Annotated in this window: 46 protein-coding genes and 1 pseudogene (1 of these 47 cut by a window edge); 25 read left to right on the top strand and 22 right to left on the bottom strand. The window is 68.0% G+C overall.

Translation table 11 applies throughout. From position 1 onward, the window contains the following. Nucleotides 1-181: 181 nt before the first annotated feature. Nucleotides 182-583 (bottom strand): annotated as a pseudogene (locus tag CDO46_RS28740) (SMP-30/gluconolactonase/LRE family protein); the annotation flags it as partial. Nucleotides 584-771: 188 nt separating this feature from the next. On the opposite strand from CDO46_RS28740, the gene CDO46_RS24310 reads away from it, so the two are divergent. The 3 genes from CDO46_RS24310 to CDO46_RS24300 all read left to right on the top strand — a co-directional run bounded on the left by CDO46_RS24310 (nt 772) and on the right by CDO46_RS24300 (nt 3802). Beyond that, on the top strand, nt 772-1713 hold the full coding sequence (locus CDO46_RS24310) for a LysR family transcriptional regulator (RefSeq protein WP_087841147.1): 942 nt from the start codon (nt 772-774) through the stop codon (nt 1711-1713). A gap of 224 nt (nt 1714-1937) precedes the next feature. Further along, on the top strand, nt 1938-2549 hold the full coding sequence (locus CDO46_RS28465) for an isochorismatase family protein (RefSeq protein ID WP_087841146.1): 612 nt from the start codon (nt 1938-1940) through the stop codon (nt 2547-2549). Between the two features lie 2 nt (nt 2550-2551). After that, entirely contained in the window at nt 2552-3802 is a 1251-nt protein-coding gene (locus CDO46_RS24300) for an MFS transporter (RefSeq protein WP_087841145.1), read from the top strand. Here CDO46_RS24300 and CDO46_RS24295 read toward each other — a convergent pair. The 8 genes from CDO46_RS24295 to CDO46_RS24260 all read right to left on the bottom strand — a co-directional run bounded on the left by CDO46_RS24295 (nt 3790) and on the right by CDO46_RS24260 (nt 14614). Further along, nucleotides 3790-4704 carry an AraC family transcriptional regulator gene (locus CDO46_RS24295; protein ID WP_132980751.1) on the bottom strand — a complete coding sequence of 305 codons (915 nt, stop codon included), beginning with the start codon at nt 4702-4704 and terminating at the stop codon, nt 3790-3792. The two genes, CDO46_RS24300 and CDO46_RS24295, sit on opposite strands and share 13 nt — an antisense overlap. Before the next feature lie 164 nt (nt 4705-4868). Beyond that, a complete protein-coding gene (locus tag CDO46_RS24290) occupies nt 4869-6350 on the bottom strand; it encodes a class I adenylate-forming enzyme family protein (RefSeq protein WP_087841143.1) in 1482 nt (493 codons plus the stop codon). Next, nucleotides 6347-7219 (bottom strand): amidohydrolase family protein, encoded by an 873-nt coding sequence (locus CDO46_RS24285; RefSeq protein WP_087841142.1) that lies wholly within the window; start codon nt 7217-7219, stop codon nt 6347-6349. The genes CDO46_RS24290 and CDO46_RS24285 overlap by 4 nt, the downstream gene beginning before the upstream one ends. Before the next feature lie 13 nt (nt 7220-7232). Further along, complete coding sequence (locus tag CDO46_RS24280) at nt 7233-8213, bottom strand: tripartite tricarboxylate transporter substrate binding protein (protein WP_176400837.1); 981 nt, start codon at nt 8211-8213, stop codon at nt 7233-7235. A 60-nt stretch (nt 8214-8273) separates the two neighbouring features. After that, nucleotides 8274-10322 carry a hydantoinase/oxoprolinase family protein gene (locus CDO46_RS24275; RefSeq protein WP_087841140.1) on the bottom strand — a complete coding sequence of 683 codons (2049 nt, stop codon included), beginning with the start codon at nt 10320-10322 and terminating at the stop codon, nt 8274-8276. Beyond that, nucleotides 10319-11989 carry a hydantoinase B/oxoprolinase family protein gene (locus CDO46_RS24270; RefSeq protein ID WP_087841152.1) on the bottom strand — a complete coding sequence of 557 codons (1671 nt, stop codon included), beginning with the start codon at nt 11987-11989 and terminating at the stop codon, nt 10319-10321. Before CDO46_RS24270 ends, CDO46_RS24275 begins: the two co-directional genes overlap by 4 nt. Nucleotides 11990-12092: 103 nt before the next feature. Beyond that, the gene (locus CDO46_RS24265; RefSeq protein WP_087841139.1) at nt 12093-13475 is read right to left on the bottom strand and encodes an MmgE/PrpD family protein; all 1383 of its coding nucleotides are present in this window, start codon (nt 13473-13475) and stop codon (nt 12093-12095) included. Continuing rightward, nucleotides 13472-14614 carry an acyl-CoA dehydrogenase family protein gene (locus CDO46_RS24260; RefSeq protein ID WP_165963381.1) on the bottom strand — a complete coding sequence of 381 codons (1143 nt, stop codon included), beginning with the start codon at nt 14612-14614 and terminating at the stop codon, nt 13472-13474. The genes CDO46_RS24265 and CDO46_RS24260 overlap by 4 nt, the downstream gene beginning before the upstream one ends. Before the next feature lie 92 nt (nt 14615-14706). On the opposite strand from CDO46_RS24260, the gene CDO46_RS24255 reads away from it, so the two are divergent. Then, nucleotides 14707-15471: an IclR family transcriptional regulator gene (locus CDO46_RS24255; RefSeq protein WP_176400836.1), complete on the top strand. Its 765-nt coding sequence runs from the start codon at nt 14707-14709 to the stop codon at nt 15469-15471. 7 nt (nt 15472-15478) lie between these two features. Here the strand turns inward: CDO46_RS24255 and rimO are convergent, their stop codons facing one another. The 4 genes from rimO to phaC form a co-directional block, all read right to left on the bottom strand. Continuing rightward, complete coding sequence (gene rimO / locus CDO46_RS24250; RefSeq protein WP_087841136.1) at nt 15479-16864, bottom strand: 30S ribosomal protein S12 methylthiotransferase RimO; 1386 nt, start codon at nt 16862-16864, stop codon at nt 15479-15481. A gap of 82 nt (nt 16865-16946) precedes the next feature. After that, a complete protein-coding gene (gene phaR / locus CDO46_RS24245; RefSeq protein WP_087841135.1) occupies nt 16947-17513 on the bottom strand; it encodes a polyhydroxyalkanoate synthesis repressor PhaR in 567 nt (188 codons plus the stop codon). A 106-nt stretch (nt 17514-17619) separates the two neighbouring features. Continuing rightward, on the bottom strand, nt 17620-18357 hold the full coding sequence (gene phbB / locus CDO46_RS24240) for an acetoacetyl-CoA reductase (RefSeq protein ID WP_087841134.1): 738 nt from the start codon (nt 18355-18357) through the stop codon (nt 17620-17622). Nucleotides 18358-18421: 64 nt separating this feature from the next. Further along, nucleotides 18422-20053, bottom strand: coding sequence for a class I poly(R)-hydroxyalkanoic acid synthase (phaC, locus tag CDO46_RS24235; RefSeq protein ID WP_176400835.1), 1632 nt, complete (start codon nt 20051-20053; stop codon nt 18422-18424). Between the two features lie 225 nt (nt 20054-20278). Here phaC and CDO46_RS24230 point away from each other — a divergent pair, with 225 nt between their 5' ends. Beyond that, nucleotides 20279-20503 carry a hypothetical protein gene (locus tag CDO46_RS24230; RefSeq protein ID WP_087841133.1) on the top strand — a complete coding sequence of 75 codons (225 nt, stop codon included), beginning with the start codon at nt 20279-20281 and terminating at the stop codon, nt 20501-20503. 39 nt (nt 20504-20542) lie between these two features. On the opposite strand, the gene pgeF is transcribed toward CDO46_RS24230, so the two are convergent. Together pgeF and CDO46_RS24220 are read right to left on the bottom strand one after the other, a co-directional pair. Then, a complete protein-coding gene (gene pgeF / locus CDO46_RS24225) occupies nt 20543-21298 on the bottom strand; it encodes a peptidoglycan editing factor PgeF (RefSeq protein ID WP_087841132.1) in 756 nt (251 codons plus the stop codon). Next, the gene (locus CDO46_RS24220; RefSeq protein ID WP_087841131.1) at nt 21295-22305 is read right to left on the bottom strand and encodes an RluA family pseudouridine synthase; all 1011 of its coding nucleotides are present in this window, start codon (nt 22303-22305) and stop codon (nt 21295-21297) included. The genes pgeF and CDO46_RS24220 overlap by 4 nt, the downstream gene beginning before the upstream one ends. Nucleotides 22306-22394: 89 nt before the next feature. Between CDO46_RS24220 and CDO46_RS24215 the strand changes: the two genes are divergently transcribed. Both CDO46_RS24215 and CDO46_RS24210 read left to right on the top strand, forming a co-directional pair. Next, entirely contained in the window at nt 22395-23243 is an 849-nt protein-coding gene (locus CDO46_RS24215; protein WP_087841130.1) for an outer membrane protein assembly factor BamD, read from the top strand. 13 nt (nt 23244-23256) lie between these two features. Further along, the gene (locus CDO46_RS24210; RefSeq protein WP_087841129.1) at nt 23257-23889 is read left to right on the top strand and encodes a response regulator transcription factor; all 633 of its coding nucleotides are present in this window, start codon (nt 23257-23259) and stop codon (nt 23887-23889) included. Nucleotides 23890-23903: 14 nt separating this feature from the next. Here CDO46_RS24210 and CDO46_RS24205 read toward each other — a convergent pair whose 3' ends face one another. Beyond that, nucleotides 23904-25649, bottom strand: coding sequence for a hybrid sensor histidine kinase/response regulator (locus CDO46_RS24205; protein WP_087841128.1), 1746 nt, complete (start codon nt 25647-25649; stop codon nt 23904-23906). Between the two features lie 133 nt (nt 25650-25782). Here CDO46_RS24205 and CDO46_RS24200 point away from each other — a divergent pair, with 133 nt between their 5' ends. The 3 genes from CDO46_RS24200 to CDO46_RS24190 are packed head-to-tail and all read left to right on the top strand — an operon-like array spanning nt 25783 to nt 30788. After that, entirely contained in the window at nt 25783-27444 is a 1662-nt protein-coding gene (locus CDO46_RS24200) for a hypothetical protein (protein WP_140416912.1), read from the top strand. A gap of 12 nt (nt 27445-27456) precedes the next feature. Further along, nucleotides 27457-29109, top strand: a complete 1653-nt coding sequence (locus CDO46_RS24195) for a hypothetical protein (RefSeq protein ID WP_087841126.1) — start codon at nt 27457-27459, stop codon at nt 29107-29109. 8 nt (nt 29110-29117) lie between these two features. Next, a complete protein-coding gene (locus CDO46_RS24190; protein WP_087841125.1) occupies nt 29118-30788 on the top strand; it encodes a hypothetical protein in 1671 nt (556 codons plus the stop codon). A gap of 44 nt (nt 30789-30832) precedes the next feature. On the opposite strand, the gene CDO46_RS24185 is transcribed toward CDO46_RS24190, so the two are convergent. Genes CDO46_RS24185 through CDO46_RS24175 form a run of 3 tightly spaced genes read right to left on the bottom strand, consistent with a single transcriptional unit; the run spans nt 30833 to nt 33896 of the window. Further along, complete coding sequence (locus CDO46_RS24185) at nt 30833-32905, bottom strand: ATP-dependent DNA helicase (RefSeq protein WP_087841150.1); 2073 nt, start codon at nt 32903-32905, stop codon at nt 30833-30835. Nucleotides 32906-32913: 8 nt separating this feature from the next. Further along, nucleotides 32914-33117 carry a YdcH family protein gene (locus CDO46_RS24180; RefSeq protein ID WP_087841124.1) on the bottom strand — a complete coding sequence of 68 codons (204 nt, stop codon included), beginning with the start codon at nt 33115-33117 and terminating at the stop codon, nt 32914-32916. Beyond that, entirely contained in the window at nt 33117-33896 is a 780-nt protein-coding gene (locus CDO46_RS24175) for a hypothetical protein (protein ID WP_087841123.1), read from the bottom strand. Before CDO46_RS24175 ends, CDO46_RS24180 begins: the two co-directional genes overlap by 1 nt. Nucleotides 33897-33951: 55 nt before the next feature. Here CDO46_RS24175 and CDO46_RS24170 point away from each other — a divergent pair, with 55 nt between their 5' ends. Further along, nucleotides 33952-36318 (top strand): Tex family protein, encoded by a 2367-nt coding sequence (locus CDO46_RS24170; RefSeq protein ID WP_087841122.1) that lies wholly within the window; start codon nt 33952-33954, stop codon nt 36316-36318. Nucleotides 36319-36378: 60 nt separating this feature from the next. On the opposite strand, the gene CDO46_RS24165 is transcribed toward CDO46_RS24170, so the two are convergent. Beyond that, a complete protein-coding gene (locus CDO46_RS24165; RefSeq protein ID WP_087841121.1) occupies nt 36379-37230 on the bottom strand; it encodes an IclR family transcriptional regulator in 852 nt (283 codons plus the stop codon). Between the two features lie 149 nt (nt 37231-37379). Here CDO46_RS24165 and CDO46_RS24160 point away from each other — a divergent pair, with 149 nt between their 5' ends. Genes CDO46_RS24160 through CDO46_RS24145 form a run of 4 tightly spaced genes read left to right on the top strand, consistent with a single transcriptional unit; the run spans nt 37380 to nt 42591 of the window. Continuing rightward, nucleotides 37380-39449, top strand: coding sequence for a hydantoinase/oxoprolinase family protein (locus CDO46_RS24160; protein ID WP_087841149.1), 2070 nt, complete (start codon nt 37380-37382; stop codon nt 39447-39449). 2 nt (nt 39450-39451) lie between these two features. Beyond that, nucleotides 39452-41212 (top strand): hydantoinase B/oxoprolinase family protein, encoded by a 1761-nt coding sequence (locus tag CDO46_RS24155; protein WP_087841120.1) that lies wholly within the window; start codon nt 39452-39454, stop codon nt 41210-41212. A 24-nt stretch (nt 41213-41236) separates the two neighbouring features. After that, nucleotides 41237-42235 (top strand): tripartite tricarboxylate transporter substrate binding protein, encoded by a 999-nt coding sequence (locus tag CDO46_RS24150; RefSeq protein ID WP_087841119.1) that lies wholly within the window; start codon nt 41237-41239, stop codon nt 42233-42235. Further along, entirely contained in the window at nt 42232-42591 is a 360-nt protein-coding gene (locus CDO46_RS24145; RefSeq protein WP_087841118.1) for a hypothetical protein, read from the top strand. The genes CDO46_RS24150 and CDO46_RS24145 overlap by 4 nt, the downstream gene beginning before the upstream one ends. 15 nt (nt 42592-42606) lie before the next feature. On the opposite strand, the gene zapE is transcribed toward CDO46_RS24145, so the two are convergent. Next, nucleotides 42607-43701 carry a cell division protein ZapE gene (gene zapE / locus CDO46_RS24140; protein WP_087841117.1) on the bottom strand — a complete coding sequence of 365 codons (1095 nt, stop codon included), beginning with the start codon at nt 43699-43701 and terminating at the stop codon, nt 42607-42609. 168 nt (nt 43702-43869) lie between these two features. Between zapE and CDO46_RS24135 the strand changes: the two genes are divergently transcribed. From CDO46_RS24135 to CDO46_RS24105, 8 genes are all read left to right on the top strand, one after another. Then, nucleotides 43870-44739 carry a Ku protein gene (locus CDO46_RS24135; protein ID WP_087841116.1) on the top strand — a complete coding sequence of 290 codons (870 nt, stop codon included), beginning with the start codon at nt 43870-43872 and terminating at the stop codon, nt 44737-44739. 21 nt (nt 44740-44760) lie between these two features. Next, nucleotides 44761-47181: a DNA ligase D gene (gene ligD / locus CDO46_RS24130; protein WP_087841115.1), complete on the top strand. Its 2421-nt coding sequence runs from the start codon at nt 44761-44763 to the stop codon at nt 47179-47181. A gap of 167 nt (nt 47182-47348) precedes the next feature. Then, a complete protein-coding gene (locus tag CDO46_RS24125) occupies nt 47349-48263 on the top strand; it encodes a LysR family transcriptional regulator (protein WP_087841114.1) in 915 nt (304 codons plus the stop codon). Nucleotides 48264-48352: 89 nt separating this feature from the next. Beyond that, entirely contained in the window at nt 48353-49264 is a 912-nt protein-coding gene (locus CDO46_RS24120) for a tripartite tricarboxylate transporter substrate binding protein (RefSeq protein WP_087841113.1), read from the top strand. Nucleotides 49265-49302: 38 nt separating this feature from the next. Continuing rightward, nucleotides 49303-50286, top strand: coding sequence for a tripartite tricarboxylate transporter substrate binding protein (locus tag CDO46_RS24115; RefSeq protein ID WP_087841112.1), 984 nt, complete (start codon nt 49303-49305; stop codon nt 50284-50286). Between the two features lie 9 nt (nt 50287-50295). Beyond that, the gene (locus tag CDO46_RS24110) at nt 50296-51486 is read left to right on the top strand and encodes an alpha-hydroxy acid oxidase (RefSeq protein WP_087841111.1); all 1191 of its coding nucleotides are present in this window, start codon (nt 50296-50298) and stop codon (nt 51484-51486) included. 96 nt (nt 51487-51582) lie between these two features. Further along, nucleotides 51583-51777: a hypothetical protein gene (locus tag CDO46_RS28175; RefSeq protein WP_132980278.1), complete on the top strand. Its 195-nt coding sequence runs from the start codon at nt 51583-51585 to the stop codon at nt 51775-51777. Between the two features lie 120 nt (nt 51778-51897). Continuing rightward, the gene (locus CDO46_RS24105) at nt 51898-52767 is read left to right on the top strand and encodes a hypothetical protein (protein WP_087841110.1); all 870 of its coding nucleotides are present in this window, start codon (nt 51898-51900) and stop codon (nt 52765-52767) included. Nucleotides 52768-52785: 18 nt separating this feature from the next. Here the strand turns inward: CDO46_RS24105 and CDO46_RS24100 are convergent, their stop codons facing one another. Further along, the gene (locus CDO46_RS24100) at nt 52786-53568 is read right to left on the bottom strand and encodes an IclR family transcriptional regulator (RefSeq protein WP_087841109.1); all 783 of its coding nucleotides are present in this window, start codon (nt 53566-53568) and stop codon (nt 52786-52788) included. A 99-nt stretch (nt 53569-53667) separates the two neighbouring features. Here CDO46_RS24100 and CDO46_RS24095 point away from each other — a divergent pair, with 99 nt between their 5' ends. Both CDO46_RS24095 and CDO46_RS24090 read left to right on the top strand, forming a co-directional pair. Next, on the top strand, nt 53668-54834 hold the full coding sequence (locus CDO46_RS24095; RefSeq protein WP_087841108.1) for a CaiB/BaiF CoA-transferase family protein: 1167 nt from the start codon (nt 53668-53670) through the stop codon (nt 54832-54834). 47 nt (nt 54835-54881) lie between these two features. Further along, a protein-coding gene (locus CDO46_RS24090) for a cysteine dioxygenase (protein WP_279815099.1) crosses the window boundary here: on the top strand, nt 54882-55155 show its 5' portion. It continues 242 nt past the right edge of the window; the window shows 274 of its 516 coding nt (coding positions 1-274); it begins with the start codon at nt 54882-54884; its stop codon lies off the right edge, out of view.

Here is a 55155-nt window from a genome sequence, read left to right as displayed (position 1 = left end):
CCTGTTTCGGCGACTCAAAGGCTTCCGCAGAATCTTCTCCCGCTTCGACAAACTCGACGTCATGTTTACCGGGTTCATCAATTTCGCCCTGATTGCAGATGGGCTGCGTTGTGTTAACAGGCCCTAGCCCGTTCGGGCCTGCCAGGCCATCCACCAGGGTCTCGACGTGGCCGGCGTCGCGCCGCAGCCGGCACAGCCGGCCCGTGGGCCGGTTCAGCGCGCTGTCGCCCTGGTCGGTGAAATACAGGTCGCCGTTGGCGGCGAACAGCAGGTCGTTGACGCCCTGGAGCCCACGGGCCTCGTCCGGCGCGAGCAGGGCCCGCGGACGGCTGTCCCGGGGAAACATGGTCATGATGCCGTGGCGCCGGTCGGCGATGTAGAGACGACCATCGCGATGCAGCTTGAGCCCGTTGGGCTCGCCGTCGTAGCGGCATGCCAGCGCGAACCGTCCCGCCGGATCGACGCGGAAGATCCTGCCATGGGCCAGGTCGGTGCAATACAGCGTACCGTCGCGGTCGAAGGCGGGCCCTTCCAGGAAGGAATGCAGGGGTCCGGCTCCCCGCGCCTTCACCCAGGGCGACATGGATCGCACCAGGTGCAGGGATGGCGGCAACGCGGCGTGGATCTCGGTGGCCAGGTCGGGAGGAGCGGCGTACATGGGACCGGAACGGATGGAACAGCCACCTATAATGGCAGTCGTTCCCCAGCCCGGGTAACGGTTTTTTCAGATGCCCCCATCTGGATCCGCGATGGCCCCGGACCACGCCCGACATGGACCTGCGACGCCTGCGTTATTTCGTCACGATATTGGAAACCGGCAGCTTCTCGCAGGCGGCCGAACGCCTTCACGTCGTGCAAAGCGCGCTCAGCGCGCAGATCCAGAAGCTGGAGGACTCCCTGGGCACGCGCCTGTTCGTGCGCGATGCCCATGGCGTGCAGCCCACGCCGTCCGGCCGCAAGCTGCTCGGCCATGCGCGGCGCATCCTGGACATGGTGGCGGCCGCCGAACACGACTTGCGGCAGGACGCGGAATCGCCCCGCGGCATCGTGCGCATCGGCATTCCCAGCAGCATCAGCCGCATGATGACGGTGCCCCTGCTGCAGGCGGTCGAAGAGGCCCATCCCGAGGTCACGCTGCACGTGGTCGAGGCGATGACCGACGAACTCGAGGCGCTGTTGAAGCAGAACCGGCTCGAGATGGCCATCCTGTTCACCGTGGGGGAAACCGGCAGTCCCCACCTCATCGACACCCTGCGCGACGAACCCTTGTACCTGGTGTCGCCCGCGGACGGCTCCCCGCCCTCCCATGTGGTCCCCTTCGCCGAACTGGCCCGCATGGACCTCGTGCTGCCCACGCTGCGCCACCGCGTGCGCCAGATGCTGTCGCGCGAGGCCGAGCAGCGCGGCCTGGCGCTCAGGATCAAGCACGAGCTGGACTCCATGGCACAGACCGTGCAGTTGATCGCCGCCGGCAACGGCAGCTCGGTCATGATCGTCTCGTCCTTCATCGAGGAATGGCAGGCCGGGCGCGTACAGGCCACGCCGGTTTCCGACCTGCGCACCACCGCGCAGGTGGTGCTGGCCACCTCGCACGGCGCATCGCACAGCGCCGTGGCCGGCATCCGGGACCTGGTCGTCGCCACCGCGGCCCGCCTGGCGCGCGACGGCACCTGGCCCGACCGTCCGCCACGGGAAGCCGCCCGCCTCCGCTAGGGCCTGCGCGATTTATCCCCAGGCGATGTGGAAAACCCTGGGGAAAGCACGGGCACAACTTCACCCGGCCTAGATTCCATGCGGGTCTGCGGGCGGTGACGCGAAAATGGGCAGGCTCCTCATCCACTGCGCAACTTTTGCGCTGCCACCGCAATTTCCTGCGCTTGGCCCGCGGCCGGCGGCGCTATGTTCGGCCTTCCACCCACCCCACGGAGGCCTCTCGCATGCCCTCTTCCCTTTCCCTTGATCCCGCCAAGGCCGTCCTGCTGGTCGTCGACATGCAGAACGACTTCGTCCTGCCGGACGCGCCCATGGAGGTCGCCGCCGCCCGCCAGCGCGTCCCCGCCATGGCCGCGCTGGTCGCCCGCGCGCGCGAGGCCGGTGTCCCGGTCATCTACACCCAGCACGTGCTGTACGACGGATTCGACGTCTCGCCGCTGGAGACGACCCAGTTGCCGCACTTGAAGACGGCCGGCATGCGCGCGGGCACGCCCGGGGTCGAGATCATCGCCGAGCTGGCCCCCCTGCCCGGCGAGGTCGTCATACCCAAGCATCGCTACGACGCGTTCTACAACACCCGCCTCGAGACCGTCATCCGCAACATCCGGGGCCGCAACGTCGCCGACAGCGTGATCATCACGGGTACGGTCACCAGCGTCTGCTGCGAGTCGACCGCGCGCAGCGCCTTCATGCGCGACCTGCGGGTCTTTTTCGTGGACGACGCCACCGGCGGATTCGACGACGCCTCGCATCGCGCCACGCTCGCCACCATCGACCGGGTGTTCGGCAAGGTCGTCTCCACGCGCCAGGTGCTGGACGCGCTGGGCGGAGCATGACCATGACCCGGCCACTCGTGCACGATACCGCCTACGAATGGAAGGCCGTCACCATCCTCGCCCTGGGCTTCGGCCTGATGGGCCTGGACCGCTGGCTGCTCGCCCCCATGTTCCCCTTCATGATGAAGGACCTGGATCTGTCCTACCAGGACCTCGGCCTGCTCATCGGGGTGCTGGGCCTGGCCTGGGGCGTGTTCTCCATCACCATGGGCCGGGTCTCGGACCGCGTCGGCCGACGCAAGGTCCTGATCCCCGCCGCCATCGCGTTCTCCTGCCTGTCCGGATTGTCGGGGCTGGCCACGGGCCTGATCAGCCTGATGCTGATCCGCACGGTCATGGGCGTCGCCGAGGGCTCCTTCTGCCCCACCAGCGTGGCCGCGGCCGGCGAGGCCTCGCATCCGCGGCGCCGCGGCCTGAACCAGGGACTGCAGCAGAGCGCCTTTCCGCTGTTCGGACTGGGGCTCGCACCCATCATCGCCACCCAGCTGATGGACGTACTGCCCTCCTGGCACTATGTGTTCTTCCTGTCGGCGGTGCCTGGCCTGATCCTCGCCTGGTTCATGTACAAGGTCATCCGCGAACCCGGCACCGGTGTCCAGGGCGGGCTGCCCGCCGCGCCGGCTGCCGGGGCCACGCTGTCCTGGAAAGAACTGCTGCGCCGGCGCAACCTGCTGCTCGCGGTCGCCTCCATCCTGTGCGCGATGACCGGCATCTTCGTGGTCGGCGCCATGGTGCCCAACTACCTGACCGACTACCTCAAGCTGACACCGCAGCAAATGGGACTGGTGGTCTCGGCCATCGGCATCGGCGGGTTCTTCGGTGAATTCGGCGTGCCCGGCATCTCGGACTTCATCGGCCGCCGCGCCGCCGCCTTCCTGGCCTTCGTCGGCGCCGCGCTGGCCCTGTATGCCTTCATCCGCACCGATGCCTCGCCCTGGGCGCTGTTCGGGGTGCTGCTGGTGGTGTCGTTCTTCTGCTTCGGACTGCTGGCCCTGATGACCGGGCCCATCGCCACCGAGGCGGCGCCTCCCGGCATGGTGGCCTCGGCCATCGGCACGGTCAGCGGCCTGGGCGAGATCTTCGGCGGCGGGGTCGCGCCCGTGGTGGCCGGCTACATCGCCCAGCACCATGGCATCCAGTACACGCTGTACCTGGCGCTGGGCGGCATCGCGATCGGCCTCGCCGTGTCGCTGTTCCTGAAGGAGACGGCCCCGCGCAAGGTCGAGGCCGGCGTCCGGGCTCAGGCGTCGTAGTGGCCGGCCGTGGCGCGGTAGGCCGAGGCCGAACTGCCCAGGGCCTTCTTCAAGGCCCGGCCCATCGCGCCCGCCGACGCGAAGCCGCAGACGCTGGCGACGTACGAGACGGGCTGGCCCGTCGTCGCCAGCAGGTGGCGGGCCCGCTCCACCCGCATCGCGGTCAGGTGGCGGTATGGGGACACGCCCTGCGCGGCCTTGAAGCAGCGCAGGAAATGGTATCGGCTCAAGCCGCACAAGGCGGCCAGCTCGGCCAGGGAAATGTCCTCGGCCAGGTGTTCGTCCATGTAGCGGGTGACCTTGCGCAACGCCTGGGGACTCAGGCGCGGCGCCGTCGCGGCCGCCGGCTCCGCCCGCCACTTCTTGCCCAGTTCGTTCAACACCAGCGCGCCGAAGCTGTCGGACAGCAGGCGCGAGACCTGGCCGGCCCCCAGGTCCCGGACGAACGCTCCCAGGGCCGTGTAGACCAGCGGACTCACGAAGCCGCGCTGGGCCAGCGACCACATGCCATCCACCGGCCGCTCGCACCCCAGTTCCTCGAACATCTCCAGCGCAGCCTGCTGGTCGAACGTCAGCAGCGACACCCGGGCGGGCCCGTCCTTGACCCAGCGGAAAGCGGTGCCGGGCGGAATCAGGTGCAGCGGATTGACGAAATTGACGAAATGGTCGCGGTAGCCCCAGCCCAGGTCGAATCTGGCCGACCTCAGCCGGTACTCGTGCGAGACGAGCAGGAGCATGTGGGGCAGCGCCGGGCAGGACAACTCATGGGCATCGAAGCTGCAATGCACCACGCTGCCGGCCAGCCGGCCTCCGTAGTCGAACGACTGGTGCAGGCTGTAGGCGCCGGTATCCATCAATACTTGGCGCAACCGGGCGGCGGTCGGGGAAGGGTCGGTGTTCACGGGATCTCCCGGAAGGCGGGAACGGCTCACCCCATATACTACCCGGCAGCCGGACTTATCCCCACCCGCTGTGAACAACCCTGGGGAAAGGCTGCGGACAAATCATCCGGCGCCAGCAACCATGCGGGTTTGCGGACCATGGCGCGAAAACGCGCAGCCATCGGCTAAACCGGGGTCGGTCCCTCGATCAGGCGCTTCTTGATGATCTTGCCGGCCGAATTGCGCTCGAACTCGTCGACGAAGCGGAAATGGCGCGGCACCTTGTAGGGCGCCAGCCGTTCCCTGCACCAGGCGGACAGGGCCGCCGCGTCGCGATCGCCACGCATCATCACGAAGGCGGCCACTTCTTCGTCGAACTCCTTCGAGGGCAGGCCCACCACCGCCGCTTCCTGCACGTCGGGGTGCGTCATGAGGATGGACTCGATCTCCAGGGGATAGATGTTCACGCCGCCGCGGATGATCATGTCCTTGGCCCGGCCGCACAGGAACAGGTAGCCTTCTTCGTTCAGGTAGCCCAGATCGCCCGGGTAGAAGAAGCCGTCGCGGAAGGCCTCCCTGCTCGCCTCCTCGTCGCGGTGGAAACCCTGCGCCACCGTGGCGCCCTCGTAACGGATACGCCCGACTTCGCCGGGCGGCAATGGGTCGTCCTGTTCGTCGACGACCTGCAGGCGCACGCCGAACACCGGCCGGCCGACGGAGGCGGGCTGCGCCTCCAGTTCCTGGTTGGACAGCACGGTCACGCCGCCGCCCTCGGTGGAACTGTAGTACTCGATGAAATTGGGACAGACCTCGTTGCGGATGCGGCGCCGCTCCTCGGCCGTCAGCGGCGAGCCCGACGAGATCAGCGTGCGCAGGCCGCGCAGCGGCGCCACGTCGCGCGGCTCGGCCTGCAACACGCGCCGCAGCAGCGTGGGTACCAGGAAGGTGATCGTGGCGCCCGTGCGCGCCACCTCGGCGGCCAGTTCCTCGACCTTGTAGGGCGGCGGGCACAGCACCGTCGTGGCCCCCACGTACAGCGACGAGACCGAGAACGCGCGCCCGCCGCCGAAGTACAGCGGCGTGGCGTTGATGTAGGTCTCGCGGCTGCCGAACCCCAGGTCGGCGTAGTGCGTGAAGAAGCGGCTCATGAACTGCGCATGCGACAGCAGCGGCCCCTTGGGGCGTCCCGTGGTCCCCGACGACAGCGACAGGCAGAAGCCGCGGTCCTCCTCGGCGTAACGGTCGCGCACCACGACCTGCTCCGCGCGGGCCAGCCAGGCCTCGTCGGCCGCCACGCACAGGCCTGGCGCGAAGTCGTCTCCAGGCTCGACCAGCACGCAGCGCGCGCCGAAATGCCGCGCCACCCTGAGTTTCTCGCCGGCTTGCCAGCGGCAGTCCACCGGCAGGATCACCGCCCCGGCGCGCGCCACGGCGTAGAGCATGACCAGGTGCTCGGACGTGTCCTTCAGCGCCACGCCCACCACGTCACCCGGCTGCACGCCCATCTCCAGCAACAGCGAAGCCCGTTGTCGCACCAGCAGGTCGAGCCGGCGATAGTCGATGACCCGGTCGCGATGGATGATGGCGGGCTTGGTGGGCCGCTGGCTCGCGTGCAGGGTCAGCTGGTCCGCGATGTTCGGGCCGCGCATCGGCATTACCGTGCTCATCGGTCCAGTCCGTAGACACGCAGCACATTGCCGCGCAACAGCTTTTCCCGGGGGCCGGGCCGCAGGCCCAGGGCCTCGATCTCGTCCCGCGCGCGCTTGAAATCCAGGATGGGAAAATCGGTGCCGAACACCACCTTGTCCTGGCCGTAGCTGTCGATGTACTTCACGAAGGCCTCGGGCCAGTACCTGGGGCTGTGGGCGTCCGTGCCGATGTAGACGTTGGGATGCTTCCAGGCCATGGCGATCATCTCCTCGGTCCAGGGTATGCCCACATGTATCCCGATGATCTTGAGCTCCGGAAAATCGCAGGCCACCGCGTCCAGGCAGATGGGCCGGCCCACGCTGCGCAGCCGGTGCGAAGGGTCGTAGATCATGGACTGCCCCACCTGGAGCTGCACCGGCACGTCCAGTTCCGCGCACTTGGCGTAGAAGGGATACCACTTCGCGTGATCGGGCGCGAGCTCGAACCAATGGGGATAGAAATGCGCGCCGATGAAGCCGTATTCCCGCACGGCCTTCTCCAGCTCCCGCACGCCTCGCATGCCTTCCGTGGGGTCGAGTCCGGCCAGGCCGTGGAAGCGGTCGGGATGGCGATTGACCGCCTCGGCCACCGCCTCGTAGGGCACGTGGTAGCTGGCGCGATGCTGCCAGGGCCCTACCTTGGCGGCGATCAGGAAGGCCTGTTCGATGCCGGCGGCGTCCATGCGGCGCAGCATGTCCTCGTGCGACAACCCTTGCATGATGGCCGTATCGACGTTCATCTTGCCGCTGTAGAAGGCATCGCGCTTGGGCCGTTGCGCCAGCAGCTCGGGCGTCCAGATATTGACCACGGCGTCGATCGCCGGGATGTCGTAGCTGTGGGAGGTCATCTCGCTTCCTCGATTACGGCGTCAGGTTGGCGTTGGCGACCGCCTGCTTCCAGGCCGCCAGGTCCTGCTCGATCTTCCTGGCGAACTCGGCCGGGCCGGTCGGATGCGGGTCCAGGCCGCTGGCCAGCAGCCGGTTCCTGATGTCGGGCATCGCCATCGCTTCCTTCAGCGCATCGGCCAGGGCCTGCACCACGTCCCTGGGCGTGCCTGCGGGCGCCATCAGCCCGTACCAGACATTGAAGTCGAAGCCCGGCACGGTCTCGGACACGGCCGGCACGTCGGGCAGCACCGACGAGCGCGACTGGGTGCTGACCGCGATCGCCTTGAGCTTGCCCGCGCGGATCAGTTCCAGCGCGCCGCCCAGGCTCACGAAGGCGGACTGGATCTGGCCGGACATGATGTCGACCTGGATCTGCGAAGACCCCCGGTAAGGCGCGTGGACCATCTGGATGCCGGCCATCTTGGCCAGCGTGGCGCCCGCCACGTGCGTGCTGCTTCCTATGCCCACCGACCCATAGGTGATCTTGCCGGGATGCTTCTTCGCGTAGTCGATGAATTCGCGCATGTTCGAGGCCGGGAACGATGGCGCCACCACCAGCACCGTGGAGCCCGACACGATCTGGCCGATGGGCTGGAAGTCCTTGATCGAATCGTAGCTGGGCTTGTCGGGCAGCCAGGGACTGATGGCGATCGGCCCGACGTTGGCGAACAGCAGCGTATAGCCGTCGTTCCTGGACCGCGCCACGTAGCTGGTGCCTATGCTGCCGTTGGCGCCGCTGCGGTTCTCCAGCACGAAGGGCTGGCCAAACTTCTGCGAGAACTTTTCCAGCAGCGGCCGGATGATGGCGTCGGACGGGCCGCCGGGCGCCCAGGTGTTGACCATCATGACCGGGCGCGACGGATAGTCCTGCGCACGGACCGCGGCCGGCACGCCGGCCGCCAGCGCGGCGCACAGGATGGCCAGGTACTCACGAAGCTTGATGCGGGATCTCATTTCGCCTACCTCATCGTCTACGGGACTGCATCGCATGCCGGGCGGGCCATCCCGCCCGGATCAAACCGGTTTCAGGATCAGATTGCCGTGGTCGTCCGTCGTGGCCGAGAAGCCCGGCTCCAGCCATACGGTGGTATCGGGCTGCTCCAGGATGGCCGGCCCCTCGACTCGCGTGCCCGCGGGCAGCTCCAGGCGCGCATGGCGCGGCACGTCCATCCACGCGCCGTTCACGTGCACACGTTGCGTGTCGGCCGGCCTGGGCCGCGCATCGGCCGGAGGTGCCAGCAGGCGCAGGTCGAATTTGGGCCGCACGCCGATCCGCGCGTAGCGCAGGTTCATGATGCGCACGGCAATGCCCGGCAACAGCCGCCCGAACTCGGCGCGATACGCGGCCTCGAACGCGGCGGCCACGGCCCCGGCGTGCAGGTGGTCGGCCTGGACCGGCACCATCACGGTATGGGTCTGGCCCTGGTAGAGCATGTCCAGGAAGAGTTCCTCGCGCACCGAGGCGATGGCCACGCCGGCCGAGGCCAGGTGCACGTCGCAGCGCTCGCGGAACTCCCCGACCAGCGCGCGCAGGGTCTCGAAATCCACCTCGTGCAGGCCGCGGTTGATGGTCCGCACCGCATCGTGGCGCAGGTCGGCCATCACGCAGCCCAGCGCCGAGGTCACGCCGGGATAGCGCGGCACGATGCCCGTCTCCACGCCCGTCTCGCGCATCATCGCGCACACGTGCAGCCCGCCTCCTCCGCCGAAGGGCATGTAGGCGAACCGGCGCGGGTCGTGTCCCTTCTCGATGGACACCAGGCGCAAAGCGCCCGCCATCTTGGCATTGGCCACGGTCAGGATGGCCTCGGCCGCCTCCAGCACGTCCAGGCCCAGCGGCTCGGCGACGTGGGCGCGGATGGCGGCGCGCGCCAGTTCCGCGTCCAGCGTGCCCAGAAGGCCTCCGCCCAGCGGCCACGCGGCGTCGATGCGGCCCAGCAGCAGGTTGGCGTCGGTGACCGTGGGATAGGGATTGCCGTGCCCGTAGCAGGCCGGCCCGGGCCGGCTGCCCGCCGACTCGGGTCCCACCTGCAGCATGCCGCCGGCATCCACCTTGGCGATCGACCCGCCGCCGGCGCCTATGGTCTCGATCTGTATCATGGGCGAGCGCACGACCATGCCGAAGGCGATGCTGGTCTGCTCGGCCAGCGCCACCCGCCCGTCCACCACCAGCGAGACGTCGAACGAGGTTCCGCCCATGTCCCCGGTCATCACGTCAGGATGGCCGGCCGCGCGCGCGATCGCGGCGCAGGCGATGACCCCCGCCGCGGGGCCCGACAGCGTCGTGCGCACGGGCAGCTCGCAGGCGGTCTGCCGCGACATCACTCCGCCGTTGCTTTGCACGATCATCAGTTGCCCGCCGAAGCCGCGTTCGCGCAGGTCGCCTTCCAGCCGCCGCAGGTAGCCGCCCACGACGGGTTGCAATGCCGCGTTGAGGCTGGCCGTGGAGACACGCTCGAACTCGCGGATCTCGGGCAGGACCTCGGCCGACGAGGTCACGCAGTCGTTGGGCCACAGTTCGCGCACGCGCGCCACCGCCGCCGCCTCGTTGGCCGGGTTGGCATAGGTGTTGATGAAGAAGACGCAGACCGCCTCGCAGCCCTGCGCCAGCAGTTCGCGCACGCAGGCCTCGACCTGGTCCAGGTCCACTTCGGTGTGGATGGAACCGTCGGCCAGCACGCGCTCGTCCACTTCCTTGCGCAGGTCGCGCGAGATGGGAGGCAGGTATTCTCCGCGCAGTCCCCAGGTATGCGGCCGGTCGCGCCGCCGCATCTCGAGCACGTCGGCGAAGCCGCGCGTGGTGATCAAACCCGTGCGCGCGGCCTTGCGCTCGAGCAGCGCATTGGTGCCCACGGTGGTGCCATGGATGATGGTGGCGATGCCGGCCGCGCCGCCGGCGGCATCGTCCAGCCGCGCGATGCCGTTCATGAAGCCGACCGCTTCCTCGCCTCGCGTGGAGGGGACCTTGACCACCGCCACCGACTGGTCCGCCTCGTCCAGCACGAACAGGTCGGTGAATGTTCCGCCCACGTCGACGCCGACGACCCGCTGCTGCCCGCTCACTGCCCACCCTCCGTCACATAGCCCATGGCCCGGTCGCGCTCCACGGCGGCGCCGCTGCGCCGCGCGGGATCGCCATAGCCGCCCCCGCCCGGGGTCTCCAGCCTGACCCTGTCCCCGCGCGAGAGCGGTATCCCCATCATCTTCGACACCATGGGCGGGGTCCGCCACTGGCCGTCCACGCAATAGCTGAACCGGTTCAACGCGCCGTTGCCGCCGCCCGCGATGCCCTTGGGCGCGGACTTGCCGCGCTCGCCGAAGATGAAAGCCTGCGCCGACTGCTCCAGCAGTTCGATCTCGTAGACCGCGCCCAGGCCGCCCCGGTGCGTGCCGGCCCCGCCCGAATCGGGCCGCAGCGACCACTGCGTGAAGCGCACCGGATACGCGGCCTCGATGATCTCCAGCGGCGGTATCGTGGCCGTGGAAATGGGCGCGTTGCCGTGGCTCAGGCCATCGCCGCCGGCATGGCCGCCGTGGCCGCCGCCGAAGAAGCTGAACATCACCCAGCGCTGGCCCCGGCGCCCTTCGTCGCTGCGCAGCCCCGCTATGGACAGCGCGTTGATCGTGCCGTAGGCCTGCGCCACGGCGCGCGCCGGATCGGCCTGCGCCGCCGCGCTGAAGACCACGTCTATCATGCGCAGGATGGTCTCGGTGTAGCCGCCGACCGGCCGCGGCCGCTGCGCCGTGATCAACAGGCCCTCGGGCATCACGAACTCGACCGCATCCAGCACGCCGGCATTGGCCGGCACGTCGGGAAAGAGGTGCTTGAGCGCGACATAGCACGCCGCTACCGCGGTGGCGCGCGAAATGTTGACCGCCCCCGCGCAGGGGCCCGAGGTGCGCGAGAAATCCAGCACCAGCCGCTCGCCTTCCACCGTCATGTCCAGCGCGACGCGCAGCATGTCGTCGCGGATGCCGTCGTTGTCCAGATAATCCTCGAATGCATAGCGGCCATCGGGCAGCGACGCGATGTGCGCCCGCATCAGCCTGCGCGCCCGTTCGCGCAGCGCGCCCATGGCGCCCGTCACCCGCGCCTCGCCATAGGCCGCGAACAGCTCGGCCAGGCGCCGCTCGCCCAGTTCCAGCGCCGCGAGCTGCCCGTTCAGGTCGCCCCACAGGCTGTCGGGCATGCGCGTATTGGCGCGCAGGATGGCCAGCACGTCGGGATTCACTTCCCCTTGCTGCACGATGCGCACCGGCGGGATCTGGACCGCCTCTTGCCAGCACTCGGTAGCCGCCGGGTTGTAGTTGCCGGGAACGTTGCCGCCCACGTCGTGCCAATGCGCGGCCGAGGCCAGGAAACAGACCAGCCGGCCTTCCAGGAAGAAGGGCTTGACCAGCTTGAAATCATTGGCGTGCGTGCCGCCTTCGTAGGGATCGTTGAACAGCCAGACCTCGCCTTCGCGCATGCCGCCCAGCGGCTGCGCCGCCTGGACCGCCGCCCGCACCGCGAACGCCATCGCCCCGACGAACACCGGCAGCCCCGATTTGCCCTGTACCAGGGTATCGCCGGTCGCACCGTCGTAGATCCCGTGGCAGGCATCGTGGGCCTCGGCAATGATGGGATTGAACGCACTGCGGTAGAGCGTGGCGTCCATCTCATCGGCGATCTGCTCCAGCCGGCCTTTCAGGACGGCCAGGGTGACCGGGTCCAGCTTGACTTCCGACATGCTGCCCTCTTGCATTCAGGATACTCCGGGGGACTTTATTTATGATCTATTGTTCTGTCAATAGGACAATTAGGAAAACGGCATCCCGCACCCCAGCCCTCGCCTACCCGCTCAAGTCCGCCACCGCCCTCGCCTCCAGCCACAACGCGCGGGCCTGGCCATCGTCCAGCACGGTGCCCGCCAACTGGAGGAACTTGCGTTCCACTCCCGTCCTGTCCAACGGCGGCATGTGCGTGCCACCGGGCGAATAAGGACCGTGCTCGGACGGCGTGCCGTACTCCATCATGCAAGTGCCCGCGCGGCGGCCGCCTCCGTGCAGCGCGATCTCGACCCGCGCCGGCAGGTAGCGCGGATACAGCGCCGCGTACGATTCGTCGACATGCAGGTGGATGCGCGGATACAGGCCGAGCACGCCCGGTTCGACGGCGGGCCGGCGCACGTTCGACAAGTCGTACCGGCCATGGCACAGCGCGCTGGCCACGGCCCATACCACGCTCATCAGCCGATCGTAGAGCTCGTGCGCCGCGCCCGGGGCCTGCCCGAAGCGCAGCGCCACCGGATAGGTATGCACGTCCACGCGTTCGATCTCGCGAGCAGCCACCGGCCCGTCGCTCCAGATGGACTGGATGGCGTCGATGGCCGGCTGGGCGTGGCGGCAGGCGGGCATGGGCTTGAAGTACACGCCGTCCAGCGTCTCGCCCCGCCAGGTTGCCGGATCCTGCGCGAGCCCCCGGCTGCGCAGAACGTCCAGGACGCCCGGATCGGCGCCGCCCTCGAAGATGCGGCCGCCCGACCCCAGGCCGGCGCGCGCCAGCTTCACCGACTCGATGGCGCAGCGCGCCGCCAGGCCGCCATGCAGCGGCACCGCCGAGCCGTGTTCGGTCAGGCCGCGCAGCGCCGCCGCGGGAAACGAGAAGGCGGCGTTGCCGAGCGCGCGCGCCAGGGTGTCTTCGTCCAGCTCCAGCAGGCGTCCCAGGGCGGCGGTCGCGCCGATCGCGCCCGTACACGAGGTCGGCGCCAGCCCGGCCAGCGTCAGGGCCGGATGCGCGCTGGCCGCCAGCCGGTTCGCGACTTCGTAGCCGACCGCGATGGCCATGTGGACCGCTTCCATGGTCCGGCCCTCGCGCATGGACCAGACGGCCGGGATGATGGTGTTGCACGGATGGTTGCCGCCATTGCCGTAGCCGTCGTGCCATTGCAGCAGCGAACCCATGGCGCTCATCGCGATGGCCGCCGATTCCGGGCTCAGGCCCGCCGGCGCGCCGGGAATCCGCACCGCGCCGGGCTGCGCCAGCACGAAAGCCGAACCGGCCTCGGGCAAACTGGATCCGGCCAGCACGCACCCCAGGAAATCCGCCAGGATCAACGCGACCTTCTCGCGCCGCGCCGGCGACAGGTCCGCGCGCCGCAATCCCAGCGCGAATGCCGCCAGGCGCCGCGCCAACGGCCGGCTGCCCTGATCGGTGTCCGGCGGGCGGGCCCTCATTTCAGCAGGGCCCGGGCGATCAGCATGCGCTGGATCTCGGACGCGCCTTCGCCGATGCGGTAGTGCCGCACGTCGCGATAGAAGCGCTCGACCGGCACGCCGCGGATCAGCCCCGAGCCGCCCAGTATCTGCACCGTGCGGTCGGCAACGCGTCCCACCATCTCGGAACAGAACAGCTTGACCATGCTGGTGGCCGTGCCCGCGTCCTGGCCGGCATCGATACGCCGCATGGTGTCGTAGGCCAGCGATCGCGCCAGCGCCAGCTCGGTGGCCGAATCCGCCAGCATCCACTGGATGGCCTGCCGGTCGGCCAGCGGCTGGCCGAAAGTGACGCGGCCCTTGGCGTAGGCCACCGCTTCCTCCAGCAGCCGATCGGCCGTGCCTATGCACGCGGCCGATACGCCCATGCGGCCGCTGGCCAGCGACCCCATGGCGATGCGGAATCCGCCGCCCACCTCGCCCAGCACCGCCTCGTCCGGCACGAAGCAATCGTCGAAGCGGATCTCGGCCAGCTCGATGGGGTCGGAGCCGATGGTCTTGTCCACCCGCGCGATGCACATGCCCGGCGTGCCCCGGTCCACCAGGAAGGCCGTGATGCCGCCCCGCGCGCGCCGCGCCGTATCGGTCACGGCCAGGACCATGACCACCTGTGCGCGGTGCGCGGCGCTGATGAACTGCTTCAGCCCGTTGATCACCCAGCCCCCCGCCCTTTTTTCCGCCGTGGTGCGCAAGGCGGCCGCGTCCGACCCCGCTTCGGGCTCGGTCAGCGCGAAGCTGCCCAGCCATTCGCCGCTGGCCAGCCGCGCGACATACTTGTCGCGCTGCTGGGGCGTCCCATGGCGCGCGATGGCGATCGGGGTCAGGCCGCTGGTGCAATCGAGCATGACCGTGAAAACGCGGTGTGAACGCGCCACTTCCTCCATGACCAGGCAATAGGTGGCCAAGTCGAATCCGCCCCCGCCGTATTCGACCGGCAAGCGCATGCCCAGATAGCCTTGCTGGCGCATTTCGGCCAATGCCGACGGCGCCAATTGGCCGTCCTGGTCCATCTGGCGGGCCAGGGGCTCGAGCCGCTCGCCGACGAAGCGGCGGATGGCCGGCCGCATTTCGGCCAGTTCCGGCGTGCAATCTTGCTGCATGGCACTTGAATAATTCATTATATGAATTGATAATTCGTTTTATGAATTTATTCTGGGCTTCACCTCGAAGGGTGTCAAGGCCCGCTCGCGCCATGAAAGCAACCGATCCGCTGTTCGTCACCGCCCTGGCCCGGGGCCTGGAAGTCCTGCGCTGCTTCACGCCCGCGCGCGGCGAACTGGGCACCACGGAAATCGCCCGGCTGACCGGACTGCCGCAGCCCACCGTCTGGCGGCTGTGCAAGACGCTCGCGGCTCTGGGCTACCTGGTGCCCACGGCCAACGACAAGCTGCGCGTGGGCGCGGCCGCCCTGCTGCTGGGTTACGCCGTGGTCGCGCAGACCGGGATCAATGACTATGCCGTGCCGCTGATGAAGGCCGCCGCCGATGCCCTGGGCACCACGGTGCTGCTGGCCGAGCGGCACGAGGCCAGCATGGTGGTCATCCAGCGCTGCGAACCCGCCCAGGTGCGGCGCGTGATGCTGCACATAGGCTCGACCGTGGGCCTGACCGATTCATCGCTGGGACTGGCCTACCTGGCGGCCCAGCCGCCGGCCGAACGCGAACGCATCATCGCCGGGCTGCAGGCGGAAGGACGATGGGATGCCGGCGGAGGTCCCGGCCGGCTGCGGGCGGCGCTGGACGACTACCAGCGGCATGGCGCCGTGTTCATGCGCTATCCGCAGGAGAACTTCACCGCCATCGGCGTCCCGGTCCAGCCCGCCGACCGTCACCGTACGCTGGTGCTGACCTGCGGCGCGTCGGACGCCCTGTTCACCGACGCCCACGTCGCCGCCACCGTCGCTCCCACCCTGAAGCGCCTGGCCGCCGAATTAGCGCCACTGCTGATAAGGAGATGAACCGGGGCTACCCTATGTTTCCCCAGAGATCGTGATCGTCGGAACGGGCGATGCGCACGGAAATGATGTCCCCGACCTTGTAGCGTTTCCAGGGCTTGTCGACCGGCGCCACGTAGACCTTGCCGTCGATGTCGGGCGCATCGCCCATGGAACGGGCGACGCCGCCCTCGGGGCCCACCTCGTCGACGATGCACTTGATGACCTTGCCGACCCGGCGCGCCAGGCGCTTGCGGGAAACGGCCTCCTGGACCTGCATGAAGCGGGCCTGGCGTTCCTGCCGGACTTCGTCGGGCACGGGATCGGGCAGCTCGTTGGCGGCCGCGCCCTCGACCGGTGAATAGGCGAAACAGCCCACGCGGTCCAGCTCGGCCTCGCGCAGGAAGTCCAGCATTTCCTCGAACTCGGCCTCGGTCTCGCCGGGGAAGCCGGCGATGAAGGTGCTGCGTATCGTCAGGTCCGGACAGACCGCGCGCCAGGCCCGGATGCGGTCGAGGTTGCGTTCGGACGAAGCCGGACGCTTCATCAGCTTCAGGATGCGCTGGCTGGCATGCTGGAACGGCACGTCCAGGTACGGCAGCACGCGACCGCCGTTCTCGTGGACTTCGTTCATCAGCGGCAGGACCTCGTCCACGTGCGGATAGGGATACACGTAGTGCAGGCGGATCCAGGCGCCCAGCCTGGACAGCTCGCGCACCAGTTCGGTCATGCGGGTGCGCACCGCCCGGCCGTCGACGAAGCCCGTGCGGTACTTCACGTCCACGCCGTAGGCGCTGGTGTCCTGCGAAATGACCAGGATTTCCTTGACGCCGGCCTTGACCAGGTTCTCGGCCTCGCGCATGACCTCGTGGATGGGCCGCGACACCAGGTCGCCGCGCATGGACGGGATGATGCAGAAGCTGCACCGGTGGTTGCAGCCCTCGGATATCTTCAGGTAGGCGTAGTGCTTGGGCGTCAGGCGCACGCCCTGCGGCGGCACCAGGTCGCTGAAGGGATCGTGGGGCTTGGGCAGGTGCAGGTGCACCGCCTGCATGACCTCGTGGGTGGCGTGCGGCCCGGTCACGGCCAGGACCTTGGGATGCATCTTCTGCACCACGCCTTCGCCATCGGCCTCCTTCTTGGCGCCCAGGCAGCCGGTCACAATGACCTTGCCGTTGGCCTGCAGGGCCTCGCCTATGGTGTCCAGGCTTTCCTTGACCGCGTCGTCGATGAAGCCACAGGTGTTGACGATGACCAGGTCCGCGTCCTCGTAGGTCTTGGACGTCTCGTAGCCTTCGGCACGCAGCTGGGTCAGGATCTGCTCGGAATCCGAGGCTGCCTTCGGACAGCCCAGGCTGGCGAAGGCCACGCGGGGAATGGCGGTGTTGGTCGGGGAATCGGACGAATGGATGGACATCGGGCGCACCGCGAGCGCGACTCGCGGCCGGAATTAGCGGAATGGGGGCATTTTACCGGGTTACGGCGCGCCCGCCCCCGCGCTACTTGCGCTCGTCGTCCTTGGACGCGGAGGTAAAGGGAAACGTGGTGAACATGGACCGGGTCTGGTTCTGCATCTGGTCCTGCATCTGCACGAACAGGTTCTTGCTCTGCTCGATGTAGTTGCTCATCATGCTCTGGATCATCGGCGTCTGGACGTTCATGAACTGCGCCCACGCCTCGGGGCCGAACTGGCCGCCGTACAGGCCCTTGGACTGCTCGCCCAGCTTGTTCTGGATCTCCATGAAGGCCTGGATGTTCTTCTCCAGGTACGAACCCATGATGCCCTGCATGGCATGGCCGTAGAAACGGATGATCTGGGCCAGCATGGTGGACGTGAACATGGGCGCGCCGGCGGTTTCCTCTTCCAGGATGATCTGCAGCAGGATGCTGCGGGTCAGGTCCTCGCCGGACTTGGCATCGACGACCTCGAACGTCTCGTTGTCCAGCACGAGCTGCTTGACGTCGGCCAAGGTGATGTAGGTGCTGGTCTGCGTATCGTATAACCGGCGATTGGGATATTTTTTTATCAACCGCAACGCGTTGCCGGCTCCGGCTTGCTGCGCCATGCTTGCCCCCAACTTAGATTTGTATGAAACCGGTGCGGTCCGCCGACCGCACCAGCCATCAAGTTTAGTCCAACCCGGCGTGGAACGCGTCGGGCCGGATCGGGGCTTACCCCATGTGCAGGCCGCCGTTCAGCGAGAAATCCGCGCCGGTGGCGAATCCCGCGTCGTCCGAAGCCAGCCAAGCCACGATGGAGCCGATCTCGTCCGGCGTGCCCAGGCGCTTCACCGGGATGGTGTCGACGATGCTCTGGAGCACGTCGGGGCGGATGGCACGCACCATGTCGGTACCGATGTAGCCGGGCGAAACCGTGTTGACCGTCACGCCCTTCGATGCGACTTCCTGCGCCAGCGCCATCGTGAAGCCGTGGATGCCGGCCTTGGCGGTCGAGTAGTTGGTCTGGCCGAACTGCCCTTTCTGGCCGTTGACCGAACTGATGTTGATGATGCGCCCCCACTTGCGCTCGGTCATGTCGCCGATGACCTGCTTGGTGACGTTGAACAGGCTGTTGAGGTTGGTGTCGATGACGGCGCGCCAGTCTTCCAGCGTCATCTTGCGGAAGAGGCCGTCACGGGTGATGCCCGCGTTGTTGACCAGCACGTCGACCGGCCCGAACTCCTCTCGCACCTTGGCGAACGCGGCCACGGTCGAATCCCAGTCCGCCACGTTGCCCACGGAGGCGTGGAACGTATAACCGAGCGCCGATTGTTCGTTCAGCCACTGCTGAGAGTCGCGATTGGGCCCGCAGCCGGCGATGACGGTGAACCCGTCCTTGGCCAGCCGCTGGCAGATGACGGTGCCTATGCCGCCCATGCCGCCCGTCACGTACGCTATCTTTCCGCTCATGATGCCTCCTTATGAAACGGCGGAACCCACCGCCGCTTGACCCGCAGAATACGCATGTCTCTTGTCATGCCGCCCTGACCCGCACGTACTTGCCCGGCGCGGGTTCGATGACGGGATGGTCGGCGCTGCCCAGCGCGCCCGGCGCCTTGCCCTGGCGCCCTCCGTGCTCCTTGATCCAGGTTGCCCAGTCGTTCCACCAGCTGCCCGGCACTTCGCGCGCCTCGCCCATCCAGGCGGCGGCGTCGGCCGGCAGCTTGTCGTCCTCGCGCACCCAGTAGCTGCGCCGGTTGCGCGAAGCCGGATTGATGACCCCGGCGATATGGCCCGAGGCCCCCAGCACGAAACGCATCGGCCCGCGCAGGAGCGCGGTCGAGGCGTACGCCGAGGTCCAGGGCACGATGTGGTCCTCGCGAGAACCGTACACATAGGCCGGCATGTCGAGGGAACTCAGGTCGAGCCCCACGCCGCACGCGCGCACCTTGCCGGGCACCCGCAGGTTGTTCTCGAGATAGGTATTGCGCAGGTACCAGGCATAGAACGGTCCCGGCAGGTTGGTGCTGTCGGCGTTCCAGTACAGAAGGTCGAAGGCCGACGGCGCCTGCCCCTTCAGGTAGTTGTTGACGACGTAGTTCCAGACCAGGTCGTTCGGACGCAGGAAGGCGAAGGTGGTCGCCAGTTCGCGCGCCGCCAGCACGCCGCCCGCGGCGAACTGCTGTTCGCGCAGCAGCACCTGGGCTTCGTCGATGAAGACGTCCAGCACGCCGGTGTCGGCGAAATCCAGCAGCGTCGTGAGCAGCGTGAGCGAGGCCACCGGATCCTGGCCGCGTGCCTTCGCCACCGCCAGCGCCGACGACAGCAGCGTGCCGCCCACGCAGAATCCCAGCGCGTTGACCTGCGGCTGCCGCGAGATGGACGAGACGACGCCGATCGCCTCGAGCACGCCTTCCTGCAGGTAGGCATCCCAGTCCGCATGCTGCACGCCATCCGCGTCGACGGCCAGCGGGTTGCGCCACGACACCATGAAGACCTGCATGCCCTGTTCGAGCGCGAAACGCACGAAGGAATTGTGCGGCTGCAGGTCCAGGATGTAGAACTTGTTGATGCAGGGCGGCACGATCAGCAGCGGACGCGCGTAGGCCCGGGGCCCGAGAGGCTTGTACTGGATCAGTTGGAACAGCCGGTTCTCGAACACCACCGACCCCTCGGTGGTGGCAAGATTGCGCCCGACCTCGAACGACGATTCGTCCGTATGGGAAATGCGCCCCTTCTGCAGGTCCGACACCAGGTTGGCGATGCCCTGCTGCAGGCTTTCGCCGCCGGACTCGAGCAGGCGGCGCTGCGCGTCGGGGTTGAGCGCGAGGAAGTTCGAGGGCGACATGGCCTCGACCCATTGCATGGTGGCGAAGCGCAGCCGGTTCAGGACATGTTCGGGCGCCTGGACGCTGTCGGCCATCTTGAGCATGGTGCGCGCGGACAGCAGGTAGGCATGCGCCAGGAATGCATGCCCGGGGCTGGCGCTCCAGGCTTCACCGGCGAAGCGCTGATCGGTCAGTGGTTCGAGTTCGCCCGCGCCGGCGGCCCGCCAGAGATCGGCCCATTCCTGCGCGAACTCCTGCTGGATCTCCAGCAGCTTCTCGGGGGCCATGGCGTGCCCGCCCGACAGGATGCGACTCGAAGGCGCCGACGACCCAGGCATGTCGGCCTTCTGATTCAACATCTGCTGCCATGCTTCCAGCCACGCCAAGGGGTTCGTAGAATCCTGCCTGGACTGACTCACTAGAACACCTTGCTGATTCGATTACGCTAGATGCCATAGTGCATAGCGCGCCTGCGGCTGTCAAATCGCGCAAGACCCGCGCCAATGCCTGCGCGGCGCGCCGGTCGGACCGGCGTTTCACTCATATTTCATCTTCGCCGACCCATGCATTTTTCCTTCCTCGTCGCCATCGGCTGGCTTTACGTGACACTGCTGATGTCCCTGGCACAGCCCACGGTTCTGGCGGGTATCGCGACCCTGCTTTTCTACGGATTGCTGCCGGTCGCGATCCTGCTGTACATCTTCACCGCGCCCATGCGCAAGCGGCTGCGCCGTGCGCGCGAAGCGGCGTGCGACACCCCGGAAAACCCTGATCAAGAGAAACCCTGATGGCGCCGGCGACCAAGCGTCGCCCCGAGCGCCTGGCGGTCACGGAACGAGCCAGGCCAGCGTCGCGAAGCGTCCGGTGACGCCCTCCTTGCGGTAGGAGTAGAAGCGGTCGTTGCCGGCCACCGTGCAGAGATTGCTGCGCACGACCGTGGCCACGCCCGCGGCACGCAGCCGCTGCTCGGCCAGGGCCGGCAGGTCGGCCAGCCACTTGGGGGCGCCCGCCGCGTCGTGGCCGCCGGTCGGGACGAAGGCGCCCGCAGGCGGTTCGGCCGCGCGCGCGAAAGCCCCCCGCACCTCGTCTCCGACCTCGAAGGCCAGGGGACCGATGGCCGGCCCTATCCACGCCCTCAGGCCTGCGTCCGGCGGCACGCCCATCGCCGCGACGGCATTCTCGAGCACGCCGCCCGCCAGTCCGCGCCAGCCGGCATGGGCCACGGCCAGGACGCGGGCCTCGGGCGCCGCGATCACGACAGGCAGGCAGTCGGCCGTCATGATGGCCAGCACCCGGCCCTGGACGCGCGTGACGGCGGCATCGGCCGGCGCGGGATCCGCTTCGTGGTCGGCGTCGGCCACCCGCGTGCCATGGACCTGGTCCAGCCACAGCGGATCGGACGGCAACAACGCGCGCAGGCGCGCGCGGTTTGCGGCCACCGCCCCGGGGGCGTCGCCCACGTGCGCGCCCAGGTTGAACGAAGCATACGGCGCCGCGCTGACGCCGCCGGCACGGGTGGTGGCGAAGATGCGCAGCCCGGGCCAGTCCGGGCCTTCCTGCACGAACGGCTGGGCGGCGGTCATGCGTCATCCTCCTCGTCCAGGTAGCCGTCCGCGTCCTCCTCGCCATCCTCCCAGGCGATGATGCGCACGACGGCCTGCATGTCGTCCGGCACCGGCGCATGGAAAACGCGGGGCCCGCCATGGACCGGATCGTCGAACTGCAGCCTGGCCGCGTGCAGCATCTGCCGCGCGGCGGGCGCCACCGCCTTGCCGCCGTACAGCGTGTCGGCCAGGAGCGGATGGCCGATGCTGGCCATGTGCACCCGTATCTGGTGCGTGCGGCCGGTCTCGAGGCGGCATTCGACCTCGGTCACCGGCATGCCGCCGGGCGCCCTGCCCAGGCGCAGGGGTTCGAAATGAGTGATGGCCGGCTTGGCGGCGATAGGCCGCTCCACGCTCATGCGCACCGGCACGCGCGGGTCCCGGCCGATGGGCCGATCGATGGTGCCGCCGCGCCGCACGTGGCCCGACACCAGCGCGAGATAGCGCCGCCCCACCGTGCGGGCCTGCAACTGCCGCACCAGCGAGGTTTGCGCCGTAATGGTGCGTGCCACGACCATCAGCCCCGAGGTATCCTTGTCCAGCCGGTGCACGATGCCGGCGCGCGGCACCTGGGCCAGTTCGGGATAGCGGTGCAGCAGGCCGTTGAGCAGCGTCCCGTGCCAGTTGCCCGCCCCCGGGTGCACGACCAGGCCGACGGGCTTGTCGACCACGATCCAGTCGGCGCTGTCGGCCACCACCGGAAAATCGATGGCTTCCGGCGTGAAGGCCAGCGACTCGGGCGCCGCTTCCTCCCAGACCGTGAGCTGGTCACCCGGCCCGACGACCTGCCGCACGGAGGCCGCCTTGCCGTTGACCAGCACGCCGCCGCGCTCGATCCAGCCCTGCAGGCGGCTGCGGGAATGCTCGGGCAGCAGCTGCGCCAGGACCTTGTCCAGGCGATCGGCCCGGGTGCCCGAAGGCAGGTCCAGCAAGCGCGGCTCGGCTTCCTGGCTTTCGATATCTTGGGACGGCAGCGAAGATGACATGTTTCTGGAGGGCCTGGCCGCGAAGCCCGAATATAATCACGGATAGTCTATTGGTGAGGGACACCACCATGCAGTTGAATTCCCTGGCAATGCAAGCGGCCTGCGGGCATCCGGCCCCGGCCCGGCGGCAGCGCCTCGTCGCGCGGCTGAGCCTGGCCCTGGCCTGCCTGCTGGCCTTTTTCATCCTGGCGGGCTGCGCCAATACCGGCAAGGAACCCGACCCCACGGTGGGCTGGACTGCCGAGAGATTGTACAAGGAGGCCAAGGACGAGATGGATACCGGCAACTGGACCCAGGCTGCCAAGTTGCTGGAGAAACTCGAATCGCGCTATCCCTTCGGCGTCTTCGCCCAGCAGGCGCAGATCGACATCGCCTACGTCTACTGGAAGGATGGCTCCAACGCCCAGGCGCTGGCCGCGATCGACCGCTTCGAGCGCCTGCACCCCAACCACCCCAGCCTGGACTACATGCTCTACCTGAAGGGCTTGATCAACTTCTACCAGGACAGCGCCTTCCTGGCCAGCCTGACGCGCCAGGACCCCAGCGAGCGCGACCCCAAGGGCGCGCGCGAATCGTTCGACGCCTTCAAGGCCCTGGTCGCGCGCTTCCCCGACAGCAAGTACGCGCCCGACGCCCGCCTGCGCCTGAACTATCTCGTCAACTCCATCGCGATGAACGAGGTCCACGTCGCCCGCCTGTATCTCGAGCGCGGCGCCTACGTGGCCGCCGTCAACCGCGCGCAGACCGCGGTGCGCGACTTCCAGGGTGCTCCCGCGGTCGAGGAAGCGCTCTACATCATGGTGCTGGCCTACGACAAGATGGGCATGACCGACCTGCGCGACGACGCCTCGCGCGTGCTGAGCATGAACTATCCCGACAGCAGCTTCGTCAAGAGCGGCTTCCAGAAAGACAGCGGTCCCTGGTGGAAGATCTGGTAGCGGCATCGCTTCCGTGGCCAGCGCCCTGCTGATCGACGATCACGCCATGTTCCGGGAGGGGCTGGCGCTTGCCCTGCGGCAAGCGGCCGGCCCCTCGCTGCATCTGCGCACCGCCGTCGGCGGCGCCGAGGCCCTGGCCTTGCTCAAGGACACCACGGCCGACATCGCGCTGATGGACTACTACCTGCCCGACATCGGCGGCACGGCGCTGGTGCGCCAGCTCCGGCGCGCGGGCGCCGGCCTGCGGGTCATGGTGCTGTCGGCCTCCGAGGACCACGAGGATGCCGAGGCGGCCCTGGCCGCGGGGGCCCACGGCTTCCTGCACAAGTCCGCCGACGTCGGGCAGTTGCTGGATGCCATGCAGCGCGTGCTGGCCGGTCAGGTCGTCCGGCCGCCGGAAAACCTTCCGGCATCGCTGGCCGTCCTGTCCGAGCAGCCCCCCGGCCGCCTGACGCCTCGCCAGACCGAGGTCCTGTGCCTGCTGTGCGAGGGGCTGCGCAACAGTGAAATCGCCGAACGCCTGGCCACGACCGAGAAGACCGTCAAGGCCCACATCTCGGCCATCTTCGCCGCGCTGGGCGTGGTCAACCGCACCCAGGCGGTGCTGGCCGCGCGCCGCGCCGGCCTGTTCGGCAAGCCCAGGTAGACCGGGAATGGGCCCTAGCCCAGCATCCGTACCAGGACCTCCCGCAACTCGGCGGGCTCGACCGGCTTGTGCATCAGCGGCCAGGTGCGCGCCGCCGCTTCCGCCAGCCGCTGCGGATCGGTATCTCCGCTGATCAGCATGGCCGGGATGTTCTCGTCGTTGAACTCTTCGTGCAGCGCGTCGATCACCTCGATTCCCGTCTCGTGGTTGCGCAGCCGGTAGTCGCTGATGATCAGGTCCGGCCGCTCGTTGCGCCGGGCGGCGGCCTGGACGATCTCTTCGCCGCTGCCGCCGGCCACGACCCGGCACCCCCAGGCCTCCAGCAGCAGTTGCAGTCCCTGCCGGTTCTCGATGTCGTCGTCGACCACGAATACCAGCCGGCCCTTCAACGCTCCGGCGGAATGACCGGGCGGCGGCGCCTCCGGCTGGCCGGCATGCTGTTCGGCCATGCGGGGCACGGTAATGGCGAAGACGCTGCCGCGCCCCGGCCGCGAGCGCAGGCCCACGGCATGCCCCAGCAGCTTGGCCGTGCGCCGCACGATGGCCAGCCCCAGGCCCAGCCCCTTGCCCCGGTCGCGCTCGGGATTGTTCAACTGGTGGAACTCCCAGAACACCTTGTCCTGCTCGGCGGCCGGAATGCCCGCCCCGGTGTCCCAGACCTCGATGCGCCAGGCGCCCCGCCTGGGCCGGCACGCCAGCAGCACTCCGCCCCGCTGCGTGTTGCGGATGGCGTTGTCCACCAGGTTGCGCAGGATCCGGTCGAGCAGCGCCGGATCGGTATAGACCACCGCCCGCGTGGGCCGCACGCGCAGGACCAGCGACTTGGCATCGGCCTGGGGCGTGAATTCCAGCAGCAATTGGTCGAACAGCGCCGTCAGCGCGAAAGTCCGCCGGTTGACGCGCACCACGCCCGCATCCAGGCGCGAGATGTTCAGCAGCGCCTCGAACAGCGTTCCCAGCGCGGATGCGGCCCGCCCCACGCTGTCGACCAGGCGCCGGCTCTCGTCGGGCAAGGGCTGCTCCTTCAGCACGCCAATGAACAGGCTGAGCGCGTGAACCGGTTGGCGCAGGTCGTGGCTGGCGGCGGCCAGGAAGCGCGACTTGGCCAGGTCGCTGCGCTCGGCCGCCTCTTTCTCGCGTTGCAGGCTCTCGACCAGGGACAGGTTCTCGAAGCGCAGGCGCAGCGAGTCGATCTGCGTGCGCGACATGCGCTGCGCGAACACCAGGGTGACGGCCAGGTACAGCGCCGCCGCCAGCGCCAGCACCGTATGCATGGTGCCCGGAATGGTCAGGATGGCAATGAAAGGTAGCGAAAAATACGGCACCTGGAAGGCGTAGAGCAGCGGCAGGTCGATGCAATAGGCGTAGATCGCACCCGTGCCAAGCGTCAGCAGCGCGACGATCAGGAACATCTGGTGCGGCAGGTCCACGTGCAGCATCCAGTAGGCGAAGGGAATTCCCCACAGCAATCCGGCCACCCCGGTCGTGGCGATGGCGGTCCGGCGCCAGCGCGCCACGCCGCCCGCGTCGCCCGCGCCCCGCCGGTACCTCGACACGCCCCAGGCGCGGACCAGGGTCCAGGCTGCTTGCGCCAGGAACCAGGCCAGCATCTGCCAGGCGGGCACCGCCTCGCGCATCGCCGCCCACACCAGGCCGACCGTCAGCAGCGCCCCGCACAGCGAGAACGGCAGGTTGCGGCGCAGAATCGCCGCCTGTTCGGCCTGGAGCTGCTCGGCAAGGGGCGTGCTGGGTGCGGACATCGGGCTCGTGTTCCAGGAATTGGCACAACGCTATCACGGAGTGGATCGCCAGGCATTGGACCTTGGACCAATGCGCGCGGCAAGACCTTCCGCTACGCTGGCGGCCACGTTTCCCACCCGACAGGTATCGCCCATGCCCCCACGACTCCGCGCCCGGCTCCTGCGCGTGCTGTCGCTGCTATCCATCCTGGCCGTGGCCGCCTGCGGCGGAGGGGAAGAAGCCGCCGGGCCGGCGCCACCTGCGCCCGAGACCGGCCCGCGACTGGCCGTCGATTGCAGCGGGCCGCACTGCGGCGCCATCGACGCCCATCGCTATGCCGGCTCCGGCGTGGGCGTCTGGCAGTACACCAACGATACCGACGACCGCGTGGAAGTGTCCGTCCGGATCGACGGCATACCGGGCAAGGACGTCCATCTTTCCTACGTGAACCACTCGGACACGCGGCAGAAGCTGCCGCCGCTGGAGCTGTTCCTGCGCTCGCCCTACACCGGCACGGCCGCCCTGCTGCGCGCGGCGGCACCCGCTCCGGCCCGGGCGGGTCTTCCGCGGCCCCATGCGCCCTACGACCTGCGCGCCTTGCCCCGCCCGCGTGCGAAGACCGCCTCCGGCCCGGCCCTGGCCCGGATGGCGGCCTCCGCATCCCACCGGGTGGGCGACACCCGGGAATGGTGGGTGAACGATTTTTCCGGCGGTGACAACGCCAGGGCCCCGCGCCCGACCACGCTGCGCCGGCGCTCCAGCCTCGACGGCGCCGATCGCCGGGCGCTGAACATCTGGGTGGAGGACGCGGTCACGGCTGCTGGCGTCATTACCGACGAAGCGCTGGATCAATTGCAGGAGCGTATCCGGTCCACCTACGACCGGATAACGAGGATCGCGGGACCGATCTGGGCGGAAACCCCCTACGAGAACATCATCGGCGCCCATGAAGACCTGAACGTGGTGATCGTGGAACCGCTCGAGGTCCTGGGCTATGTCAACTTCACGGACGCCTACGTGCGGCACTACTACCCGGACTTCCCGAACATCCAGCAGTCCAACGAGGCGCTGGCGGTCTACATGCACGCCCGGAGCATTTACGCCCCCGACGACGTCTACACCGATGCCATCCAGACTTTCTCGCACGAACTCACCCATCTCATATTCTGGTTCTATCGAGGCATCCTCGCAGGCGATGACGACCAGCTCGACTCCTGGCTGAACGAAACCGTCGCGGAAGCAATGAAGGAGCTGGCCTACCATCCCGACGACGCGGCGCCCTCCGATACCGAGGCGCGGTTCCAGAGCTGGTTGTCCTGGGGACAACGCGGTGGCTTCAATTGCGACCTGCGAGACATGTATCCGATCCCGTTGCCGAACCGGGCCTGCTATGGCTACAGCACGGTCAATGCACTGGCCGCCTTCCTGATGCGCCACTACGGTGCCGATCTACTGGTTTCGCTGCTGCACGACTTCAGTTCGAGCGACTCGTTCGAAATCCTCGACCATTCCCTCCGGCAGGCCGGCGGCGACGGTTTCCCGGCCCTCCTGCGGCGCTTCGGGACCAGCGCGGCGCTGTTTCCCGCGGCGGCATCGCCCCCAGGCTTCGGCTATCCCGCGCGGCACGGGCAGGACGTCTTCCTTATCCCGCTCGATGGCGCGCGCTATGCCGACATCAACACCTTACCCGGCCGCGTGCCGCTCTACCTGGAACCCTACGGCTTCTTTCCGTTCGTACGTCCCCTTGTCCAGGGCAGCTACCGCGAAACGCTGCTGGTTCCCCCACGCTCCAGCCTGAGCCTCGTCATCCGATAGCAAGGAATCGCCATGATCACAGTCTCTTCACGTCCATGCCTTCCCATCAGACGCCTGGCCATCCATGGCGTATGGCTGCTGCTGGCCGCCTGCGGCGGAGACGGCGCCGTGGCGCCGGATACGCCCGAACCGCCTGCTCCGGCCGAGGCGCAACTGACGGTCGATTGCAGCGGACCTCATTGCGGCGCGGTCGATGCCCATCGCTACCTGGGTTCGGGCGTCGGCATCTGGCAATACACCAATACGACCGACGATCGGCAGACAGTGGCGATCGACATCTCGGGCCTGGCAGGCAAGGACGTGCAGCTGATCATCACCAACCACGGCGGCACCCCGCAGAAGATGCCCGGCATCGAATTGTTCGAGCGCTCGCCGTATCCGCCGGGCGCGCCCGCCGCCGCGCGGCGCGCTCCCGCCCTTTCCCCCGCCGTGCCGCCCGTCGCGCAACGAGTCGACGCCAGGCAGACCGTCAGCCGACGAGCCCCCGCTGCCACCGCCGCCGTGGGTTCCACACGCACCTGGTGGGTCGATACGTGGACAGAGGGGCGGGTAGAACGCTCATTCAACCTGCTTCGCCAGGGGCAGGCCCAGGGCCCCGATGGCCCGCGCCGGGTCAACATCTGGCTGGAGGACGATCAATACGGCGACGAACTGGTCAACGACGCGATGCTGGATACCCTGTTGCGACGAGTCATCTCGGGTCCGGACTCCATCTACACGCGGGCCACGGACCTCGCCGGCGAACCCTGGGGACAGCACGAGACGGCCGGGGCGATCCCGCCGGCGCAAGACCTGAACATCGTGCTGGGCAAGGAACTGGCCTATGTGGCCTATCCCGGCGCCCGCGACCTTCGCATCCGCCGACAGACGGGCAATCCCGACTTCGACGAATACGTCCGCACCAGCAACGAAGCGCTGGCGGTATATCTGACCTCGGAGCGCTTCTATCAGCCGGACGACTACTATGCGTACGGCGAACCGGCCGCGGCCATGGCGTTGCTGCTGACCCAGATGTCCAACATCTATCATCGCTCGGCACTGCCCGAGACCGACCAGTCCTTCGAACCATGGCTCGACATCATGACGAGCTTCATGATGCAGGACATCCTCTACCTGCCTGGCGTCGATACCTATCAGCTTGCAGGCGACATCTACCGCTGGTATTGGCTGTCGCTGGGCGCCACGGGCAACTTCAACTGCGACCTGACAACGTCACTGGACGCCGACGGATCGGCCTGCTATTCCGACGCGGTGCGGGCAACGTTCGGCGCCTACCTGTTGCGGCAATACGGTATCGGCTTCTATCGCCAATTGCTGCGCAATACCAGTTCGCCGGATTCCTGGGCCATCCTGGACGACGCCATCAAGCAGGCGGGCGGAGAAGGCGCAGATACCGCGTTGCGCCGCTTCGCCACGAACATCGCCCTGCTGCCCGCAGCCGCGTCGCCCAGGGGCTACGGACTGCCTGAACGGACGGACGGCGCCTACACGCTGGCCGCCATCGATGGCGGCACCTACGCCAGCGAATTCACGCTGCCGACCGACACGATCATGACCCTGATGCCGCGCGCGTTCTTCCCCTTCGCCCGGCCGGCCGTGCGGGACAACTACCGGGAGAACATCGTCGTCCCCCCGCATGCCAGCCTGTCGGTCGTCGTACGCTAGGAGCCGACATGAGACCCGCCTCCCCCACGCTTGCCCTGCTTGCCGCCGCCACCCTGATGCTGCTGTCGGGATGCGGGGGCGACGCCGAACCCATCGCCCCGACGGAACCGCCGCCTTCCACCGCGCAGTTCGAGGTCGATTGCAGCGGCCCCCGCTGCGGCGCCATCGATGCCCACCGCTACGCGGGCTCGGGTATCGGCGTTTGGCAGTACACCAATACCGGCGACGAACGGACCGCCCTGCCCATCCGGCTGGCTGGCGTGGCCGGCAAGGATGTGCAGTTGATTTACACCAACCACGGGGATACGCCGCAGCGCCTGCCCGCGCTGGAGCTGTATCTGCGTTCGCCCTATCCGCTCGCTGCGCCCGCCGCCAGGCTGGCGTTCCCGGCCGGCGCGGACGCGGCGGATGCCGCAAGTCCGCGCCGCCCGCGGCACCCCGACCTGCCTCCGATGCAGGCCGATCCGATGCAGCGGCTGAAGAGCCGCAAACCCTCGCCCGCGCACAGAATCGTGGGGCCGAGCCGCACCGCCCACGCGCCCCGGCTCGGGGACGTGCGCACCTGGCGGGTATCCGGCTACGGGATGGGCACGGAAGAAGACGCGTTCCGCCGGTCGACCCTGGTCCGCCAGACCGTGGCCCGCGACGGGCGCGGCATCCATGTATGGATCGACGCGGAGACCCAGGCGGCCGGCAGTGTCACGGATGCAATGCTCGACGGCTTCATCCGCGACGTCGCCCAAAGAGAGGACGCGGTCTACGACAGGACCGTGGCACTCGTCGGTCCGCCCTGGGGCCCGTATCCGGAAGGCGAATTGCCGGCCATCCCTCCCGACGCGGACCTGCACGTCGCCTTCATCCGCGACATGATGGCGGCCGGAATGGTGCATTGGAACGACGTCGGGCTGAACGATCCAGCCGGCCCTCCCGAGGACAATCTCAGCAACGAAGCGCTGGTCCTCTTCATGTCAGACGACAACTTCTACAACCCCGTCCTGGACGAACTGGCCTCCTTCGCCCATGAGCTGACTCACCTTTCCACACGCTACCTGCAGGTCATCTCCAAGGAGCCAGGCCAGGAGTACTTCCATCAATCCTGGTTCATCGAACTGATCGCGCTGATGGCCGAGGATGTCCTTTACCTTCCCGGCCTGAACCGCCACCATGAAAACCGTGATTTCTTCGTCCGCTACTGGCTGCGCGACCAGAACTTCAACTGCGACATCCTGTCGATCGCCATCCAGGACTGGGGCGCCTGCGACAGCTACAACATCAACTCGACCATAGGCGCCTACCTGCTGCGTCATTACGGCATGGACTTCTATCGAAGGTTGCTGAACGAGACCGGCGCGCCGGACTCCTGGCGCATCCTGGACAAGGTCATCCGCGACGTGGGCGGCCCGGGCATCCAGACGACGATGCGCCGCATCGGCACGACCAGCGCACTGTTGCCGGCGGCATCGCCGCCGAACTTCGGCCTGGGGGCGAGAAGCGACTCCGGCTACGACCTCGTGCCAATGGACGGTGCGCTGTACGCGGACTACGGGCTGCCAACGAGCGTACCGATGTATCTGCAGCCGCGGGGATTCTTCCCGTTCGTGCGGCCGGCTGTGCGGGACGTCTACGAGGAGGTCATCACCGTGCCGCCCCGGACCAGCGTGTCGGTGGTGATTCGCTAGGGCCTGCTGGCCCTGGCCGGTGCGGGGTTCCGGCAGCGCACCGCTCAGGCCGCTGGCGACAGCGTCTCGGCGCGCTCGGCGTAGAACGCCTCGACGTCCGCCACGTTGCGGGTACGCGTGAACGGCGGCAGGCCGCGCCACAACAGCTTGCCGTAGGGCTTCTCGACCAGCCGGCGGTCGGCCACCATCAGCACGCCCCAGTCGGTTTCAGTGCGGATCAGCCGTCCCGCGCCTTGCTTGAGCGCGATGGCGGCCTCGGGCAACTGGTATTCGAAGAAGGGATTGCCGCCCCGTTCGCGGCAGGCGCGGATGCGGGCATCCAGCACCGGATCGTCCGGCGGCGCGAACGGCAGCTTGTCGATGGCCACCAGGGTCAGCGCGTCGCCCGGCACGTCTATGCCTTCCCAGAAACTCGCGCTGCCCACCAGGACCGCGTGCGCGCTGGTCCGGAAGCGCTCCAGCAGTTCCCGGCGGGAACGGTCGCCCTGCCTGAACAGAGGCCATTCCCAGCCACGTTCGCGGAAGGCTTCCTGCAGCAGCTCGGCCACCTTGTCCACCGCCCGCAGCGTCGTGCACAGCACCAGCGCCGAACCGCGGCTGGCCGCCAGCACGGGCAGCAAGGCCTCGACGAAGCCTTCGGTGAAGCGCGGATCCTGCGGCGCGGGAATGCCATGCGGCACGAACAGTCGGCCATTGGTCCCGTAGTCGAACGGCGACTCCCAACGGCCGGTCGTGGCTTCGTACAGGCCGAGCTGGCGCGTGAAATGCGAGAAATCCTCGCGCACCGACAAGGTGGCCGAGGTAAGGATCCAGGCCTGCCCCGCCGGCCGGTACTGCGAAAACGCCTGTGCGACGGACAAGGGCGCGGTATGCAGGCGGATGTGGCTGGTGCCGGTTTCCACCCAGCGCACCCAGCCGTCGTCTGCCCGTTGCGGGGGCTGCTCGGTTGGTTGGTCGGCAACGGATTCCGGCCAGGCGGATTCGGCCGGTTTGCCGGTCTGCCCGGCATGGGCCGGCGGCACGCCGTGGGCCTCGGTCCAGCGCGCCAGCCGCGCGATCAGGTCGGGACCGCGCTTGGCCACCATGTCCAGATCGGGGTGGCGCTCACCCACGGCCATCAGGATGCGGCCCAGGGTGTGGACCGCATCGATCACCTGTTGCACCGCCTTGCCGAAGTCCTGGGGATTGGGCAGCGTGTCGAAGGTGCTGCGCTGGCCCGGCATTTTCTCGACCGCCGCGCACGACAGCCGCAGCTCGCGGGTGGCTTGCTCGACGGCCTGTCCCAGCACCGGCCAGTCCGCGCTTTCGCGCGCATGCGACAGGCCGGCGACCGTGGCGTCGCGCGCGAAGTCCAGCAGCTGGTGCGACGACACCGACTCGCCCAGGAAGCGCGTGGCGGCGGCCGGCAACTGGTGGGCCTCGTCGAACACCACCGTATCGGCGGCCGGCAGCAGATCGGTGATGCCTTCGTCCTTGAGCGCGAGGTCGGCCAGGAACAACGCATGGTTCACCACCACCACGTCGGCCTCGATGGCGCGCTTGCGGGCCTGCATGACGAAGCACTCGCGAAAGGCCGGACAGTCCGATCCCAGGCAATTGTCGCGGGTGGACGTCACCTTGTGCCAGATGTCCGCGTTCTCGGGCACCTCGGCCAGTTCAGCCTTGTCGCCGCTGCGGGTGTGCTTGGCGAACGCCTCGATCTTGCGCAGCTGGGCGACCTCCGCCCGCGAAGCCAGGCGGCCGTCGCCCACGGTGCGTTCGAGATGGTAGTGGCACAGGTAGTTGGACCGCCCCTTCAGCAGCGCGATGACGACGGGCAGCCCCAGCGCGTCCCGCACGGCCGGCAGGTCGCGGACGAACAACTGGTCCTGCAGCGTCTTGGTGCCGGTCGAGACCAGCACCTTGCCGCCGTGCATCAGCACCGGCACGAGATAGGCGAAGGTCTTGCCGGTCCCGGTGCCGGCCTCGGCCACGAGCGTGCCGCGATCGCCGATGGCCCGCGCGATGGCCTGAGCCAGCTCGATCTGCTGGATCCGCGGCCGGTAGCCCTTGAGCTTGCGCGCCAGGGGGCCGTCGGCCGCGAACACGGCGGCCACGTCGGCGCCGATGTCCATGATCGAAGCGGTCATGCAGGAATGTCCGGTATGAGCTGCATCTGCAGGGCCACGATGTGGTCCTTGAGCTGGAGCTTGCGCTTCTTCATGCGCTTCAGGCGCAGTTCGTCCACCGCGGCGTCGAGGGCAAGCCTCTCGATCGCGGCGTCGAGGTCGCGGTGCTCGAGCTGCAGCTCGACGATGCGCGCGGTCAGCGCCTGGATCCTGTCGTCCATCACGGCTTCCCGGCAGGCGCCGGCGCGCCCTCTTCCTGCTGCTGCGCCTTCAGGCGCCCGGCCTCTTCCTCGCGCTCGGCCCGGCGCCGGGCACGCTTGGCCTCGGCTTCCTGCCGATCGCGGGCCTGCTTCTCGGCGTACTCGCGCGCCTCGGCCTGCTTGCGTTCGAATTCGGCCCGGTTGCGGGCGCGAACGGCAGGATCGTCCACGTCGCGCGGCGGACGCGGCGCCGGCGCGGCGGCGGGGGCCGACGGGCGAGGCGGGGGGGCCGGCTCGGCCTTGGGCGGCGGGCGGCTGGCCGCTTCCTCGGCCTTGCGGGCGGCGCGGTCGGCGGCCTTGGCGTCGCGCTCGGCATTGTCGCGGTCGCGCTTCTCGTGCCGCTCGCGGGCTTCTTCGCGCCGGATATAGAGCTCGGCTGCGCGCCGTTCCCCGTCGGCGCGCGTCACGCCCGCATTGCGCTCGAGCCTGGCCTTCTCGGCACAGCTGTTGGCGAAGAACTTGTGCATGCACTCGGCCGCGTCGATGTCGTACTGCCGCTTGATGCGGTCGGACTCGGCCTTGGCGGCGTCGGCGGCCGCCTGGGCCGCCTCCTTCGAGGCGTAGGTCTGCGCGGGGGCGGGCTGCCCGTCCCCCTCGGCCGCCCATGCGGGCGACGCGCAGACGGCCACGGCCACGACCGTGGGCAGCAGCCAGCGCGCCAGCCGGGCGGCCCAGCCGCCCGTGGCGGGCAGGCGGTCGACACATTGCGTAACGCCCGGGCAGAAAGCAATTAAGGACATATTCTCAGACTGTGGCAAAATCCGCGGCTTCATTTTCCAAGGTAGGACGGACTCGATGGCTATGGTCACCGACCGGGGCGAGGCACTCGACACCCAGGCCCAATCCCGCATTATCGCCCAGCTTGCCGAAGAACTCGGCGCACGCCCGGCACAGGTCTCGGCCGCGGTGGAACTCCTGGATGACGGCGCGACCGTGCCGTTCATCGCCCGCTACCGGAAGGAAGTGACCGGCGGCCTGGACGATACCGTCCTGCGCAACCTGGAAATACGGCTGGAATACCTGCGCGACATGGAAAGCCGCCGCGCGGCCATCCTGGCCTCGATCGAGCAGCAGGGCAAGCTGACGCCCGAGCTCAAGGACGCGCTGACCACCGCCGACACCAAGCAGCGCCTGGAAGACCTTTACGCACCGTACAAGCCCAAGCGCCGGACCCGTGCCCAGATCGCCCGCGAAGCCGGCCTCGAGCCCCTGGCCGACGCCATTCTCGCCGATCCGGCCATCGATCCGCAAACCGCCGCCGCGGACTACGTCAACGCCGAGGCCGGCGTGGCCGACGTCAAGGCCGCCCTGGACGGCGCCCGCGACATCCTGACCGAGCGCTTCTCCGAAAACGCCGAGGTGCTGGAGAACCTGCGCGGCTACCTGTGGAATACCGGCCTGGTCTATTCCAAGGTGGCCGAGGGCAAGGAAGCCGAAGGCGCCAATTTCCGCGACTGGTTCGATTTCAGCGAGCCGCTGCGTACCCTGCCCTCGCACCGCGTGCTGGCCATGCTGCGCGGCCGCCAGCAGGGCGTGCTGGAACTGCGCCTGGGCCTGGAGCCCGAACTGGAAGAACAGCTTCCCCACCCCTGCGTGGCGCGCGTCGCCAAGCTGGTCGGCCTGGACGGCGTCTTCGGGCTGGACGTCAGCCCGCGCCAGAAATGGCTGGGCGAGGTTTGCCGCTGGACCTGGCGCGTGAAGCTGCTGCCCTCGTTCGAGACCGAGAACCTGGCCCGCCTGCGCGAAGAAGCGGAAACCGAGGCCATTCGCGTCTTCGCCCTGAACCTGAAAGACCTGCTGCTGGCGGCGCCCGCTGGCCCGAAAGCCGTGCTCGGCCTGGACCCCGGCATCCGCACCGGCGTCAAGGTCGCGGCCATCGACCGCACCGGCAAGCTGCTGGAAACCGCGACGGTCTACCCGCACGAACCCCGCCGCGACTGGGACGGCTCGATCGAGGCCCTGGCCCGCATCGCCCGCCGCCACCAGATCGAGCTCATCGCCATCGGCAACGGCACCGCCTCGCGCGAGACCGAGAAGCTGGCCGCCGACCTGATGAAGCGCTACCCGGACCTGAACCTGACCCGCATCGTCGTCTCCGAGGCCGGGGCTTCCGTCTATTCGGCCTCGGAACTGGCCGCCGCCGAGTTCCCCGAGCTCGACGTCAGCCTGCGCGGCGCCGTCTCCATCGCCCGCCGCCTGCAGGATCCGCTGGCCGAACTGGTCAAGATCGACCCCAAATCCATCGGCGTCGGCCAGTACCAGCACGACGTCAACCAGCGCGAACTGGCGCGCATGCTCGACAGCGTGGTGGAAGACTGCGTGAACGCCGTGGGCGTGGACGTGAACACCGCCTCGGTGCCGCTGCTGACCCGCGTCTCGGGCCTGAACGCCGCACTGGCCAAGAACATCGTTTCCTGGCGCGACCAGAACGGCGCCTTTCCCTCGCGCGCCAAGCTCATGGACGTGCCGCGCTTCGGCGACAAGGCCTTCGAACAGGCCGCCGGCTTCCTGCGCGTGGCCAACGGCGACAATCCGCTGGACTGCTCGTCCGTCCACCCGGAAGCCTATCCCGTGGTCGAACGCATCCTGGCCAAGCTCCAGACCGACATCCGCCAGGTCATCGGCAACCGCGCCGCGCTCAAGGGCGTCTCGCCCGCCCAGTTCACCGATGAACGCTTCGGCCTGCCCACCGTCCAGGACATCTTCAGCGAACTCGAGAAGCCCGGCCGCGATCCCCGCCCCGAGTTCAAGACCGCCACCTTCCAGGACGGCGTCGAGACGCTGAACGACCTGCGCCAGGGCATGATCCTGGAAGGCGTGGTCACCAACGTCGCCAACTTCGGCGCCTTCGTCGACATCGGCGTCCACCAGGACGGCCTGGTCCACATCTCGGCGCTGTCCGAGAAATTCGTCAAGGACCCGCGCGACGTGGTGCGCGTGGGCCAGACGGTGAAGGTCAAGGTGCAGGAAGTCGACCTGCAGCGCCAGCGCATCGCGCTGACCATGCGCCTGAACGACGACTCGGTCCCCGCGCGCCGCGGCGACGGCGGCAGCGCCGGTGCCGGACGCCCGGGCGGCGGCCGCGGGCGCGATCGCGGCATGAGCGCCCCGCCTCCGGGGGAAAGCGCGATGGCGGCGGCGTTCGCGAAGCTGAAGCGGTAAGCAGTAAGCGGTCACCAGACGGCCTACGAAGGGGGAGCGTGCTCGCTTCCCCCTTTTTCGTCACGAGTAAGTGCGGCCATCCCCCACCGGCCAGATCGCCGCGAGACGGGCTACCGTGTCCTTGATTCTCGGGGCGATGCCCTCCAGCGCCTGGCGGTTCATCCGGGCGCACGGCGCCGCCAGCGTCACCACGCCCACGCATTCCTTGTGGTCGCCGAACCGGCGAACCATCACGGGCACGCCAATCGCGCCTACGCCCAGGGAATGTTCCTCGTACGAAATCGAATAGCCCCGCTGGGCAGACAACTTCAGATCATCCAGGATTGCCTCGACCGTGGTGAGCGAATGTTCAGTGGCGGGCTCCAGGCCTCGTTCCAGCACAAGTCCCAGCGCCCGTTCGCTACTCATCGTCGACAGCCAGGCCTTGCCGGCCGCATGCAAGTGCAGCCGCACTTCGAAGCCATAGCTGGGATTGAGCTGCAGCAACCGGCTTTGAGCCAAGATGGAGGAGACCCAGGTGATGCTGTCGCCTTCCACCACGGCTAGCCGGATCAACTCTCCCGTGGCATCCGCCAGTTCACGCAAGATGGAGTTGCTCTGGTCCAGCAGCAGAGACCGGGACATCTTCCTCAGTCCAAGGTTGCTGACCTTGAACGTCAGGCAGTAACGGCCGGAGGTGGCGTCGCGAAACACATAACGGCAGGCGACTAGCGTATTGAGCAGCTTGAAGGCGATGGCCTTGTTCACCGCCAGCAATCCAACGATATCCGTGAAGGACAACCCGTCCTTGGCGTCCGCCAACGCCTCCACGATCTCGAACGCACGTTGTACGGCGGCGATCTGCTCGCTCTTGGCCACTTCGCCGACGTCCGCCGAGTCATTCAGGGCCGGTGCCCGCTGGGGTTCATTCATGGTTCGCAACCATTCGAATTTTCATGAAAACCATAGTTACTCTCCATTAAGCTTTTGATTTTAATGGAATTAATCTTTACATCCAACACTTTGACGATAACAGGTACCTAGGTTACCTTATAAAAAAGACGGCAAGAGGGTTGGATTTCATGAGAACAGGCAGCAGGCTGGCCGCGGATATCGGCGGCACCTTCACCGATGTGGCGTTTTTCGACGCGGGAACCGGCAGTTTGTCGCTGGGCAAATCCCTGAGTACACCTGATCATCTGGTCGAAGGCATCGCCAGTGCGGTCGACCAGGCGAATACCCGTTTCGAGGACGCCGAAATATTCCTCCATGGCTCGACAGTCGCAATCAACGCCCTGCTTGAACGCAAGGGTGCACGTACGGCGCTTCTGATCACGGAAGGCTTCCGCGATATCTACGAGATCGGCCGCATCAACCGGCCCGATGCCTACAACCTCTTCTTTTCCAAACATGTGCCGCTGGTCGAGCGCGCGCTGCGCTTCGAGGTCGCCGAGCGGATGACAGCCGACGGTACTGTCCACCTGGCGCTCGACGAGGCTCAGGTGCATCGCATCTGCGACGACCTCATCACCCGGAACGTCGAGGCCGTTGCTATTCTGCTGCTGCATTGCTATGCCAATCCGGCCCACGAGGCCAGGGTCAAGGCCATCGTGCAGTCCCGCCTGCCGCATGCCTTCGTGACCGCTTCGCATGAACTGTCGCAGGAATACCGCGAGTTCGAGCGCTGCTCGACCGCCGTTGCCAATGCCTATGTCGGTCCCACCGTCAGCCGCTACATCGGCGAAATCGAGGGCCACCTGGAAGGTCAGGGCTTCGCCGGCTCGTTCCTGCTGGTCCAATCGACCGGCGGCCTGTATGTGCCGGATCAAGCTCGGCAGCAATGCGTGCGAATGCTGGAATCGGGTCCGGCCGCCGGTGTCGTGGGCACCCACGCGCTGTGCGCTCGCCTGGGCATCGCCAATGCCATAGCCTTCGACATGGGCGGCACAACGGCCAAGGCCGGCGTCATCCTGAACGGCCGCATCCTGACAGGCAACCTTGCCCTGGTCGGCGGCTACAATGAAGGCCTGCCCGTACAAATCCCGCTGGTGGATGTCTTCGAGGTCGGCACGGGCGGCGGCAGCATCGCCGAACTCGACCACGGCGGCGCCCTGCGCGTCGGCCCCCGTAGCGCCGGCGCGGCGCCGGGGCCTGCCTGCTATGGTCGTGGTGGCGAGATCCCCACCGTCACCGACGCCAACCTGGTCCTGGGCCGCTTGGGCGCCGACCGCTTCCTGGGCGGGCAGATGCAGTTGGACATCGAAGCGGCCCGCCGGGCAATCGACACCCACGTCGCGTTCCCCCTGGGCCTGGACGTGCAGCAGGCGGCCGAAGGCATCCTGCGCATCGCGGCGACGAAAATGTCCTACGCGGTCAAAGGAGTCTCAACGGAACGCGGCCTGGACGCCGCCTCGTTCACGCTGGTCGCCTACGGCGGCGCCGGCCCCCTGCACGCCGCCGCGGTGGCCCGCGAGATCGGCATGCGCCACGTGATCATCCCCCGAGCGCCGGGCCATTTCTGCGCGTTTGGCATGCTGCACTCCGACCTGCGCTACGACTACGTCCGCACCAGCTTCGCGAAGCTGGCCGACGTCGGCCTGGACGACGTCATGGGGCAGCTCGATCAACTCGCCGGCCAGGGCCTCGCGGCCCTTGAACACAGCACCGTCCGGCCCCAATCGATCACTGTGGCCTACTCCGCCGACATGCGGTATGTGGGTCAGGAACATTCCGTGACGGTCGATCTCGACGAATCCGAGCTACGCTCCGGCGACAGGCCCGCCATCAAGGCACGGTTCGATCTCGTCCACCAACAGCGCTACGGTACCTGCGCGCCCGGCGAGCCCGTCGAAATCGTGACGCTGCGCGCCGCCACCACCGGCGTCATGCCCAAACCGCCCATGGAGGAACTTTCCTCGTCTCCCGAAAGATCGATCGAGGCCGCTCGCGCGGGATATCGTCGCGTCTATTTCTCGGCCAAGGCCCGCGACGTCGAGACTCCCGTGTTCCGCCGCGACACGCTGCCTGCCGGCTCCGCCATCGATGGTCCCGCCCTGATCGAGGAACACGCCTCCACCACGGTCGTGTTTCCCGGCGACCGCCTTACCGTGGACGCCTACGGCAACCTGCACATCGAACTTGGAGCCTGCTGACCATGCCCGCCCCTTCCGCGCTGCCCGACAAGGACATTGCCCGTCCGGACGCCGTCCTGACCGAGATCGTCCGCAACGGCGTCCTGGCCGTGACCGAGGAGATGAAGACCAATCTCATGCGCACGGCCTACAACATGATCATCTATGAAGCGCTCGACTTCACCGTGGGCTTGTTCACCGCCGACGGCGAGACCGTCTCCATCGGCATCGGTCTGCCCAGCTTCATCCGCGGCATGGCCAACACGATAAGAGCGAACCTCGACAGATACGGCAGCGATGGTATCGAGCCCGGTGACATCCTGGTGACCAACGACGCCTACATCACCGGCAGCCATCTCAACCACTTCACTTTCAGCCAACCCATTTTTTTCGACGGCAAGCTCACAGCCTGGGCCTGCTGCATGGCGCACTGGCCGGACGTCGGTGGCGCGCTGGGCGGAGTGACTTCGGACATCTATGCCGAAGGGATCCAGATCCCGGTGCTCAAGTACCAGCGGGCAGGAGTGGTCAACGAAGACCTCGTCGAAATCATCCGCACCAATGTCCGCCTGCCCGAACGGGCGATGGGCGACCTGCGCGCGCAGATCGTGGCGATCACCACCGGCACGCGGCGGTTCTCCGAACTGCTGGAGCGATACGGACGTGCGCCAGTGCTCGGCGCCATCATGAACATCATGGACCAGTCCGAGGCCGCGGCCCGCCAGCGAACGCTGTCGATTCCCGACGGCGTCTACGAGGCGGAGTCTTTCATGGACGACGACGGCCTGGATATCGGCAAGCGCGTGCCCATCAAGGTTCGCGTGATCAAGCAAGGCGAAGAGCTGACCATCGACCTGTCCGACATCAGCCCCCAGGTGCGCGGCTTCTTCAACTCGGGCCCCAGTACCGGCTACTCCTGCGCGCAGGTTGCCTACAAGTGCCTGACCTCGCCCACGGACTACCCCATCAACGAGGGCAGCTTCCGGCCTCTGAAAGTGATCGTGCCCCAGGGAACGGTGGTCAGTGCCGTCAAACCCGCGGCCATGCGCAAGTGGATGACCTTTCCCATGACCGTGGTCGACACGATCTTCAAGGCATTGGCCGGCGCGATTCCCGACCGCACCATCGCCGCGCACCACGCAGATCTGGTAATCGCGATGTTTCATGGCATCTCGCCGGCGGACGGCCAGTTCTTCATCGGCTTCATCGGGCCGACCGGAGGTGGCTGGGGAGCCAAGCAGTCGGCCGACGGGATGAGCGGCGTGGTCTGCTCCAATGACGGCGATACCCACAATAGTCCCTGCGAACAGCTCGAATCCAAGTACCCCATTCTGATCGAGCGCCACGCCCTGCGCCCCGACTCGGGCGGAGCCGGCAAGCACCGGGGCGGGCTGGGCACCGAGGTCGTCGTCCGGGCGCGATCGACCCTGTCGGTCGATGTCCAGGCCGATCGCATGCAATGCGCCCCGTGGGGGCTGCATGGCGGCCATGCCGGCCTGCCCAACGAAGTCATCGTGACCCGTCACGGCTCGGGCCAGCCCAAGACCGTAGCCGGCAAGATACGCAATGAACGCCTCAAGCCCGGCGACACGCTGCACCTGCGCGCGGGCGGCGGAGGCGGCTTCGGCCCGCCCGCCGAAAGAGATCCCCAGGCCGTGCTCGACGACGTGCGGCAGGGCTACGTCAGCGCCGCCCATGCGCGCGACATTTACCAGGTCGTGATCGACGACGGCAGAATCGACGTCACGGCAACACGGCGGCTCAGGCAGGAGGCCCGCCGCTGATCGTTCTACCCGAGAGGAGACACCATGACGTCCGAAAGACCCGATCCCTTGCAGGCGGCCCGCACGGCCGTGATAGGTGCCGCAACCTGCGCCGCCCTGGCTGCCGGCCCGGCCCCGGCCCAGGCCGCCGATGCCTTTCCTTCACGGCCGGTCGTCCTGGTCGTTCCTTACGCCCCCGGCGGCGGCGCCGACATCCTCGCCCGCACAGTCGCCAAGTACCTGGGCCGCGAATGGAGCCAGCCCGTCGTCGTCGAGTCGCGTGCAGGGGGCGGCACCACGATAGGCGCCAGCTACGTCGCCCGGGCCAAACCCGACGGCTACACGCTCCTGATCAGCGTCACCCAGCACGCCATCGCGCCATCGCTGTTCAAGCAGTTGCCTTACGACTATCTCAAGGACCTGGCGCCTGTGGCACTGCTGTCCGACAGCCCCTTCATCCTGACCGTACCCGAACGGTCGCCGCACGCGAACCTGTCCGACCTGCTGACGGCGCTCCAGCGCAGGGGCAGCTCCATGAATTTCGGCTCGTCGGGCCCAGCCAGCGTGCCCCACCTGGCCGGCGAGATGCTGAACCAGGCCACCGGCGCCAAGGCCACGCACATCCCTTTTCCGGACACGGCGCCGGCATTCACCGCACTGCTGGGGGAACAGATCGACTACCTGTTCGGCGACACCTCGGTGCTGCCCAGCGTGCTGGCCGGCAAGGTCAAGGCACTGGCCGTCACGACCCGTGATCGCAGCCCGGCCCTGCCCAACGTGCCCGCCATGTCCGAGACCATTCCGGGTTTCGCGCTCTCGTCATGGGTAGGACTGGAAGCGCCGGCGGGCACCCCGCCGGCCGTCATCACGGCGATCAACGCCACGGTGCAGAAGATCCTGAAAGATCCGGACCTGCTCAAGTCGTTCGCTGAAACCGCTAAGGTGCCACTGCCCTCGACTCCGGCCGAATACGGCGACTTCAGGAAAGCCGAGGTCGAGAAGTTCCGCGCCTTGACGCAGAAAATCGGCATCAAACTCGAGTGAGCACGCCCCGCGCCACCTCCTCGCGGCTCAAGGCCGTTGCGCTGGCAGGCCGCTGGCAGGGCCTGGTGCAGCGCCACCTGCCGATGCGAGGCGGGCCTTGCTCATGCGTGATGGGCATCGGCAACATCACCGTTGCCGACTTCGAGATCGACCTGCTCGATTTCCTGCACGCGAAATATGCGTACGATGGGTCGCTCGATCAACATTTCGCGCACGCCGGCTATGAAGCGGCAACGGCGGGCAGCCTGCTCCTGCTGCTGCAGTCGCTGGCTCGCGCCCCGGCCCTTCCCGAGAGCGCCGCCGACCTGCTCGACGGGCTCGAATCCTCGCTGGGTTCGCTGGAAGCCGGCCATTGACCCGGTTCCGGACGGCTACAAGACCACCGTCTCCCGCCGCTCGGCATCCAGGTATTCCCGGGACTGCATCTCCAGTATCCGCGACACCGTCCGGTGGAACTCGTTGGCCAGCGCGCCCTCGGTATAAAGCTCCTCGGGTTCGCAGGCCGCCGACATGATCAGCTTGACCTTGTGGTCGTAGAACACGTCCACCAGCCAGGTGAAGCGCCTTGCTTCCGAGGCCTGCCTGGGCCCCATGCTGGGCACGTCCGACAGGATCACCGCGTGGAAACGGCTGGCCAGCTCCAGATAATCGTTCTGCGACCGGGGTCCGCCGCACAAGGTTGCGAAGTCGAACCACACCACCGTCCCGCTCAGCTTGCGGGCCTTGATCTGCCGGTTCTCGACCGACAGCACCGGCGGTTCGATGGGCGGCGTGTCGGCCAGCGCGGCGAAGGCCTTCTCCAGCGCCTGGTCGGCTTCCGGACCCAGCGGGCTATGGTAGATCTCGACCTGCTCGAGCGCCCGCCGGCGGTAGTCGACGCCGGAATCGACGTTCATCACGTCCATCTTTTCCTGGATCAGCGCGATGGCCGGCAGGATGCGGTCGCGGTGCAGGCCTTCCGGATACAGGGTCGAGGGCTCGTAGTTGGACGTCATCACGAACGAGGTCCCGTTGGCGAACAGCGCCAGCAGCAGCCGGTACAGGATCATGGCATCGGCCACGTCCGAGACGTGGAACTCGTCGAAGCAGATCAGCCGGTAGCGACGCGAGATGCGGCGCGCCACCTCGTCCAGCGGGTCGGTCATGCCCTTGACCTCGTCCAGCTCCCGGTGCACGCCACGCATGAACTCGTGGAAATGCAGCCGCGTCTTGCGCTGCACCGGCACCGTGGCGTAGAAGGCGTCCATCAGGAAGCTCTTGCCCCGGCCCACGCCGCCCCACATGTAGACGCCGCGCGGCACGCCCGGGCGGTTCAACAGGCGCTTCAGGGCATTGGAACGCAGCGACTTGAACTCGACCCAGTCATCGTAGTAGCGCTGCAGGCGCTCGATGGCTGCACGCTGGGCCGCATCCGGGGTGAACCCGCGCTCGGCCAGGGCTTGCTCGTAGTATTCGCGGACGTTCATTACGGTCGGGCAAAAGACGAAAGTATACGTCCAGCAAGCGGCCGCCCCTCCCGCGTGCCCTGGCCCGCGATAACACTCTGCTACCAGTTCGCCAGGATTTTCACCGCCTCCGGCCCCAGCCTCGGATATGCTGGACGTGACGATTCCGCTACACAAGGGGGAACGGCCATGGCCACCACGGCACGCACACTCTGGAAAGGCGCCATCAGCTTCGGTCTGGTCCACATTCCGGTTGCGCTGTACACCGCCACCCAGGAAAGCGAACTGGATTTCGACTGGCTGGACAAGCGCAGCATGGACCCGGTGGGCTACAAGCGCATCAACAAGCGCACTGGCCGCGAAATCACGCGCGAGAACATCGTCAAGGGCATCGCCTACGAGGATGGCCGCTACGTCGTGCTGTCCGACGACGAGATCCGCGCCGCCTATCCTGAATCCACGCAGACGATAGAGATCGAGACCTTCGTGGCGGCCGACTCCATCCCCTTCATCTATCTCGAACGGCCTTACTACCTGGCCCCCCTGGGCAAGGGCGCCAAGGTCTACGCCCTGCTGCGCGAGGCCCTGTTCAAGACCGGGCGGATAGGCGTGGCACGCGTGGTGATCCAGACCAAGCAGCACCTGGCGGCGCTGATTCCCGCCGGGCCCGGCCTGGTCCTGAACCTGCTGCGCTGGGGCGACGAGATCCGCTCGTGGGAGAACCTGGGCCTGCCCGAGGAAGGCAGCCATGCCGAGGGCATCTCGGCGCGCGAGATGAAGATGGCCGTCCAGCTGATCGAGGACATGGCGGGCGAATGGGATCCGCAGCAGTTCCACGACGAGTTCAAGGAGAAGATCCTGCAACTGGTGCAGACCAAGATCGAAGCGGAGGAAACCCAGGCCGTCCATCCCATCGAATCCCTGGAGGAAGCCCGGCCCACGGCCGACATCGTGGACCTGACGGAACTGCTCAAGCGCAGCCTGGAAAAACACAAGGGCAGCGGTGGCTCCAGCGGCAAGGGGCATGCCCGAGGCGGCAAGACCCGGCGCAGCGCCTGACCACGGCCACCGGAGCCTCGCATGGCCAGGAACGACGCCCTCCGCACCTATCGCGCCAAGCGCGATTTCGCCCACACGCCCGAACCCGCCGCGGGCGGCAAGCCCGGCACGCACGCCCTGTCCTTCGTCGTCCAGCGCCATGCGGCGCGGCGCCTGCACTACGACTTCCGGCTGGAGCTGGACGGCACGCTCAAGAGCTGGGCCGTGCCCAAGGGCCCGAGCCTGGATCCGGGCGTCAAGCGCATGGCGGTCCAGGTCGAGGACCATCCGCTGTCCTACGGCAGCTTCGAGGGCCGCATTCCCGAGGGCCACTATGGCGCCGGCGACGTCGCCATCTGGGACGCCGGGACCTGGATTCCGCTGGAGGATCCGCGCAAGGGCTACCGCGCGGGCAAGCTCAAGTTCGAGCTGCGCGGCGCCAAGCTGCACGGCCAGTGGGCGCTGGTGCGGATGCGCAAGACCGAGAAGCAGCCAGCCTGGCTGTTGATCAAGGAAAAAGACGACTACGCGGTCACCGGTCCCGAGGCCGATGCCGAGGAAGCCTCCGCTCCCGCGCCGGCCTACGCGAAGCTGCCCGCCACGCTCGAACCGCAACTGGCGACGCTGGTGAACGCGCCGCCGCCGGATCCCGAACATTGGCAATACGAACTGAAGTTCGACGGCTACCGGATCCTGGCCCGCATCGAAGCCGGCCAGGTTCGCCTCTACACCCGCACCGGCAAGGACTGGACGCACAAGCTGGAAGAACTGCGCGCCGCGATCGAAGCAATGAAGTTGGCCGATGCCTGGCTGGACGGCGAGATCATCGTGCCCGACGAACACGGCATCCCCGACTTCCAGTCGCTGCAGAATGCGTTCGAGACCGGCTCCGCGCGCGGCGCCGTCTACTACCTGTTCGACCTCCCCTTCTACGCCGGCCGCGACCTGCGCCGCCTGCCGCTTGCCGAGCGGCGCACGACGCTGCGCAGCCTGCTGGAGGACGCCGATCCGGCGCGCCTGCGCTTCAGCGACGCGTTCGAGGCCGCGCCGCGCGACCTGGTCGCCTCGGCCTGCCGCCTGGGCTTCGAGGGGGTCATCGGCAAGCGCAAGGACGGCGGCTATCGCTCGGGCCGCTCCGCCGACTGGATCAAGCTCAAGTGCCAGAACCGCCAGGAATTCGTCATCGGCGGCTATACCGACCCCCAGGGGACGCGCTCGGGACTGGGTTCGCTGCTGCTGGGCGTGCACGACGAAGAGGGACGGCTGCGCTACGCGGGCAACGTCGGCTCGGGATTCGACCAGCGTACCTTGCTATCCCTGAAGAAGCGCCTGGACGAGCTGGCCGCGCCGCGCTCCCCGTTCGAAACCAACACGAAGGGCCTGGGCCGGGCCCACTGGGTCCGGCCGGAGCTTCTGGCCGAGGTCTCGTTCGCCGAATGGACCGGCGGCGGCCACATCCGCCAGGGCGTCTTCCGCGGCTTGCGCGCCGACAAGCCCGCCAGCGCCGTCACCCGCGAACAGGCGGCCGCGCCGCCCAAGGAATCCGAGACCATGCAAAGCAACGGCCTGCCCGCCTCCTTCCGCGTGACGCACCCGGGACGGGTGATCGACAAGCAGAGCGGCATCACCAAGCTGCAACTGGTCCAGTGCTACGCGGCCATGGCCCCGCTGCTGCTGCCGCACCTGAAGAACCGGCCCGTGGCCCTGGTGCGGGCGCCGGACGGCGTGGGCGGCGAACTCTTCTTCCAGAAGCACGCCGACCGCGCGGCGCTGCCCGGCGTGGTCAGGCTGCCCCAGGAGATCGACCCGGGCCATCCACCGCTGATGAAGATCGACGACCTGCAGGGCCTTTTGTCCGCGGCGCAGATGAACACCATCGAACTGCACACCTGGAACGGCACGGACGACGCGATCGGCACGCCCGACCGCATGACCTTCGACCTGGACCCCGGCGAAGGCGTGGGCTGGCCGCGCATCCGCGAAGGCACCCAGCTCGTGCACGCCTTCCTGCGCGAACTGGGCCTGCCCGCCTTCCTGAAGACCAGCGGCGGCAAGGGCATGCACGTCATCGTGCCGCTGCGGCCGCAATACGACTGGGATACCGTCAAGGCCTTCTCGCGCGCCATCGTCCAGCACCTGGCGCAGACCCTGCCCAGCCATTTCGTGGCCAAGAGCGGGCCCCGGAACCGGGTGGGCAAGATCTTCATCGACTACCTGCGCAACGGCTTCGGCGCCACCACGGTGGCGGCCTGGTCGGTACGCGCGCGGCCGGGGCTGGCCGTGTCGGTGCCCGTGGCCTGGGAGGAACTGGACGGCCTGTCGAGCTCCGCCCACTGGACGCTGCACACGCTGGGCGACCGGCTGGCCACCGGCAACACGCCCTGGGCCGACTACGAGCGGTCGCGGATCTCGCTGGCGGACGCGATGCGGCGCATGGACTTCGATCCGGGCGAGGACGGCTGAAGCATGTCCCGGCCTCTTGGCATCCGGGCGGCCGCGGCGGCGCAATCCTGGAAAGACCAGCGCATCATCCAGCCCATGGATACCGACTATCCAGCAAACCGGCTGGCCGGGCCGTCTCATCCGCTCGTAGAGTGCCGGGATGACTTCCCCGCTGGAAGGCCCTGCCCGTGCTCAACTCCAAGCTGCTTACCTGCTTCCTGGCCGTAGTGACGCATCGCACGCTCACGGCGGCCGCCGACGAGTTGTGCATCACCCAGCCGGCGCTGTCCAAGAGCCTGCGCAAGCTCGAGGAACAACTGGGCGTACCTTTGTTCAAGCGCACCGCCGCCGGCATGGTGCCAACCGCGTACGGAGCGACGCTGGCGCACCGCGCCCGCCTCATCCAGCTGGAATCGCAGCGTGCCCATGACGAAATCCTTTCGATGAAGGACGGCGGCGTGGGCATGCTGAATGTCGGCGCCGGCCCGCTCTGGTCCGTCCATCTACTGCCAGACGTCGTGGCGGAACTGGCGCAAACCCATCCCAGCCTGCGCGTACGCGTGGTGCCCGGCGTGCTGAGCACCTTGCTGCCGCAATTGCTGCGCGGCGAACTCGACATCATCTGCGCCGCGCTGGATTTTCCCGACCACGACGACATCGAGAAGGAATACCTGATCGACAGCAGCCATGTTTTCCTCGCGCATCGCAGCCATCCCCTGCACCAGGCGGACGAGGTCTCCGACGTAGAACTCAGTCGATGCCGATTCGTCGGCCCGCACAATGACTATGCCGTGCTGGAACGCATGAAGCGATACTTCGCGCTGCGCGGGCTGGACACGCCAGGCTTCGCCGCCGAGGCCGATTCGCTCGAGATACTGCTTTCGCTTGTCGCGACCGGCCAGTTCGTGGCGACGCAATCGCACCAGGTGCTGCCGCACGCGCGCAAGCTCGGCATCGACGTCCTGCCGACAGCACAAGGCATCTGGCGCTTCCGCGGCGGCCTGGCACGGCGCAGGCACCCGGTTGCCCTGCCGCTGATCGATCTGTTCGGCGATTGCATGCGCAGGCACGTGGCGGCGCGGGAGTCTTCCGGCGGCCTATAACCCCAGGGAATGAGGCATGAAAACATGCCATTGGCCCCCGCGCCGTCCCACCGATAAGCTGACCGGACTCAACGAGACACGACAAGCCCATGCCCCACTCCAATGCACCTATCCGATTGCTGGTCCCGTACGTGAAAGACGGAGGCAGCGATCAGCGCGCCCGGCTCATCGCCAGGCACCTGGGACGAAAACTCGGGCGCACCATCGATGTGGTGAATCGACCCGGCGCCGTCTCCGGCCACCAGGCCATCGCCGATGCCAGCGCGGACGGCACGGTGCTGGGCCTGATCACCGGCGAAATCGGCATGATGCACTGGCACCTCGGCCTCACCTCGCTGACTCCCTCCGACTACACGCCGCTGGCGGTGCCGTTCGTCGAGTCCTCGGCCGTCATCGTGCCGGCCGGCTCGCCGTTTCATGATCTGCGCGCTTTCCTCGAACATTGCCGCCGCCATCCGATCATCGGCTCGGGCGGGCCCAATTTCAGCGTCTGGAAATTCTCCTTGGCCGGTTTGATGCACGTCAACGGCATTCCGCTGGAGCACCTCCAATGGATAGAGACGCATAGCGGCGAACAGGGGCTGGAGCACGCGCTGGCGGGGCGCGCGCATGTCGCGCCCATCACCATGACCGACGCCCGCGGGCCGCTCCAGGCCGGCAGCGCCCGTGCGCTGGCGACCATGGAAGACCAGCGCCACCGCTCGTTTCCCGACGTTCCCACGGTGCAAGAGGCGGCGGGCGTGCCGTGGTCGGTCGCGCACTGGCGGGGCATCGTCGCTCCGCGCGGCCTCCCCGGTACGATCACCCGCGAATACGTGGAGGCGCTGGGCGCCGTGGCCGATGACCCCGATTTCCAGGCCGAAGCCCGAGCCAGTTTCTTCACGACCCGCTGGCGCCTGGGCGACGAGTTCGCGCAGTACATGCAGGAAGACGACAAACAGTTCGGAGACGTGATCAAGGCATTGGGCTTGTCGGCTGCCGGCCAGACGTCGCTGCACTGAAAACCGAGCGGCCAGGCGCCGCCATCGAGGAGACCACCATGCATTCCACCATCCGCCGCGCGGGGCTCGTCCTCGCGCTGACCGCTTGCGTCCTGTCGCCTGCCGTCCAGGCCCAGGACGACTACCCCACGCGTCCTGTCAAGCTGATCGTACCGATCGCTCCGGGCAGCGTCACCGACGTCGTGCTCCGGGCCGCCACGCCGGCGCTCGGCCAGCAATTGGGACAGCCGATCGTCGTCGAGAACCGCCCGGGCGCCAGCGGCATCGTCGGCGCCGAGGCCTGCGCGAAGGCCCCCGCCGACGGCTACACCCTTTGCGCGGTGTATCACGCCACCATGTCATTCAACCCGTTCATGTTCGAGAAGCTGCCCTACGACCCAGCCCGGGACTTCACGCCGATCAACCGCCTGTTCTACGTCACCGAAGGGCTGGTGGTGCCGGCAGCGCTTCCCGTGCGCTCGGTGGCTGAATTGCGCGCCTATGCGAAGGCGCACCCGGATGCCGTCAATTTCGGCACCCTGGGCTCCGGTTCGCTGCAGGAATTGCTCGTCGCCTGGCTCAACCGGGAATGGGGAACGCGCATGGTGGGCGTCCCGTACAAAGGCGGCGGCCCCATCGCCAACGCCGTCACGGCCGGCGAGATCCAGCTTGCGCAGATGGGCCTGGGCAACTTCATCGGCCTGATCCAGAGCGGCCAATTGCGCGCCATCGCCGTGGCGGGCGCCCAACGGTCGCCACAATTGCCAGATGTGCCGACCATGGCCGAAAGCGGCCTGGGCGGTTTCCCAAGCCGGCCGTGGTGGGGCATCGCCGCCCCCGCCGGTACGCCGTCCGGCATCGTGGCGCGCATTCATCGCGCATTCACCGCCGTGTTCCAGGATCCGAAAATGGTCGAGGTCATGCAAACCCGCTACGTGGAAAGCGCTCTTGACACGCCCGAGCAATTCGTCCGCTTTCTCGCCCAGGACCGCCAGGCCGCGGGCATGCTGGTCGAATTGGCCCGTGTTCCCAAGCAACCCTGACGCACGATCATGGCCCGCCTGGACCGCACCTTTGCCCTCGATGATTTCGAAGCGCTGGCCAAGCGGCGCCTACCCGGGCCGATCTTCGATTTCTACGCCGGCGGGGCGGACGACGAACACACCCTGGCGCTCAACCGCAATGCCTTTCGGCAGGTGGGATGGTCTCCCCGCGCGCTGGCCGGCGGCGCCTCGCCCGACGCGTCCACGCTTCTGCTGGGGCGTGCCGTCGCCATGCCGGTGGCCGTGGCGCCCATGGGAGCGGTCGGGTACGGTTGCCTGGACGGCGACCGGGCCATCGCGCGCGCGGCGGCCCAGGCGGGCATCCCCTACATCTTGTCGACCACCGCCACGACCACGATCGAAGCCATCGGCGAGGCATCGGCCGGCGCCAAGTGGTTCCAGCTCTACCCGCTTCGCCAGCGGGACCATATGTGGCGCCTGCTCGCACGCGCGCTTGCCGCCGGCTTCGAAGCCCTGGTCGTGACCGTGGACGTGCCGGTAGGCGGCAAGCGGGAACGGGACCTGCGCAATGACTGCGCCATGCCTTTCCGGTTTACCGCTCGCAATGTCGCCGCGTTCGCGGCCCGGCCGCGATGGGCTCTGGGCATGCTGCGCCATGGCGTACCCGCCATGGCCAATCTCGCTGGCCTCGACCCGGCCGGCGCGCGCGGCTCCACGCTTGCACCGTCGGTAGGCGCCGAATTCGATCCCGCGTTCGATTGGAGCGGCCTGGCCGAGATCCGCCGGCGCTGGCCCGGCCCCCTGCTGGTGAAGGGCGTGCTGCGCCCAGACGACGCGCTGCGGGCACTAAGGGCGGGATGCGACGGCCTGGTGGTCTCCAACCATGGCGGAAGGCAACTCGAGACCGGCGTTCCCGCCCTGGCCGCGCTGGCCGCAGTCCTGAGGGCGGTCGGTGACAAGGCGCAGGTATTCCTGGATGGCGGCGTGCGCCGCGGCGCCGACGTGGCCAAGGCGCGATGCCTGGGCGCTGCCGGAGTCCTGGTCGGACGCCCGTTGCTGTTCGGCGCCTGTGTGGCCGGCCAAGCGGGCGCGGCGCGCGTGCTGGACATCCTGCACGACGAGCTCATACGGACGATGCGCCTGTGCGGTGCCGCCAACGCAGCCGCCTTGACCTCCGAATTGCTCTGGAACGCTGGCATCCCGGCCGCCCCGTCCAACGGCCAACCGCCGCCGACTTGACGATTCGCGACCAACTGGTAGCATGCGGCTGCCGCGCCCTGTCTTCCCGGGGCGCGCCGCAATCCGCCCACAGGGTTGCAACTGCCGGAAACAACCATGCCTGCTTGCCCCGCCGTGTCCTGCCAGCGGTGGCCCGCCCTGACGGGGCCCCGCCTGTGGCGTCTTGCGCCAGGCCCGGCGGTGCACGGCGATTTCGCGCCCTACAGTTTCCCCCATGCCCTGCGGAAGCGTTTCCTGGACGCCCAGGAAGCAGCGGCCCGTTCGGCCTACGCCCGGTCCAAGCCCGGCTAACGAGCATCCAGTCCCGCATCCGTTCCGGCGTCCGCCTCCGGCCGCCCGGAACGACTGTTTTCGCCCGCGTGCAGCCTTGCTCCACGCGGGCGCCCTTGCTCATCGCCAGCGCCAGGCACCATGGAACTCACCAAGCAATTCGTCAAAGCCAAGAACCCCTGCACCGGCGGCTACCGCTGGTTCATCCGAGACCACAACGGACACGGAGACTATCAAGCCATCCTCGATGCCCTGGTGGCCGATGGCCGGGTCGATGACGCCTGCTGGCTGCTGGACCAGTTCGGACCGGTGGACACCGTCTTGCGACTGGACACGGTCGACGCCCACGCCATCGTGTTCGCGGGCACGCTCGAAGTCCGCAGCGGCATCAATGTCGACACGCTGGTGCGCGCCGGCCGCCATCTGTGCACGGGCGGCGGCATACGCGCCGGCACCGCCATCGTGGCCGGCAGCGACATCGAAGCCGCGGGCAATCTGGCCAGCGGCGGCCATATCCGCGCCGGCGGCGACATCTCGGCCGGCTGGGGCATCGAGGCAGCCACCCAGCTCGACGCGGGCGGGCATTGCCGCGCCAAGTGGGACATCCAGGCCGGCGGCGACATCGTGGCCGGGCTGATGCTCCAGGCCGACGGCAGCATCCAGGCCGGCCACGCGCTGCGCAGCGGCCGCGGCATCAAGGCAGGCGTCGACATCGGCGCCGGGCACGACCTGGTGGCCGTCCAGGGCATCCTGGCCGGCGGCAACGTCACGGCCGGCAATCACATCGAATCGGCATGGGGCATCAAGGCCCTGGGCGACATCCTGGCCCAGGGCTCGATCCGGGCCGGCGAAGGGGTCGAGGCGGGCGGCGAGATCGGCTGCGGCGCGGGCTACGGCATCTATGCCGGCCTGCAGGTCCGGCGCGACGCCTGGGCGGACAGCGCCCGCGTCCAGGCCCGGCAACGGCCGGACGGCCTGGTCAGCGGCCATTGGGCCGGCAGCGCGTGCTGAAAGCCGCGGGCGGGAGCGTCAGGGCCGCCAGGCGCTGGCCACGTGGGACAAACCATGGTCCGGCCCGCCGGACAGGCCCTCGGACAACTCCCGGGCGGCCAGGAGCACGCGCTCGGAGAACTCGCGCAAGCGGCGCGGCTTGAATCTCGCATCGGGTCCGGAGACGCCGATGGCCGCGATGACGTGGCCCATGCCGTCTCGTATCGGCGCCGCCACGCCGCTGACCGCCTCGCGCCACTCGCAGCGATTGACGGCGTAGCCCCGCTTGCGGATCTGCGCCATCTCGGCCGCGAAGGCGGCCGGATCGACGATGGTGTGAGGGGTATATGCCACCAGCTCCTGCGACATCGCCTGCAGCCACTGCGCAGTGCGAAAGGCGATCATCGCCTTGCCGGTGGCCACGCAATGGGCGGCCGCGCGTCCGCCTATCTGCGAATAAGCCCGGACCGGATTCAGGCTTTCGACCTTATGGACGTAGACGACCTCCTTCTGGTCGAGGACCGACAGGTGCACGGACTCGCCCGTGGCGTCCATGAGGGCATCCATGACGCCTTCCGCGTGGCGGCGCAGGTCGAACCCCGACAAGGCGGCCGAGCCCAGCTCCCAGAGCTTGATCGAAATGCTGTACGAACCGCCGTCGTGGCGGATCACGTAGCGCTGCCCGGCCAGCGCCTGCAACAGCCGGTGCGCGTTGCTCTTCGGCAGGCCCAGCGCCCGGGCGATGTCCGTGACGCCCATGGCGCCCTGGCTGCGCGCCAGCAACTCGATGACGGCCAGCCCCTTGAGCAAGGTGTTGTTCATGGTGATGCCTCGCTAGATCGTTCCATATTCTAGAACAGTTGTACCTCTTCTGAGAACGCTCATAAGCTCTCTCCAATTCGACAAGGAGACATAGCCCCCATGAGCGACATCGAACCCCGCGAACTGCCGTTGGCCGGCATCACCGTCATCGAGTTCTGCTCGATCGCGGCCGGCCCGTTCTGCGGCATGCTGCTGGCCGACCTGGGTGCCGAGGTCGTCAAGGTGGAGGCGCCCGGGGGCGACGCCATGCGCGCCTGGCCGCCGCTCAGCGAGGGATACAGCGAGAACTTCGCCTCGTTGAACCGCAACAAGCGCTCGGTGGTGCTGGACCTGAAGAACCCCGCGGACGCCGCCACCGCGCGCGCGCTGGTGGACAAGGCCGACGTCCTCATCGAGAACAACCGCCCCGGCGTCATGGACCGCCTGGGACTGGGCTACGCGGCGCTGTCGGCGCGCAATCCCGCCCTGGTCTATTGCTCGATCTCCGCCTACGGGCAGAGCGGCCCGCGCGCCCAGGAAGGCGGCTTCGACCTGACCATGCAGGCAGCCGCCGGCGTGATGAGCGTGACCGGCGATTCGGACGCGCCGGTCAAATGCGGCGTCCCGATCTCCGATTTCTCGTCGGGCCTGTACGCGGCCTTCACCGTGGCTTCATCGCTGCTGAAAGCGGTACGGACCGGCCGTGGCGCGCACCTCGACATTCCCATGTTCGGCTGCACGCTCGCCATCGGCGCGCTGCAGACCAGCGAATACTTCGGCACGGGCGTGAACCCGCGCAAGCTGGGCTCGGCCCACCCCCGCAACGCCCCCTACCAGGCCTATCGCGCCGCGGACGGCCATTTCGCGATCGCCGCCGGCAACGACAACCTGTGGCGCGCGGTCGTGCGCGCCGTCGAACTTCCCGAGCTGGCGCACGACCCGCGCTTCGGCAGCATCCTGGACCGGGCGCGCAACCAGGAGGCGCTGAAGGACATCCTGGAGACCCGCTTCGCGCTGCACGGCGTGGACTATTGGATCGATGTCTTCCGGCAGGCCGGCGTGCCCCATGCCCGCATCAACGACTACGCGTCGGCGCTGGCCGACCCCCAGGTCGAGCACATGGACTGGGTACGGGGACTGCGCCTGCCCGGCGGACGCGAAACGCGCACCTTCGCTTCGCCGGTCCGCCTGGACGGACGATCGCCGCCGATACGGCGTACCCCGCCCGCGCTGGGCGAACACGACGACGAAATCCGCAACGCCTTGAACCGGGAGCCCCAGGCATGACCGCCACGATCCCCCTACCCGGCCGGCTGGCCGCCTTCGTCCGCGGCATGGACGCCGCCCTCGGCACCGCGCCGGACGAGCCTCATGCCGTCGAGGCCTGCGCGGCGTTGCTACGCGAGCTCGTGGCTCACGACGACTGGCTGCCCGGGGACTGCTCGCGTCCGCACCCGGTCCATTATCAGCAATACCTGCTGCACCGGGATCCCGCCGGCCGCTATTCGGTGGTCAGCTTCGTCTGGGGCCCGGGACAGCGCACGCCCATACACGACCATTGCACCTGGGGCGTGATCGGCATGCTGCGCGGCGCCGAATACTCGCGCG

Origin of the sequence: Pigmentiphaga sp. NML030171, from assembly GCF_002188635.1 — a bacterium.
Lineage (GTDB): Bacteria > Pseudomonadota > Gammaproteobacteria > Burkholderiales > Burkholderiaceae_B > Pigmentiphaga > Pigmentiphaga daeguensis.
This window is presented reverse-complemented; position numbering and strand designations above follow the sequence as displayed.

What these genes read in the sequence shown, in the direction of transcription:
- CDO46_RS24310 (WP_087841147.1), top strand. Translation starts at nt 772, where the DNA reads ATGGACCTGCGACGCCTGCGTTATTTCGTCACGATATTGGAAACCGGC.
- CDO46_RS28465 (WP_087841146.1), top strand. Translation starts at nt 1,938, where the DNA reads ATGCCCTCTTCCCTTTCCCTTGATCCCGCCAAGGCCGTCCTGCTGGTC.
- CDO46_RS24300 (WP_087841145.1), top strand. Translation starts at nt 2,552, where the DNA reads ATGACCCGGCCACTCGTGCACGATACCGCCTACGAATGGAAGGCCGTC.
- CDO46_RS24290 (WP_087841143.1), bottom strand. Translation starts at nt 6,350, where the DNA reads ATGAGCACGGTAATGCCGATGCGCGGCCCGAACATCGCGGACCAGCTG.
- CDO46_RS24285 (WP_087841142.1), bottom strand. Translation starts at nt 7,219, where the DNA reads ATGACCTCCCACAGCTACGACATCCCGGCGATCGACGCCGTGGTCAAT.
- CDO46_RS24280 (WP_176400837.1), bottom strand. Translation starts at nt 8,213, where the DNA reads ATGAGATCCCGCATCAAGCTTCGTGAGTACCTGGCCATCCTGTGCGCC.
- CDO46_RS24270 (WP_087841152.1), bottom strand. Translation starts at nt 11,989, where the DNA reads ATGTCGGAAGTCAAGCTGGACCCGGTCACCCTGGCCGTCCTGAAAGGC.
- CDO46_RS24265 (WP_087841139.1), bottom strand. Translation starts at nt 13,475, where the DNA reads ATGAGGGCCCGCCCGCCGGACACCGATCAGGGCAGCCGGCCGTTGGCG.
- CDO46_RS24260 (WP_165963381.1), bottom strand. Translation starts at nt 14,614, where the DNA reads ATGCAGCAAGATTGCACGCCGGAACTGGCCGAAATGCGGCCGGCCATC.
- CDO46_RS24255 (WP_176400836.1), top strand. Translation starts at nt 14,707, where the DNA reads ATGAAAGCAACCGATCCGCTGTTCGTCACCGCCCTGGCCCGGGGCCTG.
- rimO (WP_087841136.1), bottom strand. Translation starts at nt 16,864, where the DNA reads ATGTCCATCCATTCGTCCGATTCCCCGACCAACACCGCCATTCCCCGC.
- phaR (WP_087841135.1), bottom strand. Translation starts at nt 17,513, where the DNA reads ATGGCGCAGCAAGCCGGAGCCGGCAACGCGTTGCGGTTGATAAAAAAA.
- phbB (WP_087841134.1), bottom strand. Translation starts at nt 18,357, where the DNA reads ATGAGCGGAAAGATAGCGTACGTGACGGGCGGCATGGGCGGCATAGGC.
- phaC (WP_176400835.1), bottom strand. Translation starts at nt 20,053, where the DNA reads ATGCCTGGGTCGTCGGCGCCTTCGAGTCGCATCCTGTCGGGCGGGCAC.
- CDO46_RS24230 (WP_087841133.1), top strand. Translation starts at nt 20,279, where the DNA reads ATGCATTTTTCCTTCCTCGTCGCCATCGGCTGGCTTTACGTGACACTG.
- pgeF (WP_087841132.1), bottom strand. Translation starts at nt 21,298, where the DNA reads ATGACCGCCGCCCAGCCGTTCGTGCAGGAAGGCCCGGACTGGCCCGGG.
- CDO46_RS24220 (WP_087841131.1), bottom strand. Translation starts at nt 22,305, where the DNA reads ATGTCATCTTCGCTGCCGTCCCAAGATATCGAAAGCCAGGAAGCCGAG.
- CDO46_RS24215 (WP_087841130.1), top strand. Translation starts at nt 22,395, where the DNA reads ATGCAAGCGGCCTGCGGGCATCCGGCCCCGGCCCGGCGGCAGCGCCTC.
- CDO46_RS24205 (WP_087841128.1), bottom strand. Translation starts at nt 25,649, where the DNA reads ATGTCCGCACCCAGCACGCCCCTTGCCGAGCAGCTCCAGGCCGAACAG.
- CDO46_RS24200 (WP_140416912.1), top strand. Translation starts at nt 25,783, where the DNA reads ATGCCCCCACGACTCCGCGCCCGGCTCCTGCGCGTGCTGTCGCTGCTA.
- CDO46_RS24195 (WP_087841126.1), top strand. Translation starts at nt 27,457, where the DNA reads ATGATCACAGTCTCTTCACGTCCATGCCTTCCCATCAGACGCCTGGCC.
- CDO46_RS24190 (WP_087841125.1), top strand. Translation starts at nt 29,118, where the DNA reads ATGAGACCCGCCTCCCCCACGCTTGCCCTGCTTGCCGCCGCCACCCTG.
- CDO46_RS24180 (WP_087841124.1), bottom strand. Translation starts at nt 33,117, where the DNA reads ATGGACGACAGGATCCAGGCGCTGACCGCGCGCATCGTCGAGCTGCAG.
- CDO46_RS24175 (WP_087841123.1), bottom strand. Translation starts at nt 33,896, where the DNA reads ATGTCCTTAATTGCTTTCTGCCCGGGCGTTACGCAATGTGTCGACCGC.
- CDO46_RS24170 (WP_087841122.1), top strand. Translation starts at nt 33,952, where the DNA reads ATGGCTATGGTCACCGACCGGGGCGAGGCACTCGACACCCAGGCCCAA.
- CDO46_RS24165 (WP_087841121.1), bottom strand. Translation starts at nt 37,230, where the DNA reads ATGAATGAACCCCAGCGGGCACCGGCCCTGAATGACTCGGCGGACGTC.
- CDO46_RS24160 (WP_087841149.1), top strand. Translation starts at nt 37,380, where the DNA reads ATGAGAACAGGCAGCAGGCTGGCCGCGGATATCGGCGGCACCTTCACC.
- CDO46_RS24155 (WP_087841120.1), top strand. Translation starts at nt 39,452, where the DNA reads ATGCCCGCCCCTTCCGCGCTGCCCGACAAGGACATTGCCCGTCCGGAC.
- CDO46_RS24150 (WP_087841119.1), top strand. Translation starts at nt 41,237, where the DNA reads ATGACGTCCGAAAGACCCGATCCCTTGCAGGCGGCCCGCACGGCCGTG.
- zapE (WP_087841117.1), bottom strand. Translation starts at nt 43,701, where the DNA reads ATGAACGTCCGCGAATACTACGAGCAAGCCCTGGCCGAGCGCGGGTTC.
- CDO46_RS24135 (WP_087841116.1), top strand. Translation starts at nt 43,870, where the DNA reads ATGGCCACCACGGCACGCACACTCTGGAAAGGCGCCATCAGCTTCGGT.
- ligD (WP_087841115.1), top strand. Translation starts at nt 44,761, where the DNA reads ATGGCCAGGAACGACGCCCTCCGCACCTATCGCGCCAAGCGCGATTTC.
- CDO46_RS24120 (WP_087841113.1), top strand. Translation starts at nt 48,353, where the DNA reads ATGCCCCACTCCAATGCACCTATCCGATTGCTGGTCCCGTACGTGAAA.
- CDO46_RS24115 (WP_087841112.1), top strand. Translation starts at nt 49,303, where the DNA reads ATGCATTCCACCATCCGCCGCGCGGGGCTCGTCCTCGCGCTGACCGCT.
- CDO46_RS24110 (WP_087841111.1), top strand. Translation starts at nt 50,296, where the DNA reads ATGGCCCGCCTGGACCGCACCTTTGCCCTCGATGATTTCGAAGCGCTG.
- CDO46_RS28175 (WP_132980278.1), top strand. Translation starts at nt 51,583, where the DNA reads ATGCCTGCTTGCCCCGCCGTGTCCTGCCAGCGGTGGCCCGCCCTGACG.
- CDO46_RS24105 (WP_087841110.1), top strand. Translation starts at nt 51,898, where the DNA reads ATGGAACTCACCAAGCAATTCGTCAAAGCCAAGAACCCCTGCACCGGC.
- CDO46_RS24100 (WP_087841109.1), bottom strand. Translation starts at nt 53,568, where the DNA reads ATGAACAACACCTTGCTCAAGGGGCTGGCCGTCATCGAGTTGCTGGCG.
- CDO46_RS24095 (WP_087841108.1), top strand. Translation starts at nt 53,668, where the DNA reads ATGAGCGACATCGAACCCCGCGAACTGCCGTTGGCCGGCATCACCGTC.